The following is a 55,672-nucleotide window of genomic DNA, read 5'->3' as shown; positions in this document are numbered from 1 at the left end:
CGGGCACGATGTACGCGTCGGTGTTCAGGCTGTCGTCGATGGTCGCGGTGACCAACTTCAGCGAAGGAACCACCTTCTCCACCAAGGCAATTCCGTCGGGAGCGCACACCACGCACACGGCGGTGATGTCGTCAGCCCCGCGGTCGAGAAGCAGGCGCAGAGTGTGCGCCAGCGACCCACCGGTGGCCAGCATCGGGTCCAGCACCATGACCGGCCGCCCGCTCAGATCCGCCGGCAGCGACTCCAGGTACGGCGTCGGTTGATGGGTCGTCTCGTCGCGGGCCATGCCGACGAAGCCGACCTGAGCCTCCGGAATCAACGCGTGCGCCTGGTCGACCATGCCCAGACCGGCGCGCAGCACCGGCACCAACAGAGGCGGGTTCGACAGCCGCGACCCCGTGGTGGCCGCCACCGGGGTCTGGACCGGCAACTCTTCACACGCCAGGGAGCGGGTGGCCTCGTAGACCAGCATCAGCGTCAGGTCACGCAGCGCAGCGCGAAACCCCGCATTGTCGGTGCGCTCGTCGCGCAAGGTGGTCAGCCGCGCGGCGGCCAGGGGGTGGTCGACGACCCGGACGTCCATGGGCGCCAAGATTAATGGAACCGAACGGGCATGACGGCCGTCTTATCCACATGACCCGAAACCTGACCGTGGACCCGTCAGCTCTGCACGCTCTGGCCGCTGATTACCGCGCTCAGAGCACCGAACTGGCCACGCATGCGGCGAGCCTGACCGCCCTCACGCGAGAGTTCGACGTGTTCGGCCCGGTCGGTGCGACCTTCGCCGCCGCACTGGCACAAGCAACGCACCACCAGGCTCAGTTGGCGCACCGGCTCAGCGCGCACCTGGACACCGGCAGCGCAGCGGCCCTCCGCACCGCGGCCGACTTCATCGACGCCGACCACAGCGCCGGCGGCCGGATCGGAGCCTGGTGATGACGGGTTCGTTGACAACCGCCCTCACGGCGCCGATCCGGGAGGTGCAGGCGCTGGTCGGTCCCGGCGGAGCTGATCCGTCCGATGCCCTGCGCGCGGTGCAGTCCGGGCTGGACAACGTCGCCGCCGCTGCCGACGGCGCGTGGCAGCAGGCGGGCGGGCAGTGGACCGGCGCCGCAGCGGGCGGTGCGAGCCAGTTCGCGAACGCGGCCGTCACAGCCATCGTGGCGATGGCGATGACCGCCGGGCAGCTCAGCACCCACACCGAACGCGCCGCTGCCGCAGTGGCACGGGCCCGCGAACGTCTGGACACCATACTGCGGAATTTCGAGACCAGAGCCGCCGAGCTCGAAGCCACCCTCGAATCGCCCGCCGATGCCGCGGCACTCATCGACGAGGCCAGTCGCGCTCTCGACGAGGCCATCGCCGTGGTGGACGAGCTGCACACCGAACTCGCCGGCCAAGCCGAGCAGGTCACCGCGGTAGCGAGCGCGCCTCCGCCGGCAAGTCACGGATCGTCTTGGCCGACTAGCAGTCTGGGCACGGGGACCTCCGCCGGGCCAGGCCCCGGTATGGGCCTGCCGAGCCTGGGTTCAGCCGGCGGCCTTGGCACCAATTGGGCGAGTGGGCTCGCGGGTCCCGCTGCCCAGGCTGCGCAGGCCGCGCTCGGCCACCGCCGACCGCCCGACCCGGCAAAGTTCGGCGCCGGCGAAGCCATCACGCTGCCCGACGGCACCACCGCCACCGCACCCAACAAGGTCGCGGCCGACGCGGTGCGGCACGCTCTGACGCAACTGGGTGTGCCGTACGTGTGGGGCGGGACGACGCCCGGCGTCGGGCTGGACTGCAGCGGCCTGACGCAGTGGGCGTATCGCGAGGCCGGCCTCGACCTACCGCGGCTGGCGCAGGAGCAGGACATCGGCGCCGCCGTCGACCGCGGCTCGCTACGCCCCGGAGACCTCGCGGTGTGGGACGGCCACGTCGCGATGATCGTCGGCAACGGCCTCATGGTGGAAGCCGGCGACCCTGTACAGCTGTCCCCGATCCGAACCACCAACCTGAACCAGGGTTTCCACGGCTTTTTCCGCCCGACCGCATGACCGCTGCCGAATACGACGACGCGATGGCCCGCGCCCGCGCGGCGCTGGCGGTGCTGAGGCGTGCGGCTACCGAACTGTCGAGAGCGGACGCCGCCGCCGATATCACTACGGCGCTGAACCACCTGCGCGACGATCTGCGCCGACACGGCTCGCCCACCACCCGGTGACCCGATGCCCCCAGCGTCGACCAACCTGAACGCCGATAGGCTGTGCCGCATGGCTGCTGACATCGTGCCGGTTCGGCTCGGGTTGACCAAAGGCGATCTGTACACCCTGTGGGCGCCGCTGTGGCGCGACTCGGACGACGAGTGGGAAGCGTTCCTCGGCCACGAGGACGATCTCTACGCCTTCGAATCCGTCGCTGACCTGGCCGCTTTTGTGCGGACCAACACCGACAACGACCTCGCCGACCACCCGAAGTGGAAGGCACTCGGCGAGGCCAACGCCCACCGCCTGAACCCGGACGAGAGCCACCTGCACGACCTGGTCGGCGTTCCGGAACTGGTCGCCGAGAAGCCCACCGAGGAGTCGGTCACCGCACTGCGGCGGACGCTGCAGGTCGTCGGCGCGCTCGGCTCGGTGTGCGACCTGATCGCCGTGGCGAAGTTCTTCAACGGCAACCCCGTGCTGTCGACGCTCGGCGGCGGGGCCGAGGCCTACTCGGGCCGAGCCGGCCGCAAGCGCTGGGCCGACATCGAGGCCGCCGTCGGCCGCAGCTGGGACCATGTGCTCGATGCCATCGACGCGCTGGTGACCACCCCCGAGGTCGACGCCAAGGTCGCGGAGAAGGCCCAGGCAGAGCTCGACGAGCCCGCGCCCGAGCCCGAGGAAGACGAACTCGACGAGGCCGAGGCTGCGGCCGAAGACTCCGACGATGTGGTCATCGAGGACGAGGTGGACACCGACTCCGAGGAGGCGGCCCTGACCGCACAGGCCGAGCGCCAGCTGCTCGGCGGCGACGAAGACTTCTGGGAGCGCGTCGGCATCGACCCGGTCCGCATCATGACCAAGGGCGGCACCTTCTACACGCTGCGCTGCTACTACAACGACCAGCCGCGGTTCCTCGGCCGCAACGGCCGCATCAGTGTGTTCGGTTCGGAGCGCGCCCTGGCCCGCTACCTGGCCGATGAGCACGAGAGCGACCTGTCCAGCTTCGAGGCCTACAGCGACATCCGCACCGCGGCCACCGACGGCTCGTTGCAGATCCGCGTCACCGAGGACAACGTCTACGTGCTCAGCGGCCTGTCGGACGACATCTCCGACGGCCCCGACGCCGTCGACCGCGAGCAGCTGGACCTGGCGGTCGAGTTCGTCCGCGACGTGTGTGACTACGCCGACGACGGCACCGCCGACAAGTACCTGACCACCAGCCAGCCGCTGGGCAAGTTCGTCGGTCATGTGCTGGAGCCCGAGACCGTCGGCGCCCCGCCGAAGCCATACGCCGAGACCGTCGCCCAGTGGGAGACCCTGGAGCGCTTCGTCGAGTCACGCCTGCGCCAGGAGTAACGCCCAGGAAAAGACGAGCGTGCGATGAGTTCCCTGTGCCCCACCGGTCTGCACTGACATGACCCAGACCAGCGCCCAGCCCGTCGTTCGAAGCCTCGCCGTCCCCGGCGCCACCCTGCACTACGAGGTGCGCGGCAGCGGGCCGGCGCTCGCCGTCATCGGTTCGCCGATGACGGCGTCCGAGTTCGCCTCGGTGGCCGACGCCCTGGCCGTCGACCACACGGTCGTGACGTACGACCCCCGCGGTCTGGGAGCCAGTCCCATCGACAACCCCGCGCAGGACTCCACGCCGGAACTGCGGGCCGACGACGTCGCCGCAATCCTCGAAGACCTGGGCGCCGGCCCGGCCGACGTCTTCGGCTCCAGTGGCGGCGCGGTGACCGGCCTGGCGCTGGCGGCCAAGTATCCGGGCTGGGTGCGAACATTGGTCGCGCATGAGCCGCCGCTGTTGGAGTTGTTGCCCGCGTCCGACGCCGCCAGACAGCGCGCGGCGACGCGGGACATCATCGCCACGTTCCACAGCGACGGACCCGGCGCGGCGATGGCGAAGTTCATGGCCACGGCGGGCTTCGACCAGTCCGAGGACGGCACGCCGGTTCAGCAGGGACCGCCGCCCGCACCGAGCGAGATGGCCAAGCAGCTCGCCGACCTGTCCCGCTTCTTCAACCATGAATTGCTCTGCACCACAACGTATGTGCCGGACGTCCAGGCCCTGAAAACAGCCCGGATCGTAGTCGGCATCGGCGCCGAATCCGAGCACCTCATCACCCACGGCACCTCGTTGGCACTGTGCCGCCGGCTGGGCATCGAGCCCGTCGTCTTCCCTGGCGATCACGGTGGGTTCATGGCCGCACCCGCCGAGTTCGCCAATGCACTGCGGGCGGTCCTGACCGACTGAAAGCCCGTTTACCTGCCGCAACAGGACCCCGGTTCCAGCCCTCAGGAATTCGCATTGCAAAATTAGTTAGCAACGCGTAAGAATTTCCCAAGAATCCGCTGAGTAAGCGGAGTCGCCTGCCGTGAGCGGGCGAGGGCAGCAGCTTGATCGTCGGGGTCGGTCAACGCGTTGAGCGGAAGGTGGTCGGGTGCGGTCGGTGTCGACGGGTCGACGATTGAAGCAGAGGTCGATAGGGCTGCTGAAGAAGGTCTGGATACCTCTTCTTCTGGTGGCCGTGTTGGCGGTGTCGGGTCTCGTGGTGTCCCGCCTGCACGCGAAGTTCGGGTCGGAGAACCTCAACGCCCATGCCGGTGCGGGCATCGAGATCGTCCAGTTCAACCCCAAGGTGCTGGTGTATGAGGTCTACGGACCGCCTGGAAGCTCAGCCGAGATCAGCTACTTCGATCCGGACGCCAACGTGCACTCGGTCAGCGCCCCGCTGCCCTGGTCCGTCACCCTGTCCACCACCCTGCCGACCGTCAGCGCGAACCTGATGGCGCGCAGCGACGGTGAGCGCAGCAGCGACCACATCGGTTGCCGCGTCACCGTCAACGGCACCGTCCGCGAGGAGCAATCCGCCAATGGCGTCAACGCCCAGACCTACTGCCTGGTGAAGTCCGCATGACCGAAACACTTGAGACACAACACGACACAGCAGGCAAGCGGCCCAAGTTCGCACACGCGCTGCGCATCCTGTCGGTGCCGATCATCCTGTTCTGGATCGCGATCGCCGTACTGGTGAACGTGATCGCACCGCCGCTCGAAGTCGTCGGCGAGCTGCACGCCGCGCCCATGGCGCCCGAAGACGCCCCATCGATGCACGCGATGAAGTTGATGGGCGCCAACTTCAAGGAGTTCAACTCCAACAGCACCATCATGGTCGTCGTCGAGGGCAAGGAACCGCTGGGCCCGGACGCGCACGCGTACTACGACGAGATCATCCGCAAACTGCAGCGCGATCCCGAGCACATTCAGCACATCCAGGACTTCTGGGGCGACACGCTGACGGCGGCCGGAGCCCAGAGCGCCGACGGCAAGGCGTCGTACGTGATGCTCAACCTCGCCGGCGAACAGGGCATGACGCTTGCCAACGAAGGCGTGGACGCGGTCCGCAAGGTCATCGAGGAGACCAAAGCCCCGCCGGGCGTGCAGGCGTACGTCGCCGGGCCCGCCGCGCTGACCGACGATCTGCACGTCATCGGCAACGCGAGCCTGGTGATGATCACCCTGATCACCCTCGCCGCGATCGCGGGCATGCTGCTGGTGGTCTACCGCTCGGTCAGGACCACGCTGGTCCAGCTGTTCCTGACGTTCCTGGCGCTGCTGACCGCACGCGGTGTGGTCTCGGTGCTCGCCACTCACGATGTTTTCGGGCTGACGACCTTCGCGGGCAACATCCTGACGATGCTGGCGATCGCCGCGGCCACCGACTACGGCATCTTCATCTTCGGCCGGTACCGCGAAGACCGCGGCATGGGCCTGGACCGCGACGACTCGTACTACGCCACCTTCAAGTCCGTCGCGCCCGTGATCGTGGGTTCCGGGCTGACCATCGCCGGCGCCACGTACTGCCTGAGCTTCTGCCGTTTGCCCTACTTCACCACCATGGGCGCGCCCGTCGCGATCGGCATGCTCGTGGTGGTGGCGATCTCGGTCACGCTCGGGCCGGCCGTCCTGTTCCTCGGCAGCCGGGTCGGGATGTACGAATCCAAGCGGCCGCCGCAGAGCAGGTTCTGGCGCCGCATCGGCACGTCCGTGGTGCGTTGGCCCGCACCGATTCTGGTGGCCAGCCTCTTCGTCGTGCTGATCGGGATCGTGGCCATCCCCGGCTACAAACCCGCCTACAACGACCGCTACTACCTGCCCGCGGACGCCAAGGTCAACATCGGCTTCGCGGCCGCCGACAGGCACTTCACGCAGGCCCGGATGAACCCCGACATCCTGATGGTCGAGTCCGGCCACGACATGCGCAATCCCGCCGACATGCTGGTGCTGAACAAGATTGCGAGCAACGTGATGCACACCGAGGGCATCGCGATGGTGCAGAGCATCACCCGGCCGCTCGGAATCCCCATCCAGCACAGCTCGATTCCGTTCCAGACGAGTATCTCGGGCCAGACCAGCAACATGAACCTGCCGTTCCAGCGCAAGCAACTGGAAGACCAGCTCAGGATGATCGACGCGACCAACGTCTCGATCGACATCCTGGAGAAGCAGTACGCACTGTCTCTCGAGCAGACCAGGCTGACCCAGGACTCGGACCGCAAGTCCCAGGAGCTGCTCAAGGTGACCGAGCAGATGCGCGACAACATCGCGAACTTCGACGACCAGTTCCGGCCGATGCGCAACTACTTCTACTGGGAACCGCACTGCTTCGACATCCCGATGTGCGCGGCCATCCGGTCGGTGTTCGACTCCCTGGACGGCATCGATGAACTGACCGACCGGACCAGCGACGTCCAGGTCAACACCGACAAACTGGCGGACCTCGCACCGAAGCTGACGGCGCTGCTCCCCCAGACCATCGCATCGATGAAGACCAGCCGGGACCTGTCGCTGGCGTCGTACAACTCGCAGAAGGCCCTCATCGACCAGATGCAGGCGATGAACGACACCGCGCTGGCGATGGGTGCCGCCTTCGACGGCGCCAAGAACGACGACCTGTTCTACCTGCCGCCCGAGGCCTTCCAGAACCCGGACTTCCAGCGTGGGCTGAAGATGTTCATGTCACCGGACGGCAAGTCGGCGCGTATGTTCATCACCCACCAGAGCGACCCGGCGACCGTCGACGGCATCGCCCGAGTGGAATCCGAACGCAAGGCCGCGCAGGAGGCCTTGAAGATGTCGTCGCTGTCGGACGCCAAGATCTACCTCGGCGGCGTCGCGGCGACCTACAAGGACATGGCCGACGGCGCGCGCTACGACCTGATGATCGCCGTGGTGTCCTCGCTGACGCTGATCTTCATGATCATGCTCATCCTGACCCGCAGCGCGGTCGCGGCGCTGACGATCGTCGGCACGGCGGGCAGCTCCATCGCCGCGTCGTTCGGCATCTCGGTGCTGCTGTGGCAGGACCTGTTCGGCATCCAGGTGCAGTGGCTGGTCATGCTGATGTCGGTCATCATCCTGTTGGCGGTCGGCTCGGACTACAACCTGCTCCTGGTCTCCCGGTTCCAGGACGAGATTCACGCCGGCCTGAAGACCGGCATCATCCGGTCCATGGCGGGCACCGGCGGCGTCGTGACGTCGGCCGGACTGGTGTTCGCGGCCACCATGGCCGGCATGATGGCAAGCAAGCTGATCGTGCTGGCGCAGATGGGCTCGACCATCGCCATCGGTCTGCTGATCGACACCTTCATCGTGCGGTCACTGCTGATGCCGTCCATCGCGGTGCTGCTCGGCCGCTGGTTCTGGTGGCCGCAGGTGGTGCACCCGCGGGGCAGGTACAACACCGAGAAGTTCGTGCCCAAGGCGTTCCAGCAGCCGCGGCAGCAGGAGCCTGCGACCGCGGGCTCCGGAGGCGGTCGGGCGGGCTTCGTTGACGACGCCCCGACGGACAGCTATCCGACCAGCACGGCGTAGCGCGGTTTGATGACGTCGTCGATGATCGCGAGCCGCTCATCGAACGGGATGAAGGCCGACTTCATGGCGTTGATCGTGAACCGTTGCAGATCGCTCCAGCCGTAGCCGAACTCGTTCACCAGATGCGCCATCTCCTGCGTCATGGTGGTATCGCTCATCAGGCGGTTGTCGGTGTTCACGGTGACGCGGAAGCGGAGCCGCGCCAACTGGTCGAACGGGTGCTCGGCGATGCTGGCCGCGGCGCCGGTCTGCACATTGCTGCTCGGGCACATCTCCAGCGGAATCCGCTTGTCCCGCACAATGTTCGCCACGCGCCCGAGCCGGTAGGCACCGTCGCGTCCGGCCTCGATGTCGTCGACGATGCGCACGCCGTGCCCCAGCCGATCGGCGCCGCAATAGGCGATGGCCTCGTGGATCGACGGCAGCCCGAAGGCCTCACCGGCGTGAATCGTGAAACGCGCGTTGTTCCCCCGCATGTACTCGAAGGCATCGAGGTGGCGGGTCGGAGGGTAGCCGGCCTCGGCACCGGCGATGTCGAACCCGACCACACCCAGGTCGCGGAACCGGATGGCCAGCTCGGCGATCTCGCGAGACCGCGCGGCGTGCCGCATCGCGGTCACCAGGCACCGGACCGTCGTCGCATGCCCCGCCGCTGCCGCGGCCTTCTCCCCGTCGGCGAATCCGGCCAGCACCGCGTCGACAACCTCGTCGAGCACCAGACCGCCGGCGATGTGCAGCTCGGGCGCGAACCGGACCTCGGCGTAGACGACGTTGTCGGCGGCCAGGTCCTCGACGCATTCGTATGCGACGCGGTACAGCGCGTCGGTGGTCTGCATGACGCCGACAGTGTGCGCGAACGGCTCCAGATAGCGGACCAGTGATCCGCTGTGCGCCTGGGTACGGAACCACATCGCCAGCTCACCGACGTCCATGGTGGGCAGGTCGCGGTAGCCGCTCTGCTCGGCCAGCTCCACCACCGTGGCGGGGCGTAGGCCGCCGTCCAGGTGATCGTGCAACAGGGCTTTCGGTGCCTGCTTGATCTGATCCAGCGTCAGGGTGGTCATGTGTCCATCTTGCGCTGGATGGTGGCTTTTAGCCCGCGGGTTCCGCCGCCGGCAGCAGCCGTGTCCGGAACAGGTCCAGCACCTGATCCAGCGCGGCTCGGGTCGGCTGGCCCGGCTCGTCGATCAGATGCTCGGTGACCACCGAGTGCGGTGGCAGGCGGGCGTCGGGGTTGGCGTCGGCGTCCTCGAGTTCGACAGCGATGAAGGCGTCACCGAGCTGCTCGCGCAGGAAGTCGAAACGCTCTGCCGGCACCAGCTTGTCGCCCTTGAATCGCATCCCGAGGACGTTGAGCCCGCGGGCGCAGCGGCCTTTGACGACCTCCAGGTCCGCCGGCGAGATGTCGATGTTGTGGCGCTGTTTGGCGGTCAGCCCCACGGGCATCGACGGCTGCGACAGCACCGGGGCCAGGATGACGTCGTCCGTGGCCATCGCCAAGGCGTAGCCACCGGTGAAGCACATGCCGATCGCGCCGACGCCGGGGCCGCCACAGCGTTCGTGCTCGGCGCGCGCCAGCGCCCGCAGCCAGTCGACCACCGGCGACGTCTTGCCCGTGGCGAGGATGGTGAACTCCTTGCTGATGCACGACGGCACCACTGACGCCATGCCTTTGAGCGCGGCCATGTTGCTGGCGTTGGGGTCAAGGCCCGGGATGCCGAAAAGGTGCGGCAGTACAGCGGTACAACCCAGATCGGCAACCTTGCGGGCGAAGTCGAGGACCTTGGGCGTGATGCCCGGTATTTCGGCGATCACAATGACGGCCGGTCCGCTACCGCGACGAAATACGGTGCGGGTCGTGCCGTTGTAGGTGAACTCGGAGCGTTCGAAGTCGAGCAGAGCGTCGTCAGCCATGCGCATGACCCTAGCCGCGCACATGTGCCAGAACCATGGATGTCTTTTCGCCCACCGCGAATCGGCCGCGGCACAGGCCGATCCGAGAAATTTACGGATATGCCCATTCCTGTATGTTTCCTGTGCGTAAATTTAGCCGAGCTGATCAACGCAGCGGACAATCGCGATTTTTCAAACTGAGGGGGCAGTTGTGGCAGGTGCACATCGGAAGCAGCGCGAACCGCGGACGTTGCCGGTATCGGGCTGGTTGAGCGCCGGTGCCGCGGCAGTCGGCATCGGGGCAGCACTGCTGGCTCCCGCAGCCGTGGCATCGGCACAGACCGGTGACGGCACCGGCCACTCCGCGTCGTCCACGCCGTCCGGTCAGGCATCAGGCTCAGCCGGCACGCCGACCAAGTCCAACGGCGGCTCCGAATCCTCCGGCTCGTCAAAGCCCAAGCCCGACAAGCGCACCCAGGCGAACAAGAACTCGCCCGCCAAAGCCAACTCCCCCGCAGCGTCCGCGCGGCAGTCGCGCAGCTCGGCGGCGGCCAAGCCGAGCGAACCGACGACATCCACCCCGAAGACCAAACCCGCGCGCAAGGCCGAAAACTCCACTCCGGCAAAGGCCTCGGCAGTCTCTCCGACAGCGGCTGCCGTTCCGGCCGCGGCGACAGCTCCGGCCGCGGCGGCATCGCGACCGGCGGCAGCGGCTCCGATCGCCGCGGTGTTCTCGGGTCAACCTGCGGGCACCACAGCGAACTTCGCGACGCGCACCGCGACGTCCCTGGCCGCCACCCCGAACACCGCACCGAATCCGTTGGCGCCGATGATCGCGATGACCACCGGCTTGCTGACCTCTATCGGGCGCGATCTTCGCAATTCCGCCCACACCATCGGCACCGAGGGTGGCCGCGTGGTGGCGTTCTTCATCGGCAACGGCACCGCCGACCATCCCAACGCGGGCATCCTGCTGGGCAACGGGTTCAGCTACACCGCCGCTACGTGCCTCACCATCTGCAACGGCGGGCGCAGCGGTCTGATCGGCAACGGCGGCAATGGTTTTGGCGGCGGCAGAGGGGCGAGCGCACAGCTCATCGGACACGGCGGTAACGGCAGCAACGGCGTGGCCGCGGGCGCCGACGGCGGCCGTGGCGGCAATGGTGGTGTGTTCTGGGGCAATGGCGGACACGGCGGTAACGGCGCTTCCGCGACGGCGCCTGGCGGAAATGGTGGCGCGGGCGGCGACGGGGGCAACACCGGCCAATGGGCCTGGTTGAGCACCGGCGGCAACGGCGGTCACGGCGGCAACGGGGCCGCCGGCACGGCCGGTGCGGCCGGCGTCGGTGGGGGCACCGCTGCGGCCAGCAATGGCGGGAACGCCACCAAGGGCGGCGATGGCGGTGCGGCCGGCCACGGCGGCAGCGCCGGACGCAACAGCTACGCCTCCAGCGGTGGTAATGGCGGCAACGGCGGCAACGGTGGAGCCGGGGCGGCGGGCGGAGCCGGTGCGACCGCTGCCGGCCAAGTCGACACGAACGGCAACCCCATCAACAACGGCAATGGCGGCAAGGGCGGCGACGGCAGCAACGGCGGTGCGGGCGGCGCAGCCGGTTGGGGTGGCGACTCGTCTATCTACTTGGGCCGCAACGGCAGTGGCGGCAACGGCGGCAAGGGTGGCAACGCCGGCCTGGCGGGGAACGGCGCAGACGGCGCGAACGGAACCGGCGCCAACCGCAACGGCGGCAACGGCGGCGACGGCGGCACGGCAGGTATGAACGGAGCCGGTGGCGCCCTTGGCTACGAGGGATTCGGCGGCGGCCTCGCCGGCAACCGGGGCACCAACGGGGCGGTCGGTACCGCGACCGTCGCGAAGGGCAACGGCAGCGGCGGGAACGGCGGAAGCGGCTACAGCTTCAATGGCACCGGTACCGGCTCTGACGGCGGTAAGGGCGGTGCCGGCGGGAACGGCGGCAAGTACGGCAACGGCGGTAAGGGCGGTAACGGCGGCAATGCCGACTCCGGGCCCGGCAACTCTGGCACCGGCCAATTCGCGGGTGACGGCGGCACCGGCGGCGATGCGGGCAACGGCGGCGCCGGCGGGTCCATCGTCGGTGATGGCGGCAATGGGGGTAACGGTGGCAGCGGCGGTAGCGGTGGCAACGGGTCTGCCGGCGCCACCGCCGGCGACGCCGGCACGGGCGGAGCCCTCGGCACCGGAGGCGCTGCGCCCAAGGGCACGAAGGGCTCCGACGGCACCAAGGGCGCCGACGGCCAGCCGGGCGACCAGAGCTAGCTAGACAATTCGGTCGATCACGAGCGGCCTCGAGGGTGGCTGGACGTCGCTGACGGACCAGCCGCCTTCGAGCTCGGTCAGAGCTGACGGCAGCCGCTCGGGCGTCTCGGTATACAGCGTGAACAGCTTCTCCCCGGCAGCGACCGGCTCTCCGCTACGGCGATGGATATAGAGCCCCGCCCCGGCCTGCACCGGGTCACCGGGCTGGGCCCGCCCCGCGCCGAGCCGCCACACGGCCATCGCCACGGCCATGGCATCGATGTCGCCCATCACCCCGCCGCGGGCGGCCACCACCGTCTCTGTGTGCGCACCCATCGGCAAAGGCGCGTCGGGATCGCCGCCCTGGGCGGCGATCAACTGCCGGAAACAGTCCATCGCGGTGCCGTCTGTCAGGGTCTGTGCCGGGTCGACGCCGTCGATGCCGGCCACGTCGAGCATCTCGCGGGCCAGCGCCACCGTCAGCGCGGCGACATCGTCCGGGCCGCCGCCGGCCAGCACCTCCAGCGACTCGGCGACCTCGACGGCGTTGCCGACGGCGCGACCCAACGGCCGGTCCATGTCGGTGAGCAGTGCCCTGGTCGGTACGCCGTAGGCGATGCCGAGGTCGACCATGGTGCGCGCCAGCTCGCGCGACTCGGCCTCGGTCTTGAGAAACGCGCCGCGACCGACCTTGACATCCAGCACCAGCGAGCGGGCCCCCTCGGCCAGTTTCTTGCTCATGATCGAACTGGCGATGAGCGGCAGGGACTCCGTCGTGCCCGTGACGTCACGCAGGGCATAGATCTTGCGGTCGGCCGGTGCCAGGTCGCCGGCCGCGAAGATGGCCCCTCCGATTTCGGAAAGCTGTTGGCGGATACGCTCTTTGGACAGTTCGGCGGTGAATCCGGGGATCGCTTCCAGCTTGTCGAGGGTGCCGCCGGTATGCCCGAGGCCGCGGCCCGCCGCCTGCGGCACGGCGCCGCCGCACGCCAGCACGACGGGCACCAACGGGATGGTGAGCTTGTCGCCGACACCGCCCGTGGAGTGCTTGTCCACCAGGGCGAGCGGCCGGCCGCCGCGCCGCAGGTCGGTGAAGTCGAAACGCTCCCCCGAGTCGACCATGGCCGCGGTCCAGCGAGCGATCTCGGCCGGCGTCATACCGCGCAGGAAGATCGCCATCAGCAAGGCCGACATCTGCGCGTCAGCGACCCGCCCGTGGGTGTAGCCGTCGATCACCCAGTCGATTGCGGCGTCGGACAGGACGCCGCCGTCCCGCTTGGTGCGGATGACGGTCGGAGCATCGAGATGCGGCCCATGATGTGGTGCGTCCGACGGCACGATCGAATCCTCCTGTCGGGGCCGTGGGTCGGCCCATCGAGCTGGTTACCGGTCGGTAATCAGAAGTGTTGCCCCGCTTGGTGTTACCGGCGGTTCAGGTCATCCGGCCCAAAGGCGTCGGGCAGTAGTTCGCCCAGGGGGCGTGGACCCGAGGCGTGGTCGATCAGCATGGCCGGTCCACCGTGCTCGAGCAGCACTTGCCGGCAGCGGCCGCACGGCGTCAGCACCGCGCCGGAGCCATCCACACACGCCAGCGCCAGCAGCCGTCCACCCCCGCTGGAATGTAGGGCGCAGACCACAGCACACTCCGCGCAGAGGCCAAGGCCATATGAGACATTTTCCACATTGCAGCCCACCACGATTCGGCCGTCGTCAACCAGCGCCGCGGCGCCCACCGGGAACTTCGAATAGGGTGCATAAGCGCCGCTGGAGACAGATATCGCCTTGTCCCGCAATAACTTCCAGTCAATTTCCGACATCACCGACACCCCGTTCCCAGCACCCCGACACCACGTCGAGACCCGACCCGACCACCCAGTAAGTTAACGTAGGCAAACCTAATTTCTGCCGCTGGTTCGCCATTCCCCCCACACGCTAGTTCTGACTGTGCGCAAATTGGGATTAGAGTCGCCCCGAGGTTTGGGCTCGGCACGCGAAAAAGTTGCTGCCGGGTCATGCGTCCACCGATGGCGTTGGAGGTCGAAATGAGTACAGCGGCAGCCGCGGATTCCGCCATACCCGCGCCGCGTTCATCCCCGCAGAAGCGGCGGACCCTGTATCGCGGAGACCCGGGCATGTGGTCCTGGGTACTACACCGCATCACCGGTGCCACCATCTTCTTCTTCTTGCTGGTCCATGTTCTGGACACGGCGCTGGTCCGGGTCAGCCCCGAGGCCTACAACGAGGTGATCAACACCTACAAGACGCCGATCATCGGGTTCATGGAGATGGGCCTGGTCGCGGCGGTGCTCTACCACGCCCTCAACGGCGTGCGAGTCATCTTGATCGACTTCTGGCAGCAGGGACCCAAGTACCAGCGGGTCATGCTGTGGACCATCCTGGCCATCTGGATCGCGGTCGTCATCGCCGCAGTTGGGGTAGAGGGCATGCACATGGTTGAGCACTACGGGTGGCTCAAGTGACCACGCATACCGATTCCGGCGCCGCTGAGGCGCGCCGCGGCGGCCGTCCGGCCCCCATCATGGAGCGCGAGCACGACCGCCCCGCAGCCCTCGACCATCCCCGTGCTCCTCGCCGCCCCCGTGGCATCCCGTACTTCGAGAAGTACGCCTGGCTGTTCATGCGCTTCTCGGGCGCAGCCCTGGTGCTGCTCGCCCTCGGCCACCTGTTCATCGGGCTGATCTGGCAGAACGGCGTCTACCGAATCGACTTCAACTACGTCGCGCAACGCTGGGCCTCGCCGTTCTGGCAGATCTGGGACATGGCCCTGCTGTGGCTGGCGCTGGTGCACGGCGCCAACGGCATGCGCACCATCATCGGTGACTACGCCCGCAAGAACACCACCAAGTTCTGGCTGAACTCGATTCTGCTGCTGGCCACCGGATTCACCCTGGTGCTGGGCAGCTACGTGCTCGTCACCTTCGACGCCAACATCAAATAAGCGGCCGGGCGAGCGAAGCGACGGGAAAAAGGGACAAGACATGATTCAGGAACATCGCTACGACGTCGTCATCGTCGGTGCCGGTGGCGCAGGTATGCGCGCGGCTGTGGAAGCCGGCCCGCGCGTGCGCACCGCAGTGCTGACCAAGCTGTACCCGACGCGTTCGCACACCGGTGCCGCCCAGGGTGGCATGTGTGCCGCGCTCGCCAATGTCGAGGACGACAACTGGGAGTGGCACACCTTCGACACCGTCAAGGGTGGCGACTACCTCGCTGACCAGGACGCCGTCGAGGTCATGTGCAAGGAAGCCATCGACGCGGTGCTGGACCTCGAGAAGATGGGCATGCCGTTCAACCGGACGCCCGAGGGCCGCATCGACCAGCGTCGCTTCGGCGGTCACACCCGTGACCACGGCAAGGCTCCGGTCCGCCGCGCCTGCTACGCCGCCGACCGCACCGGCCACATGATCCTGCAGACGCTGTACCAAAACTGCGTCAAGCACGACGTCCAGTTCTTCAACGAGTTCTACGCGCTCGACGTGGTCCTCACCGAGACCTCCGGCGGCCCGGTCGCGACCGGCATCATCGCCTACGAGCTGGCCACCGGCGACATCCACATCTTCCACGCCAAGGCCATCGTCTTCGCCACCGGCGGTAGCGGCCGGATGTACAAGACCACCTCCAACGCGCACACCCTCACCGGTGACGGCCTGGGCATCATCTTCCGCAAGGGACTTCCCTTGGAGGACATGGAGTTCCACCAGTTCCACCCGACAGGCCTGGCCGGCCTGGGCATCCTGATCTCGGAAGCCGTGCGTGGTGAGGGTGGACGTCTGCTCAACGGCGAAGGCGAGCGCTTCATGGAGCGCTACGCCCCCACCATCGTCGACCTGGCGCCCCGCGACATCGTCGCCCGCTCCATGGTGCTCGAGGTCCTCGAGGGCCGCGGCGCCGGACCGCACAAGGACTACGTCTACATCGACGTGCGCCACCTCGGTGCGGAGGTGCTGGAGGCCAAGCTTCCGGACATCACCGAGTTCGCCCGCACCTACCTCGGCGTCGACCCCGTCACCGAACTGGTGCCGGTGTACCCGACCTGCCACTACGTCATGGGCGGTATCCCGACCACGATCAACGGCCAGGTGCTGCGCGACAACGTCAACGTGGTTCCGGGCCTGTACGCCGCCGGTGAATGTGCCTGCGTCTCGGTGCACGGCGCCAACCGCCTGGGCACCAACTCGCTGCTGGACATCAACGTGTTCGGCCGTCGCGCCGGTATCGCCGCCGCCGAATACGCGCAGAACCACAACTACGTCGAGCTGCCGGACAACCCGGCCGACATGGTCGTGGGCTGGGTCGGCGACATCCTGTCCGACCACGGCAACGAGCGCGTCGCCGACATCCGCACCGCGCTGCAGCAGTCGATGGACAACAACGCCGCGGTGTTCCGCACCGAGGAGACCCTCAAGCAGGCGCTGACGGACATCCACGCACTGAAGGAGCGGTACAGCCGAATCACGGTGCACGACAAGGGCAAGCGCTACAACAGCGACCTGCTCGAGGCCATCGAGCTGGGCTTCCTGCTCGAGCTGGCCGAGGTCACCGTGGTGGGTGCGCTGAACCGCAAGGAATCGCGTGGCGGCCACGCCCGCGAGGACTACCCGGACCGCGACGACACCAACTACATGCGCCACACCATGGCCTACAAGCAGGGCGCCGACCTCCTGTCCGATATCCGGTTGGACTACAAGCCTGTCGTCCAGACCCGGTACGAGCCGATGGAACGGAAGTACTGACATGACTGCTGTTCTGGACAAAGGGACCGACCAGGCCCTGCCCCCGGTGCCGGACGGCGCCGTCATGGTCACGCTGAAGATCGCCAGGTTCAACCCGGAGAACCCGGATGCCGCCGGCTTCCAGAGCTTCCGCGTGCCCTGTCTCCCCAGCGACCGGTTGCTCAACCTGCTGCTGTACGTGAAGGGCTACCTGGACGGCACGCTGACGTTCCGCCGGTCCTGCGCGCACGGTGTGTGTGGCTCGGACGCCATGCGGATCAACGGCGTCAACCGGCTGGCCTGCAAGGTCCTCATGCGTGACCTGCTGCCGAAGAAGCCGGGCAAAGACCTGACCATCACCATCGAACCCATCCGCGGCCTGCCCGTGGAGAAGGATCTGGTGGTGGACATGGAGCCGTTCTTCGACGCCTACCGCGCCGTGAAGCCGTTCCTCATCACCTCGGGTAACCCCCCGACCCGTGAGCGCATCCAGTCGCAGACCGACCGCGCCCGCTTCGACGACACCACCAAGTGCATCCTGTGCGCCTGCTGCACCACGTCGTGCCCGGTGTACTGGAGCGAGGGTTCGTACTTCGGCCCCGCCGCGATCGTCAACGCGCACCGGTTCATCTTCGACTCGCGTGACGAGGCAGCCGCCGAGCGGCTGGACATCCTCAACGAGGTCGACGGGGTGTGGCGCTGCCGCACCACCTTCAACTGCACCGAGGCCTGCCCCCGCGGCATCCAGGTGACAAAGGCGATCCAGGAAGTCAAGCGCGCCTTGATGTTTGCCCGCTAGAGGTTTTCTAGCTCCAACGTGAAGAAGATCGCGAGAATTCACCAAATTCTCGCGATCTTCTTCACGTTGGGCAGCCTGCGGCGTCCAGCGCCGCCCAGACACGCTCGATAACGGTGCGTGGGCGGTGGTTCAGCAGGTTGGCGCCAACCCGAACCATCCGCCAACCGAGGTCCCGGTACTCGACGTCCTGATCGATGTCTTTGGCGCGCTGCCGCGGGTCCTCCCAATGTTGGATGCCGTCGTACTGCACGCCGACCTTCCATCGCCGCCAACCCATGTCGATCCGCCCGACCAACTCCCCGTACTCGCCGAATACCTCGATCTGAGTGTCAGTCGGCCTCATTCCAGCATCGGTGAGCAGCAGCCGCGTGCGGGTCTCCTGGGGCGACTCCGCACCACAGTCGGCGAGATCCAATACCCGACGCAATTGGACCAGCCCACGTGCACCCCGGTGCCGATCGATAAGCGCTTGTACCTCAACGAGTTTCAGATCACCTGCCTGCAGCAGCGCGTCAATCCGGATAACCGCCGCGGTGAGCCCGCGACGTCGGCCCAGATCGAAAGCGGTCCTGGCAGGTGTCGTCGCCCGAATCTCGCGGACCAGGCTGATCTCGTCCTCGGCGAGCTGGTCGCTGTGCAGCAGCACACCCGCGGCTTTGTACCTGCTGGGGTGATTGATTTCAGCAGTCTCCCTGACATCAATCCACTTCGAGCCATGCAATGCAGCGGCAGACAAACCCGCGGCAACACCGCGCCGCCCTGACCACAGCCAGGCCGCGACGGCTTTGTCGACGGGAGTCATGACCGCGCCCTGGGGGACGTAGACATCACGGTGGATCATGTCGTGCCGGGTATCCAGCCGGTACCGGCTGACCAATCCCACAGCAAGTGCCTCTGAGCCCAGGAAGGGCCAATCCATCGCCACGTGTATTGGACTCTCGCGTGATGCGACTGGTTCCACATTCCGCCCAACGTGAAGTCGATTGCGAGAATCTGCGGAAATCTCACGATCTACTTCACGTTCGGCACAGGTATTTACTGGGACCCACGTTCCCGGTAAATTGGATCCCATGACGATCCCCAATGCCGTGGAGCCCAGCTACCAGAACCTGTTGGACGTGTTGTCCGAGGGCTCGGTACGGCGCCGCTTCGATCCCTATCTCGACATCGCGTGGGATGCCCCCGACATGCAGATCGACCTGAGCGATCCGCGGTGGGTGCTGTCCCCGACCATCGACCCGCTGGGCGCCACCCAGTGGTACCAGAGCCAGCCGCTCGAGCGGCAGATCGAGATCGGCCGGTGGCGGACGCTCAACACCGTCAAAGTGGGTGCGGCGTTCGAGAGCATCCTGATCCGCGGGCTGATGGCCTTCATCATGAAGCTGCCCAACAACTCCCCTGAGTTCCGGTACGCGCTCCACGAGATGACCGAAGAGTGCAACCACATCCAGATGTTCCAGGAGCTCGTCAACCGCTCCGGGACGGACGTGCCCGGCATGCGGAAGCTGTTCTTCAAGCTGTCGCCGTACATCGGCCTGGTGGGGCAGTACTCGCCGACGGCGTTCATGGCCGGCATCCTCGCCGGCGAAGAGCCCATCGACCACTTCCAGAAGGGCATGATCCGCGAGGGCGCCAATCTGCCGCCGGCGGTGTTGCGCACCATGCAGATCCACATCGCCGAGGAAGCCCGGCACATCTCGTGGGCCAACGAGTTCCTCAAGACCCACATGCCCGACCGGTCGTGGCGGTTCAAGGCCTTCGCCACCGTCGCGTTCCCGCTGACGCTGCGCTGGCTGGCGCACGAGATCATGGGATCGTCGAAGTCGTTCGGCAAACAGTTCGATATCCCGGAAGACGTTATGCGGCAAGCTTTCTGGCGCAGCCCGCAGTCGCGGAAGATCATGGCGAGCTTCTTCGACGAGACCCGTGCGCTCGCCGAGGAGATCGGCCTGATGAACCGTGTCGGGCGCTGGATGTGGAAGCGCTGTGGCATCGCCGGTGAGACGGCCCGCTACCGCAGTGCACCCAACCGCGAGGCACAGCTGATTCCCTGATGCCCCACGTCATCACGCAGTCCTGCTGCAGCGACGCCTCCTGCGTCTACGCCTGCCCGGTCAACTGCATTCACCCCACGCCCGACGAGCCGGACTTCCACACCGCCGAGATGCTCTACATCGACCCGGTGGAGTGCGTCGACTGCGGCGCGTGCGTGACGGCCTGTCCGGTCGACGCCATCAAGCACGACGGTTCGCTGGAGTCCACCGAGAGGGTCTTCCTCGAGCTCAACGCTGATTTCTACAAAGAACCACGACCCCGGGCGCTGCTGGCGCCGGTCGTCCCGCCACTGCAGGTCCGCGCTCCCGGGACCGTCAACGTCGCCATCGTCGGCTCCGGCCCCGCCGCCATGTACGCCGCCGACGAAGTGCTGACCATCCCGGCAGCCCGGGTCCGGATGTACGAGCGACTCCCCCAACGCGGCGGCCTCGCCCGCTTCGGCGTCGCGCCCGACCACCGGCGCACCCGAGGCATGTCGCGGCAGTTCAACACCATCTGCGCCGATCCTCGGCTGGAGTTGGTCACCGGCGTCGAGGTGGGCGCCGACATCACCCATCAGCAGCTGCTCGCCGATCACGACGCGGTCATCTACGCCGTGGGCGCGTCCACCGACCGCCCGCTCGACGTCCCCGGCGCCGGGCTACCGGGCGTCAGCTCGGCCACCCGGTTCGTGGCGTGGTACAACGGCCATCCCGATTTCGCCGACGCCGCCTTCGACTTATCGGGCCAGCGCGTGGTCATTGTCGGCAACGGCAATGTCGCGCTCGACGTCGCCCGGATCCTCACCACCGATCCCGACCGGCTGGCCGCCACCGACATCGCGCCATACGCGTTGAAAGCCTTGCAGCAGAGCCAGATCGAGGAAGTTTTCGTCGTCGGCCGGCGAGGGATCGCGCAGTCGGCATTCACCGTGCCGGAGCTTGTCGGCCTGACGTCCATGCCCGACGTCGACGTCGTCGTCTCTCCACAGGACCTGGCGTCCCTGCCGGATACCGATCCGCGCGCCCGCATGCTGCGCGATCTGCCGCGACGGCCCGGCAACCGCCGGATCGTGCTGGAGTACTTGCAGTCGCCCACCGCCATTGCACGCACCGCGGCCGGACTGGAAATCGAATTCGCCCGCAACGAACTCGTGGCCGCGCCCGACGGCACCGCCAAGGTGAAGCCGACCGGGGACGTGCACAGCGTCTCTGCCGGACTCGTGCTGACGTCCATCGGATACCGGGGACGGCCCGTCGCGGGCCTGCCGTTCGACGACGCGCGCGGAACCGTGCCGCACAACGAAGGCCGGGTCGACGGCGTTGTCGCCACCTACGTGACCGGCTGGATCAAGCGCGGCCCGACGGGATTCATCGGCACCAACAAGTCCTGCGCGCAGGAAACCGTGCGCGCTCTGGTGGCCGACTACAACGCGGGGTTGTTGGCCTGACGGTTCGCCAGCGCGGCGACCACGGCAACGAGCGGTTCGTCGCGGCTCACCTCGAAACCGATCGCCCGCGCGGCGCCGTCGATGACGTACCAGGTGAAGTCGGCCAGGTGCGCGATCATCTCTTCGCGGGTGTGCGTCGGCGCCGGGCTGCGCACCCACGCGAACAGCGTCTCCTCGACCATGGTCACGATCGCCAGCGGAACCAGTTTGAACGCGCTGTCCTCGACGCCGATGGCCAACTGGATGGCGGCGATGATGCCGTCCGCGCGTTCGATGATGCGGAGCTTCAATTCGCCCACGGCGTCGAGCGTTTCGTCGCCCTCGAACGACGGGCCGTTGCGCGCGAACTCGTTCAGCCGCGGATGGTCGATCATCCAGTCCGCGACCGCTTCGATGGTCCGGGTCAGGATCTCTCGCAGTGAGCCGTCGGTGATGTCGAGCTTGCCGACCAGAACCGACCCGAAGTCGTCGATCAGGTACGAACGCACCCGGCGTTCGAGCTCCTCCTTGCCCGAGGTCTGCCGGTAGATCACCGACTTGGCGACGCCGGCCCGCTTGGCGATGGCCGCGACGGAGATGTCGGCGCCGGCCGGGCTCTCCTCCAGCAGGTCGATCATCGCGAGCAGGATCTGGGACCGGCGCTCGGCGTTGTGCTGCTCCCACCGCGCCTCGTAACCACTCACCGAGGCAGGGTTCGAGGCCACAGACATGGGCTCTACCGTAGCCGCTGCCGTGACGCACGCCACGCGCCGTCACACGTCGCCGCGCTGTCTCGTCCAACCGATATGACGACAACACCACGCATCGCGCCCCTGCCCCCGCAACGTGCCGGCCTGCTGACCCGGCTCATGTACCGCTACGCCAAGCGTGAGTTCGGCGAGGTGCCCGAACCGTTCGCGGTCGCGGCGCACCACCCCCGGCTGCTGGTCGCCAACGCCGTGCACGAGGGCCTGCTGAAGAGCGGCTCGAAGACGCTGCCCGGCGCGGTCCGCGACCTCGCCGTGTTCTGGACCGCCCGCACGGTCGGCTGTTCCTGGTGCGTCGACTTCGGCACCATGCTGATGCGCCTCGAGAGCCTGGATGTGGAGCGGCTCAAGCACATCGACGCCTATGCGACCTCGCCACTGTTCACCGACGACGAGCGGGCCGCCATCGCGTACGCCGACGCGATGACCACCGATCCCCACACCGTGACCGACGAACAGGTCGACGACCTCAAGCGCCGGTTCGGCGAGGCGGGTGTCATCGAGCTGACGTACCAGATCGGGGTGGAGAACATGCGGTCCCGTATGTACGCCGCGCTCGGGATCACCGAGCAGGGCTTCAGCTCGGGCGACGCGTGCCGGGTGCCTTGGGAGACACCAACGCAGTAGCAAGGCGCGCTGGCTCCGCGGCCCGGCCAGATGGTAGAACACGTTACAGAAATAGCGGCCGCCGTCGCTGAAACCGCCTGTTCAGCGAGGAGCGCCCATGCACTGGTACACCGGCAGCACGTTCTATGACACGGTGCTGACCGCGGCCTTCGCGTTCGCGGCCTTCGTGATCATCGGCGGCTTCTTCGCGCAGAGTTCGTACGGGCGGTTCTCGACAACGAAACTCGGCTTGAACCTCAACCCGAAGCTCGGCTGGTGGCTGATGGAGCTCCCGGCGACCGTGGTGTTCCTGATCTGCTACCTGGCCGGGCCGCACCGATTCGAGCCGACATCGCTGGTGCTCGCCGGGATCTGGATGCTGCACTACGCCAACCGGGGTTGGTTCTTTCCGCTCGCGATCCGCCAGGTGCCGGGTAAGCGTGGCACCTTCAATGTGTCGGTCATCGTGATGGGCATGCTCGTCACGTCGATGCACGGCTATCTCAACGGGACCTTGTTCAGCCACGACTTCTTCGGGCAGTACACCACCGCATGGCTGACCGACCCCCGATTCCTGGTGGGCCTGGTGGTCTACCTGTGCGGATTCACACTGCTGATCAACTCCGAATCGATCGTGCGGAACCTGCGGGAAAAAGGCAGCCCGGGCGCATCGGCCTCTGGACTTCGCGCAAGCGGCTCATCCTCCGAATACCGCATCCCGTACGGCGGCGGCTTCCGGTTCGTCACCAGCCCGGCGTACCTGGGCGAGCTCATCGCGTGGTCCGGCTTCGCGCTCCTGACCTGGGCGCTCCCCGGCGTCGTCATCCTGTTGATCACCGCGGGCAATCTGATTCCCCGGGCGCTGGCCACCCACAGCTGGTATCAGGAGAAGTTCCCCGAGTACCCCACCGACCGAAAAGCGTTGATTCCTTACGTCCTGTGAGACGACTAGTCAGACTCCAGCGGCGAGCCGCTAATCAGACTTCAGCGGCGAGCCGCTAATCAGACTTCAGCGGCGACGCCGTGAACTTGTCCGGGTTCGCGATGTCCCACAGCGCGACGACCTTGCCGTCGCGCACGGTCATCGCGGTGACGCGGGGCAGCATCTCCGGGTGGCCGCCGTCGGCGGGCAGGCCTGGGGTGTAGGCGCCGAGCTCGCCGTTGATCAGCGCCAGCTGGGACGTCGAAAGCCATTGCGGTCCATAGCGTCTGGCCAAGCCGAACAGGAACCGCGCCACCTTGTCCGCGCCGACGATGGTGCGGGGCGCGGTCGGGGCCCGACGGTTGGAGTCGCCGGTGAACGTGGCTTCGGGGTGCAGTAGTTCGACGACCGCTGCCATATCGCCAGCAGCCAGTGCGGCCATCAGCTTGCCGACGGCTTCGTTGTGCCCGGCGTCCGGCGGCGGTGCGGCGGCCGCGGCGACCGCGCGCCGAGCGCGTGACGCGAGTTGACGCGCGCCGGCGTCCGTCACGCCCAGCACCGATGCGATCTCGGAGAACGGCACCGCGAAACCGTCGTGCAGCACGAAGGCCACTCGCTGATCGGGCGTCAGCCGCTCCAGCACCACCATCGCGGCGAAGCGAGCATCCTCCCCCGCCACCACGGCAGCCAACGGATCGGCGGCGTCGAATCTCGTCACCACCGGCTCGGGCAGCCACTCACCGAAATACGCCTCCCGTCGGTGCGCGGCGGACCGCAGCCGGTCCAGGCCCAGACGGCTGACGACGGTGGTCAGCCAGGCGCGCGGTTCGGCGATGGCGTCGACATCTGCGCCATGCCAGCGCAACCAGGCGTCCTGCACGATGTCCTCGGCGTCGGCGTACACGCCGGTCAGCCGGTACGCGACCGACAGCAGGTGCGGGCGCAGCCGCTCGAACTGGTCGGTGTCCTGCGCAGTGGTCACCACACCAACCTACGACTGAAGTGTGCCAGGGCGAAGGCCCGTAGCATCTCATCGGCAATCGACCGGGATGAGCAGGGAGCAGATGACTACGACAACGCCAGACATCGTCGCCCGGGACAAAGGCCTCAAGCGGGGCGCCCTCGGTCTGGTGTCCAGCGTGGTGGTCGGGCTGGCGTCCACGGCGCCCGCATACAGCCTGGCCGCGACACTCGGCCTGGTCATCGCCGCCGGCGGCACGCTGCTCGCCGGGGTGAAAGCGCCTGCCATCATGCTCATCTCGTTCGTGCCGATGTACCTGATCGCCATCGCCTATCAGGAGCTGAACAAGGCCGAGCCGGACTGCGGCACCACATTCACCTGGGCCGCAAGGGCATTCGGGCCCGTGGTCGGCTGGCTCGGCGGCTGGGGCATCATCGCCTCCGACGTCATCGTGATGGCGAATCTGGCGCAGATCGCCGGGTCGTACTCGTTCACGTTCGCCGGGGACCTGGGCTGGCATTCGGCCGCGGCACTGGCCGGCAGCACCCTGTGGTCGACGGTGGCGGGCGTCATCTGGATCGTCCTCATGACCTACATCTGTTACCGAGGCATCGAGGTGTCGGCCCGGCTGCAGTACGTGTTGCTGACCGTCGAGGTCGTCGTGCTGGTCGTGGTGTCGGTCGTCGCGCTGGTGAAGGTGTACACGCACCACGGCCACGCGTACTCGATCATGCCGTCGTGGTCCTGGTTCTGGCCCGGCGGAATGGATTTCGGCACGGTGATCGCCCCGGCGGTGCTGGCCACCATCTTCATCTACTGGGGCTGGGACACCGCGGTGGCGTGCAATGAGGAGTCCGACGACCCGGGCCGCACCCCGGGCCGGGCCGCCGTCATCTCGACGTTCCTGCTGCTCGCCACCTATGCGCTGGTCACGGTCTCGACCATCGCGTTCGCCGGTGTGGGCACCGCGGGCATCGGGTTGGGCAACCAGGAAAACGCCAAGGACGTGTTCACGGCAATCGGGCCATCGTTGTTCGGCGACAGCGTGATCGGCAAGATCGGCATGCTGCTGCTGTCGGCATCGATCTTGACCTCTGCCGCCGCCTCGACGCAGACCACCATCATGCCGACCGCGCGCACCACCCTTTCGATGGGCGTATACCGCGCGCTGCCAAAGAGTTTCGCGAAGATTCATCGGCAGTACCTGACGCCCACCACCTCGACCATCGTGATGGGCGTGGTGTCGGTGCTGTGCTACGTGGTGTTCACCGCGATCAGCGCCGACCTGTTGACGGCCCTCATCGGTTCGGTCGGCCTGATGATCGCGTTCTACTATGCACTGACCGGATTTGCCTGCACGTGGTTCTACCGAAAGACGTTGACCCGCAACGCCCGTGACTTCATGATGCGGGGCCTGCTGCCACTGCTCGGCGGCATCACACTGTCGGTGGTGTTCGGATACGGTCTGATCGAGTACAGCAAGCCCGACTGGCTCAAGGATCAAAACCATCATGACGTCACCATTTTCGGCTTCGGCGCGGTGGGCGTGGTCGGTGTCGCCGGGCTGCTGCTCGGGGTGGTGCTGATGTTCGCCTGGCGCGTCGCGCAGCCGGACTACTTCCGTGGGCTGACGCTGCCGCGGCGGCATGATCTGGTGCTGGAGACGCCGGCCTCTGTGCATTCCGGTCCGGCCCATTTCGGGCTGCCCGACTCCGGCGACATGCCGACGGTCATCGCGCCCGACCTGTCGAACCTACCACCGGGTGAGGTTGCGGTGGACACGGCCACGGGCGAGGAATTCCGCCGCCGCCGACCAGCAAGCACGCGTGAAAACACCGAAAATCAATGACATTTTGAGGTTTTCACGTCTGCTCGCGCGGAGAAAGTTAACGTCTACCCGTGTCGAACAAGCCGTCCATCAATCCGGCGCGCTGGACCCCGCCGCCGGTCGACGCCCTCCCCGATTTTCCGTCCGCCGAGCTCACCATCGTGCCGATGCCGGGCGATGCCCCCGAGGACGTGGTGGTCGGCGCCGACGGCGCGCTGTGGACGGGCCTGGTCGACGGGCGGATCGTGCGGGTCTCGCCCGACGGCAGTACGGATGTCGTGGCCGACACCGGCGGCCGTCCGCTCGGGCTGCACGCGGCACGGGACGGACGGCTCCTGGTCTGCGACAGCTACCGCGGGCTGCTGTCCCTGGACCCCGGCACCGGTGCCCTGGAGGTCCTGGTCCCCGACATCGATGGCCGGCCCCTTCGGTTCTGCTCGAATGTGACGGAAACCGACGACGGCGCAATCTATTTCACCGAGTCCACCAGCTCGTTCCACTATGAGCATTTCCGCGCGGCCATCCTCGAGGCGCGCGGGGACGGCGGCCTGTACAAGCTGGCGACCGACGGCACAGTGAGCACGCTGCGCGACGGCCTGTACTTCGCCAATGGCGTCACCGTCACCGCGGACGGCACGGCGCTGGTGTTCGCCGAGACACAGGGCCGCCGGCTGTCGAAGTACTGGCTGTCCGGACCGCAGGCCGGGACCGTCACCCCACTCGCGGTCAACCTGCCCGGCATGCCCGACAACATCTCGACGGGCGCCGACGGCCGGATCTGGGTCGCGTTCGTCGCCCCGATCAATGCCGCCGCGGAGTGGCTGGCACCGCGGCCGACGATCCTGCGGCAGCTGGTGTGGCGGCTGCCGGAGGCACTGCAACCGCAGATGCCGTTGGAGGTGTGGGCCGTCGCCTTCGATCCCGACAGCGGCGCCGCGGTCGCCGGGGTCCGCATGCGGCACCGGCAGTTCGGTCAGGTCACCGGGGTCGTCGAGCACGGCGGCCGGTTGTGGATGAGCTCTATCGGGGTCCCGGCACTGGCCCACTGCGCGCTGCCCTGAACCGCGGCCGAGCGTGCGGGAAAACGAGGAAAACCGGCCCGAAAATCGCGCCACCCCCCACGCTCGACGCCGGGCCGTGAAATCACTCACGCAACATCAACCCCATTTGTCACAGCGCGGCAACCTGGAAACCGGTTTGCCGTCGCCTAATCTGGCGACACCATGGCGACCACCCGATCCACGGCACAACGCGCTGCAGCCCTGGCAGCAGCGTTTTTCCTGACGGCCGCACCGGCGCTGGCCTACGCCGAACCCGACCCGCCGGCCGCTGATCCCTGCCCGTACCGGGTCACCACACCGCCCGCGGTCGACCAGTCCGAGGTGCCGAAGGCCGGTGACCCACCGGCCCCCATCCCGGTGCCGGCCACGCCGCTCGGCGGCGACCTGATGGGCAGCTGCGGCGTCGTCGCCGCGCCCGACACGCCGCCGCTGCCCGGCGACGTCTCGGCTGACGCCTGGATCCTCGCCGACCTGGACAGCGGCGACATCATTGCCGCGAAGGACCCGCACGGCCGGCACCGCCCGGCCAGCATCATCAAGGTGCTGATCGCGACCCAGGCCCTGCGTGAACTGCCCGTCAACAAGCGCGTCACCGGTACTCCGGAAGATGCGGCGGCCGAGGGCACCCGCGTCGGCGTCGACGACGGCGGCATCTACACCGTCAACGACCTGCTACACGGGCTGCTCATGCACTCCGGCAACGACGCGGCGCACGCGCTGGCGATGCAGGTCGGCGGCATGGACACCGCGCTCACCAAGATCAACGACCTGGCCGCCAAGCTCGGCGGCCGCGACACCCGGGCGGCCACCCCGTCGGGCCTCGACGGTCCCGGCATGAGCACCTCGGCCTACGACCTGGGTCTGTTCTACCGCTACGCCTGGCAGAACCCCACATTCGCCTCGATTGTCGCGACGCAGAAGTACGACTTCCCCGGACATCCGGCCAAGCCGGGCGAACCCGGTGACCACCCGAGTTACGAGCTCGAGAACGACAACAAGCTGCTCTACAACTACCCGGGCGCACTCGGCGGCAAGACCGGGTACACCGACGACGCCGGGCAGACGTTCGTCGGCGCTGCTGATCACGACGGTCGCCGACTGGTCGCGATCCTGCTGCACGGCACCCGGGTGCCGATCGCCCCATGGGAGCAGGCGGCACGCCTGCTGGACTACGGATTCGCCACCCCGCCCGGCACCAAGGTCGGCAAGCTCATCGAGCCGGACCCGTCGCTCAACCAGCACAAACCCGACGCGAAGCATCCCGCGGCCGCCCAGGCCATGGACGCGCTACCGTCGGTGGACGCCTTGCCGATCCGCGTCGGCGTCGGCGTGGTCGGGGCCGCGATCGTGCTCTCGCTGATGATGGCCGCCCGTTCGATCAATCGACGCCCACAGCACTCCAATCGGTAGAGACTGACGAGCGATGACGCTCATCTCGGCCGGGACCGTTGTTATCGGAGGCTCAGCGCTCGACGCTGTGTCCCGGCCCGGCTGGCTGGAGATCAGTGGCGACCGCATCGCAGCGTGCGGCAGCGGTGCCCCGCCCCGCACTGTCGACGTCGAATTTCCGGACGGGGTCGTGGTGCCGGGCTTCGTGGACATGCACGTGCACGGTGGCGGCGGATCCTCCTACAGCACTGACGATCCCGACGAGATCGCGCGGGCCGCCGAATTTCACCGCGGCCATGGCACCACCACCACGCTGGCCAGCCTGGTCACCGCGGCGCCGGAAGTCCTGCTGTCCCAGGTCCGTGCCCTGGCCGACGCCACGCAAGACGGCGTCGTCGCGGGAATCCACCTCGAGGGCCCGTGGCTCAGCTCCGTACGCTGCGGGGCGCACGACGTGACGCAGCTGCGAGATCCCGATCCCGCGGAGATCGACTCCGTGCTCGCCGCGGCCGACGGCGCCATCGCGATGGTGACCATCGCCCCGGAGCTGCCCGGCGCCGATGTCGCGATAGAACGGTTCGTCGACGCGGGAGTCATTGTGGCCGTTGGCCATACCGACGCCAGCTACGAGGAGACCAAGCGGGCTCTGCAACTCGGCGCCACCGTCGGCACGCACGTGTTCAACGGAATGCGTCCGTTGCACCACCGCGATCCGGGCCCGGCGCTGGCGTTGCTGGAAGACGCCCGGGTGACGGTGGAGCTCATCGCCGACGGCGTGCATCTGCACCCGGCGCTCGTCCATCAGGTGGCGGTCACCGCGGGCTCGGACCGCGTCGCACTGATCACCGATGCGATGGCGGCAGCCGGCATGCCGGACGGGACGTACCAACTGGGCGGGCTCGACGTCGAGGTCACCGGCTCGGTGGCGCGGCTGCGCGAGCGAACCACCATTGCCGGCAGTACCGCGACCATGGACGCGCTGTTCCGCACGGCGGCAACAGGTTTGGAGTCCGCCTCGGATGCCGCGTTGCGGCACGCGGTAGCGATGACCGCGACCACGCCGGCGCGCACGCTGGGGTTCGACGAGGCCGGCACGCTGCGGCCGGGCATGTCTGCTGATCTGGTGGTGCTGGACCGCAAGCTTCAGGTCCGTGCGGTGGTGCGGCGTGGCGTGTGGGCGGCGAGCCGCGACTAGATCACCGTGAGCGGCAATGCCTTTCCCGCATCGCGGCCCGCGGCGATGGACAACCGCTGGCGCCCCAGCGCCGGCCATGCCTGGACCGCACAGAACGGCGCGCACTGATCCTGGCTCGACCGGGTGCCGACGTGCACGCAGCACTGCACCAGCCGCTCTTCGATCATGGTCGAGATGTCCATGAACGGTTTGACGGTGATGCGGACCACGCGCTCCCCCAACAGCTTCCGCACCCGGCTCTTGCCACCGGGCAGGGCCGACGAGGCAAGGGCCAGCAGGGTCGGCATGCCCAGATCGCAGTTCTGGCAGATGGTGCGCCAGACATCGCCGATCCCGGGGTGCGACAGCGAGGACTGCTCGGAGAGCAGGCCGAGCAGCGATTCCCGCACCGCCAGCTGTAGTTCCTGCGGCAGCTCGCGGTCAGCGATCCTGTTGGACACCAGGCCGAGTCGGTCCTTGAGCACGTCGTGGCCCATCAGCGACACCAGCGACCGCCACTGCCCGGAATCATCGCGGATCAGATAGCCGACCGAGCAGCAGTGCGGATGCGAGCATGGCAGCGCGGTGAGGTCGCGCCACGTCACCAAGCCATCGGTCTGCGGGCCCAGCCTGCTCAGCACCCCGGTGTGGGTCAGCCGGTCGAGCGTGTCCAGACTGCCCGAGCGCCCCGAGCCGAACTGCGGCTGGATGGTGATGCCACCGACGTACGGAGTGTCGAGTGCCAGCTGCACCATGTCGCCGATCTCATCGTCGTTGACGCCCAGCGCGGCAGCCATCACCAGCGTCGTGAAGATCTGGTGTTCCGAAAGTCGCTGCAAAACCTGCTGTTTCAGCCTGCGCAGGTCGCCGCCGCGGTGATGCCGGTGGGCGGTCTCGGACAATCCGTCGTACTGCAGATACACCTCGACCCGGTGCCGGTGGGTGCTGAGCAGCTCGAGCAAGACGTCGTCGGTCGCGAGCCGGATACCGTTGGTGTTGACCAGAATTCGCGTGATGGGCCGCCTGATGAGTTCATCCAGCAGTTTCGCCAGGTCGGGATGCAGGGTCGGTTCCCCGCCCGAGATCATCAGCACGTCCAGCCGCCCGTTCTCCCGGGCCAGTCGCTGGTCGACGTTGGCGAGCACCTCGGACACGGGCACCACGTTGCGCAGATCGGGTGACGAATCGGTGAAGCAGGTGGGACACCGCAGATTGCAAACCTCGGCGATGTCCTCGAGCAGGATGCACGTGTGCTGGGTCTGCATCTCGGGAAGCCCACGCAGATAGGCGGACGGGATCGGATCGAAATTGCCTGCCACATCGGGGATGTGCGCCTTGGTCGGTGCGGTCCACTCCTCCAGATAGGACAGAATCCCAGGGCTCTCGTCGTAGAGCGTGCGCACCAGCCCGTGCGCCGGGCAGCCCCGCTCCAGCCACACCCGGCCGCCGCGGTCGACGAGCCGGCCGGCCAGGCGCGCCACGTCCGTCAGCGGCCGTTCCGGCGCGTCGTGATGGCAGTGCGGACAGTACGCCGTCACGTAACGCAGTATGCGGTCGCCGCGCAGGCCCATGCCGGACGTCATGTGTACATTGCGGGGTTCAGGCCGGTGCAGTAGCCGACGGTGAGGATCGAGGTGAGCGCCCAGCCGATCATCAAGCCGAGACCGAGCCCCTTGGGCACGGGGTTACCGGACTTCCACAACGTGAAGCCGCCCCCGAAGGCGATGAGTGCCAGCAGCGCGGCACCGAACGCCAGCAGCACCTTTTGCTGGTCGGCGACCATCACCGTGATGAAGCCGACGACGATGTTCAGCACCGGGAAGAGGAAAACTCCGCCGATGACTGCGCCGACCGATACCGCATTGGGGTTGGGCGGCGGATAAACGTACTGCGGGTATTGGGGGTACTGCGGCGGATATTGGGGATATTGCGGGTACTGGGGGTACTGCGGATGCTGCCCCGGCGGCATGCCGTTTTCGGGCTGATCGTCGGGATGCTCACCCGGCGGCTGGGACATGCGCGGCCTCCCTGTCTGCAGACGAAATCCGGTAGTAGCCATGGCGATAGCCGCGCCAGACCCGAAGAGCCAGCAGCCCCATTGATGGCAGCAGCACCCATTGTGGGCGGGTCAGATCCAGCCACACCGTCTCGTTCGCACGCACGAACTCCACGCAGAACCGGAACACCGCGTAGGCCGCGACGTAGATGACGAACAACTCACCGGGATGCGTGATGCGGGGCCGCAACCACATGAGCACGCCGAAAGCCGCCAGCTGGAACACGATTTCGTAGGCGAAGGACGGGTGCATGGCCAGCCCGGCCACGCATCCCGGGCACTCGGGGGTGCTCGCCGCCGCGTGCACGCCCCATGGCAGCGTCGTCGGACGTCCGGGCGCCTCTGTCAGCAGGCACCCGATCCTGCCGACCGCCATTCCCAACGCGACCGCCGGCGCGAACAGGTCGCCGGTCTTAACCCGATACCCCCCGAGTCGCTTCGCGATCAAGACACCGAGGTAGGCGCCGAACAGGCCGCCCAGGATGCTCTTGGAGCCGTATTCCCACGCCTGCGCGAGGGTCGGGTTGGCACTGAAATCCAGATGGCGTGCCAAACCCGACGCACGCATCCCGATCGCCCCGCCCACCAGCGCACCGGTGACAGCGACCAGCGACTGTTCGTTCACCGCGCCGCGGCGGCGCGCTTCGTGGACGAACACGATCACCGCGGCCAGCACGCCCAGGCCCACGAACACACCGTGCACCGGCACCTGGACCGGCCCGATCTGCCACTGCGGGATCACAGTGGCCAACGTACCGGCCGAAACGGTCAGTGCACGGTGATCCCGCGAACGTTCTCATCTCGGTCCACGGGTGCCGGCCGCGGGACCACGGAGCACGTGACCGTCACGCCGTCGGCAGTGTCACGTCCAGCCGGAATCCGCCGGGCACGTGGGCGGCGCAGACCTGCCCGCCGTGCGCCTCGACGATGCCCCGCACGATGGCAAGACCGATGCCGGCGCCCGCTCCGCCGTCCTCCGGCGTGCGGGCTGCCGAACCGCGCCAGCCCATGTCGAACATCCGGCCGAGGTCCTGCGACTGCACGCCGGGGCCCTGGTCCAGCACCGTGAGCACCACCCGGTCGTCGTCGAGCCGGTGCGCCGAGACCTGTATCTCAGAGTTCTCCGGCGCATTTCGAATGCTGTTGACCAGCAGATTCGCTATCACGCGGGAAAGCTCGCCGGCGTCGGCGTGCAGCACCTGGTCGGTCATTTCCGCGTGGGTGATGGTGATGCCACGGGTCGCCGCGAGCGCCCGCATGTCGGACACGACGTCGGACACGAGATCCAGCAGCACCACCGGCTCCTTGCTGAGTTTCAGCATCCCGCTCTGGATCTTGGACAACTCGAACAACCCGTCGACCATGCCGTTGACCGCATCCACCTGATCCCGGATTTGCCGGATGTATTCGGCCGGGTCGTCGACCACGCCTTCCTCGAGCGCCTCGGCCATCGCGCGCATGCCGGCCAGCGGTGTCCGCAGATCATGCGAAACCCAGGCGACCAGCTGGCGGCGGGACTGGTCGAGCTGCTCGACTTCCGCACGCGCGGCAGCCAACTGAGCCGACGACTGTGCGAGCTGGCTCGACAGGTCGGCGAATTCCCTGGAGCTCTCGACGTCCGCGGTGACGATCTCGCCGCTGCCGATCTGTTGCGCGGCACGTTGCAGCCGGGCCAGTGACCGACGCAGCCGGCGCAGCATGAACGATGCCGCCAGCGCGGCCATCAGCGCCGAGATGACGATGACCGACAACAGCACCTGCAGGTCATGAGACGACAGGTACATCTCGACCGAAATGGCCACGGTGGACGCGACGATGGCGACGATGGTCGCGCAGATCAGCACCGACACCTGGGTGCCGATCGAACCCCGCCGGTTCAGCTGCATGACGACGGCCGCCGCACCCGCCGCCACCGACGTGCAGATCAGCGCCGTTACCGCGATGACGGCGAGGTCCGCGGCGCTCAGGATCATGACGACTTCCCCGACGGCGTGAACCGGTACCCGGTGCCCCATTCCGTGCGCAGGTAGACGGGGTCACGAGGGTCGGTTTCGAGTTTCTCGCGCAGCCGCCGGATGTGCACCGTCACCGTCGACGCGTCGCCGGCGCTCCAGCCCCATACCTCGCGCAGCATCTCGTCGCGGGAGATCACCCGGTCCGGGTTCTTGAGCAGGAAAAGCAAGAGCTCGTATTCGCGTCCGGTCAGTTCGACATCGGTTCTGCCGCAGGCGATCCGGCGCATCGTCGGATCGATACGGAATCTGCCGACCACGAACGGCGCCAACGGCGACTGCTGGGACACCCTGTGCCGCAACAGCTTCGAAATACGCAGTTGCAGCTCGCGGAGCGCGAACGGTTTGGCCAGGTAATCGTCGGCGCCGAGTTCGAGGCCGTCGATGCGGTGCCCGCTCGCCCCGAGTGCGGTGAGCATGATCACCGGAACATCCGAGCGGCTGCGGACCTCGCGCAGCAGGTCGTCACCGGACAGCCCGGGCAACATGCGATCGAGGACCAGCACATCAGGAGTCGAACGCTGTACGGCGTCGCGCGCGGTTTCCCCGTCGGCGTACTCATCGATCCGAAAGCCCTTGGCACGCAGGTACGCCGCCACCGCAGTACGCACCCGCCGGTCGTCTTCGACCAACACGACGTGCGCTCCGCCGCCGTCGTCGGAAGTCACGGGCGCATCCACATCGCACCTCTCATACTGCTGAGCCTAGACAGCCGCCGCGGTGCCAGTTCGGTTCTTACGGTTCTGAAATGTTTGTCGAACCTGGCGGGGCCGCCTCCTAACTTCATCTGCGACGGGGTGACCGGCACCCCACCACAGTCGAAGGAGATCCACATGGTCATCAAGCCGATCGCAGCGGCAGCTGCTGCGGCGTTCGCCCTGACGCTCACCGGGTGCGGCGCGAACGAGATGTCGAAGTCGTCCACGGGCTCCACGTCCGCGATGTCCTCCGCCATGACTTCCGCTGCCATGAGCCCAAGCGCCATGACGCGTATGGGCGAGTTCAGCGGTCTCAATGGCAAGCATGTGGCCGGCTCGGCGAAGCTGACCGGCGCAAACCTGGAGTTCACCAACTTCTCCTCGGACGCGGGCCCGGACCTGCACGTCTATCTGGCCAAGGGGTCCACTGAGTCGGACGTCGCGGCCGGCAAGCAGATCTCCGCCATCAAGTCCGACGAGGCGATGCAGTCATTCCCGTTGTCCGGCATCGACACCGCCGGATACACGACCGTCGTCATCAACTGCGACAAGGCGAAGGCAGTCTTCGGCGCTGCCTCACTCATGTGATGTCTGATCTGATGACCACCCGCGCCGTGACCCCGCGCGACCGCGCCGGCCTGGCCGCGTCGATACTCTTCGGCGCGGTCCGGGTCGGGCTCGGACTGCTGTGGCTCCACGAGGGCTACGTCAAGCTGCGGGCCCACTTCGGGAGTGCCGACATCTTGCTCGTTGCCGACGGAGCATCGGCGAACTCGCGTGTGCCGGAATACTTTCGCTTCGTGGCCGAGCACCTGCTGCGGCCGACGGCGCACCTCGCCGGAATCATGACGCCGCTGACCGAGGTGGCCTTGGGGCTGGTCCTGGTCCTCGGGATCGTGAGCATGCCGGCCGCCGTCGTCTCGGCGGGACTGCTTGCGGTGTATTGGAGTTCGGACCAGCTCATCGCGCAATATCCCGTCATGGCGGTATTGAGCGTGGGTGTGGTTGCCGGACATGCCTATTCAGACCGCTGGTCGGTCGTCGAGGTTGTGCGCCGGCGATCGGCGGCAGGAAAGGCGAATTAGGCGAAAGCTAACGCGAGCGCCGGAACAACCGCGAAAGCCCGATTCCACCAAGTACGCCCACGGCCGCGCCGACGGCGACGCTGCTCGCATCGACCCCGTCTCGCTCCCGGTAGCGGGTGACGATCGTGGTCGGCCCCGGTGGCGCTACCGGCGCCAGCGCCATGGTGTCCCGCGCCGTGGCCGCCCACGCCGTCGAGAACAGGACCAGGCGGGACGTGATGTAGGCGAACACCATGAGACCCAGCACGGGACCGAACGTCGCACCGGCCGGTCCGTGCATGACGGTCCGCAGGTAGATCGAAGCCACCTGCTTGAAGAGTTCGAAGCCCACGGCCGCGATCAACGCGGCGCGGGCCGAGCTGTGCAGGCTGACCTTCTCACGCGGGAGCCGGGCGATGATCCAGGTGAACATCAGCCACGCCACGGCGAACGACACCGCGATCGACGCCACCCGCAGCAGCGCATTGAGACCCGGTACATGGCCGACACCGAACCAGTGCAGCACCGTCGTCATCAACCCGGTGTCGCCCAGCGCGGTCAGACCGATCGTGACGACGATGGCCACGAACGCCGAGACCAGCGCGAGCAGGTCGGACAGCTTGGTGCGCGCCCAGCCGTCGGGTTCGCTCGGCTGTTCCCACATCTCGGTCAGGGCTTTGCGCAGGTTGGCCATCCAGCCCAGGCCGGCCCAGGCCGCGGTCGCCAGACCGATGACACCGACCGAGGTGCGCGATTTGACCGCCGAGTCCATCAACCCGACCAGCTGATTGCCGAAGTCGCCCGCGACCGCTGACCGGATGTGCGTCTCGAGTTCGACCAGCATGTCCGGGTGGGAGGCCAGCACGAAACCACCCACCGCAAAACCCACCATGAGCAGCGGGAACAGCGCGAACACCGTGAAGTAGGTGATGCCGGCGGCGTAGAAGTCGCCGTTGCAGTCCTGGTAGCGGTCCTGGGCCCGCATGATCCGATCCAGCCATGGATGCCGCTGACGCAGTCGGTCGAGCTGGCCCGGCTGGTCCGAGTCGGTCATCTTCGGCAAACCCCCTTGTTCGCCGGAAAGCCTAGTGCGCGACGCTGCACGTGTCCTGACGCGGCGTCCGCAACATCACCGCAGACGCGGCAGGAAGCCCAGCCGGTCGTTGGCGCGCTGCAGCGTCTTGAACGCCACCTGCTCGGCGCGCTCGGCACCGGTGGCCAGCACCGATTCCAGTTCGGCCGGGTCGGCCAGCAGCTCGTCGACCCGGTTCTTGATGGGCGTGACGTACTCGACGACAGCCTCGGCGGTTTCCTTCTTCAGGTCGCCGTAGCCGCGCCCCTCGTACCCCGCCACCAGCGCGTCGATGGCGGCGCCGGTGACCGCAGACTGGATGGTCAGCAGGTTGGAGATGCCGGGCTTGGTCTCGGCGTCGAACCGGATCTCGCGCTCGCTGTCGGTGACGGCGGAGCGAATCTTCTTGGCACTCTTGGCCGGGTCGTCGAGGAGGTTGATCAACCCGGCGTCGGTGGCGGCCGACTTGCTCATCTTCGCGGTCGGGTCCTGCAGGTCGTAGATCTTGGCGGTGGCCTTGGGGATCATCGCCTCGGGCACCACGAAGGTGTCCGGGAACCGCGCGTTGAAGCGCTGGGCGAGGTCGCGGGCCAGTTCCAGGTGCTGCCGCTGGTCCTCGCCGACGGGCACCAGGTCGGTGTCGTACAGCAGGATGTCGGCGGCCATCAGCACCGGGTAGGTGAAGAGACCGATCGTGGTGGCGTCAGCGCCCTGCTTCTGCGACTTGTCCTTGAACTGCGTCATGCGCGACGCCTGGCCGAAGCCGGTGAAGCAGCCCAGCAACCAGGCGAGCTGGGTGTGTTCGGCGACGTGGCTCTGGACGAAGACCGTGCTGCGGGCCGGGTCGATGCCGAGCGCCAGGTATTGCGCCGCGGTCACCAGCGTGCGACGGCGCAGCGTGTCGGGGTCCTGGGGAACGGTGATGGCGTGCAGATCGACGACACAGAAGAACGCGTCGTAGCCGTCCTGCAGGTGGGCCCAGTTCTGCACCGCGCCGAGGGCGTTGCCCAGGTGAAGCGAGTCGGAGGTGGGCTGTGCCCCGGAAAAGACGACGCGCTTGTCCGCGCCTGCACCGCTGTTGCTCATGATGGCATCGATTTTCCCACTGCTGTCATCCGGTTTTGTTTCGGGTCAGCTACTAGCGTTGAGGGTGGTGTACCGATTCGCCCCGCAGGCCAAGCGTCGCGGCAAGGATGAAGACGTGAGTCCCGATCGAACGTCCCCCGGCCACCTCATGGCCACCGAAATCGCGGAACAGCCCCAGGTCTGGCGCCGGCTGCTCGCTGACGGCCGTTCCCCCATCCGTGCCGCGGCTGACCAGATTGCCGCGGCCGCACCCCGATTCGTGCTGTTCGTGGCGCGCGGCACCAGCGACCATGCCGCCCTCTACGCGAAATACCTCGTGGAGATCAACCACGGTCTGCCCGCCGGCCTGGTCTCCCCGTCGACCACGACGGTCTACGGTGCTCAACCCGACCTGCGTGACGTCCTGTACGTCGCAGTGAGTCAGTCCGGCGGATCGCCGGACCTGGTGCGCTCGGTCGAGGTGGCCCGCGCGCATGGCGCGCTGACGGTCGCCGTCACCAACAACGCCGCATCGGATCTGGCCGCGGTAGCAGCGATTCACGTCGACGTGCTGGCCGGCGCCGAAAAGTCTGTGGCGGCCACCAAGTCCTATACCGCCGAGTTGCTCGCGCTGCAGTTGCTGCTCGGCCGTGACGGTTCCGGCGTCGACGCGCTGCCCGACCTCGGTGAGCAGGTGCTCGCGTCCGGGGAGCTCATCCGCGAGGTCGCGCAGCGGTATCGGTTCGCGCAGCGACTCATCGCGACCGCCCGCGGCTACTCCTACCCCACTGCCCGCGAGGCCGCCCTCAAGCTGATGGAGACGTCGTACCTTTCCGCGCAGGCGTTTTCGGGCGCCGATCTGCTGCACGGCCCGCTCGCCACCGTCGATCCTCAGGTGCCGGTGCTCGCAGTGGTGCCCGAAGGCGCCGGCGGACAGGCCATGGCGCCGGTGCTGGACCGGCTGGCCGAGCGCAATGCCGACGTCTTCGGGGTCGGAGCTCCCGCGGCACTGGCCGGCCTCGCCGGCGGTATCGCGCTGCCCAGCGGGGTGAGCGACGCGCTCTCCCCGCTGCTGGAAATCCTCCCGCTGCAACAGCTTGCACTGCATCTGGCACTCGCCCGCGGTGGCGACCCGGACCAGCCGCGAGGCCTGCGGAAGGTCACGGAGACGCTATGACGCGCAGCGCTCGTGTTCAGTCGGGCGCCGGCGCCAGGCGTTGCAGCACGCTGAGGAAAACGCGTCGCTCGCCGGCACTCAGCTCACCGAGCCATTGCTCTTCACCGCGCTGAATTTCCACCTGCACTGCGTCTTTGAGCCGGCGCCCGGCCGGCGTGATCGACAGGAGCCGAACCCGGCGATCGTCGGGATCGGGAGTGCGCTCGATGTAGCCGTCGGCCTGCAGGTCGTCGAGCGTGCGGATGATGCGGGTCTTGTCGGCGCCGATGGCCTGCGCCAGCGCAGCTTGCGAACGCATCGGGGTCTCGTCGAGTGCCAGCAGCACGACGTAGCCCCACATCGACACCCCGTGCTCGTCGAGCACGGGCTGCTCAGCAGCCATCAGCTCGCGTAGCAGCGGCGCGAGCAGCGCGGCGAGGTCAGGACGCTTGGCCGGCATGCCGCCATCGTAGGCATTGCCATATCGTATGCATGTGCATACGATATGCTCATGCACACTTTATCTACCGATCTTCTCAACGCCCATCGCGTCGCGATCCTGACGTCGGTCGACACCGCCAAGGCCATCGACGAGAGCGACCTGAACCGCCCGACCCCCTGCGCCGGTTGGGATTTGGCCGACCTCTTGGCACACATGACGGTCCAGCATCGCGGTTTCGCGGCAGCCGCCCGCGGCGGTGGACTGGACGTCGCCGCCTGGGATCCGGCCACCGTGCGCGACACGCGCGATCCGGTCGGCGATTACGCCGCGGCCGCCCACGACGTGCTGGACGCGTTCGCCGGCGCCGATTCCGAAAGCCAGTTCGCGCTACCGGAATTGGGTACGTCAGTGCCGGCCGAGATGGCCATCGGCTTCCATCTGATCGACTACGTGGTGCACGGTTGGGACGTCGCGGCGAGCCTCGGCACGCCATTCACGCTGCCCGGCGACGTCGTCGCCGCAGCACTCCCACTGGCCCTCGCCGTGCCCGACGGCGACTTCCGCAACATGCCCAATGCGCCCTTCGGACCCGCCCGAACCGGTGACAGCACAACGGACTTCGACCGGCTGCTGCGCCATCTGGGCCGTGACCCACGCTGGGGCGGTGCGTCAGACCACGAGTCACTCCATCCCGTCCAGTAACAGATTGGGGACTTCCGGCCCTATTGTCAGTAACTTTCGGCCACTGAGGTCAAACGCTACGTCATCGATACCGTCGGCTGTATGACTTACGTTATCGGACGGGAATGCGTTGATGTCACGGACATGTCCTGCGTACAGGAGTGCCCGGTCGACTGCATCTACCAAGGCGATCGGGCGCTCTACATCAATCCGCGGGAATGCGTGGATTGCGGTGCCTGCAAGCTGATTTGCCGGGTCGATGCGATCTACTACGACGACGATCTGCCCGAAGACCAGCTCGCGTTCCGCGCTGACAATGCCGCATTCTTCGATGAGGTACTCCCGGGACGCGACGCGCCGCTGGGCTCCCCCGGCGGCGCCGGCGCGATCGGTCGCATCGGAGTGGACACCCCGCTGGTGTCGGCCCTGCCCGTTCGGAGCTGAGCGAACCAGATAATCGTCGGCCGAGTTCGATCAGCCGTACTCGACCGTCACCGGCGCGTGGTCCGACCAGCGCAACGCATACGCCGCCGCCCGCTCGACCCGGGCCGCCATGGCCTTGGGCGCCAGCTTGGCGTTGGCCAGGTGATAGTCGATGCGCCACCCGGCGTCGTTGTCGAAAGCCTTGCCGCGCCAGGACCACCAGCTGTACGGCCCCGCGACGTCGGGATGCAGCTCACGCACCACGTCGGTCCAGCCGGCGGCCATCAGGTCGGCCAGCCACTGCCGCTCGCTGGGCAGGAACCCCGACTTCTTGACATTGGCCTTCCATGCCTTGAGGTCCAGCTCCGTGGCGCAGATGTTCCAGTCGCCGCAGATCACCACGTCGCGGCGCGTGCGGCTCAGCTCGGCCATCCGGCCGGCCAGCGCCACCATGAAGCGTTCCTTCTCCACCTGCTTGTCGGTCTCGGCCTCGCCGGTGGGCACGTACACGCTGGCGACCGTGACGCCGTCGGTATCGGCCTCCAGATACCGGCCGTGCGCGACGAATTCGCAGTCCGGGCTCAGCCCCACCCGCACCGCGGAGATCGGCGCCCGCGACAGCACCGCAACGCCATTGCGGCCCTTCGCGTGCGGCTCGGCCGACGCCAGGTACCAACCGGCGTCCAGCGCCGGCGCCAGCGCCTGCGCCAACTGCGCATCGTCGGCCCGGGTCTCCTGCAGGCAGATGACGTCCGACGTGGTGTCCTTCAGCCACGGCAGCAGTCCGAGATTCTCCTCGGACCGCTCTTTGACCGCAGCGCGGATGCCGTTGACGTTGATGGTGGTGACGATCACGAAGCAGAACCCTAACGTCCGGGTACGACAGGCCTGAAACGCCGAACGTGAGCTTGTGTGCGAGAAATTTGAGAAATCTCGCACACAAGCTCACGTTGGAAGGGAGTTACTCCTGGACGGAAGCCAGCGCCGCGTTGAAGGTGGCGCTCGGCCGCATCACGGCCTCGGTCTTCTCCGGGTCCGGCGCGTAGTAGCCGCCGATGTCGGCCGGGCTGCCTTGTGCCGCAGCCAGTTCCGCGACGATCTTCTCCTCGTTGGCGGCCAGCGTCTTGGCCAGCGGAGCGAAGTGATCGGCGAGCGCCTTGTCTTCGGTCTGCTTGGCCAGCTCCTGCGCCCAGTACATGGCCAGGTAGAACTGGCTGCCCCGATTGTCCAGCTCACCGGTGCGCCGCGACGGGCTCTTGTTCTCGTCCAACAGCTTTCCGGTGGCGGAGTCCAGCGTCTTGGCCAGCAGCCGGGCCCGGGCGTCGTCGGTCTTGTTGCCCAGGTCCTCCAGGCTGGCGCCCAGGGCCAGGAACTCGCCGAGCGAGTCCCAGCGCAGGTGGTTCTCCTCGACCAGCTGCTGCACGTGCTTGGGTGCCGAGCCGCCGGCGCCGGTCTCGTAGAGCCCGCCGCCCGCCATCAGCGGCACGATCGACAGCATCTTGGCGCTGGTGCCCAGCTCCAGGATCGGGAACAGGTCGGTGAGGTAGTCACGCAGGATGTTGCCGGTCGCGGCGATGGTGTCCTGGCCGCGGATCAGGCGTTCGATGGTGTGCCGCATGGCACGTTCCTGCGACATGACCTGGATGTCCAGGCCCTCGGTGTCGTGATCCTTGAGATAGGTCGCGACCTTCTTGCGCAGTTCGGCCTCGTGCGGACGCTCCTGGTCCAGCCAGAACACGACGGGCATACCCGAAAGCCGGGCCCGGGTGACGGCCAGCTTGACCCAGTCGCGGATCGGCGCGTCCTTCACGACCGGCATGCGCCAGATGTCGCCCTCCTCCACCGCGGTCGTCAGCAGCACCTCACCGCTGTCGATGTCGACGATGTTGGCAATGCCATCCTCGGGAATCTCGAACGTCTTGTCGTGGCTGCCGTACTCCTCGGCCTGCTGCGCCATGAGACCGACGTTGGGCACGGTGCCCATGGTCCTCGGATCGAACTGGCCGTGCGTCTTACAGAAGTTGATCATCTCCTGGTACATCCGGGAGAACGTCGACTCGGGGTTGACGGCCTTGGTGTCCTTGAGCTTTCCGTCGGCGCCGTACATCTTGCCGCCGAGCCGGATCATGGCCGGCATCGAGGCGTCGACGATGACGTCGGACGGCGAGTGGAAGTTGGAGATGCCGCGGGCCGAGTCGACCATGGCCAGCTCGGGACGGTGCTCGTGGCACTTGTGCAGATCGTCGACGATCTCGTCGTGCAGCGACTTGGGCAGCGTCGAAATCTTGTCGTACAGGTCCGAGAGCCCGTTGTTGACGTTGACACCCAACTCGTCAAAGAGCTTCTGGTGCTTGGCGAATGCGTCCTTGTAGAAGATGCGTACCGCGTGGCCGAACACGATCGGGTGGCTGACCTTCATCATGGTCGCCTTGACGTGCAGGGAGAACATGACGCCGGTCTTGTAGGCGTCGTCCATCTGCTCCTCGTAGAACTTGATGAGCGCCTTCTTGCTCATGTACATCGAGTCGATGATGTCGCCGGCGTCGAGCTTGACCTCGGACTTGAGCTCAATTGTCTTGCCCGTCTTGGTCTTCAGCACCATCTTCACCCGGCGCGCCTTGTCGAGCGTCATGGACTGCTCGCCATGGTAGAAGTCGCCGGTCTTCATGGTGGCGACGTGCGTGCGCGAGGCCTGCGACCATTCGCCCATGCTGTGCGGGTGCTTGCGGGCGTACTCCTTGACGGCCTTCGGCGCCCGACGGTCCGAGTTGCCTTCGCGCAGTACCGGGTTCACCGCGCTACCGAGACACTTGCCGTAGCGATCCTTGATCGCCTTCTCTTCGTCGGTCTTCGGGTCACCCGGGTAGTCGGGCAGGTTGTAGCCCTTCTCCTTCAGCTCCTTGATGGCCGCGACGAGCTGCGGCACCGAGGCGCTGACGTTGGGCAGCTTGATGATGTTGGTGTCCGGGAGCTGGGTCAGCCGGCCCAGCTCGCCGAGGTTGTCGGGGACCTTCTGCTCATCGGTCAGGTAGTCACCGAACTCGGCGAGGATGCGGGCCGCCACCGAGATATCACTGGTCTGGACGTCGATGCCGGCGGCGCCGGCGAAGGTGCGCACGACCGGAAGAAAGGCGTACGTCGCGAGCAGCGGCGCCTCATCGGTCAGCGTGTAGATGATGGATGGTTTCTCGCCACTCATGGTCACTCTCCCGGCGTCACGGACGGTACGAAACGAAAATCTATGTCGAGTCCGGCGTCTGCACTGACTACCCCGTCGCACGACGGTTACGAAGTTACCGTGACCGGCGCGGCAGGCTTCCGGTGGACCACTATCTGCGCACCGAACTGGATCGATACCGACGGGCTACGCGAAAACGGAGCGACCGCCGCACACCGTGTCCCGCACACGCCGAAGGCACCAGCTAGCAGTTGCCGCACCTATTGAGATACCCTCGAAGCCGGTCATGAGTGCCAGCGTCAAGCCCCGGCTTGCTGGCCGGCAACCCTCCATCCGCGGTGGGGTGCCCCGGGAGACGACCAGGTTGAGCAGCCACACATGGGCTGCGAGGCAAGCGCGGGTCCGCCACACGGACCCGGATGACTGGGTGAGTGGAGGCTTCTATGTGTCGCTGTCCGTGATTCGCAGAGTTCGCGAGCCCATTCGTCGTACCTAAAAACTCACAGGAGACACCCCTAACATGACCACTGAGGCCATCGACCCCACTGCGCGCTGGAGCTTCGAGACGAAGCAGATCCACGCAGGTCAGAGCCCCGATAGCGCGACCAACGCCCGTGCGTTGCCGATCTACCAGACGACGTCGTACACGTTCCGCGACACCGACCACGCCGCCGCGCTGTTCGGACTGGCCGAGCCGGGCAACATCTACACCCGCATCATGAACCCGACCACCGACGTGGTCGAGCAGCGCGTCGCCGCTCTCGAGGGTGGTGTGGCCGCGCTGTTCCTGTCGTCCGGACAGGCCGCCGCGACCTTCTCGATCCTGAACATCGCCGGCACCGGAGACCACATCGTGGCGTCACCGCGGCTGTACGGCGGCACCTACAACCTGCTGCACTACACGCTGCCCAAGCTCGGCGTCGACGTCAGCTTCGTCGAGAACCCCGATAATTTGGAGTCCTGGGCTTCCGCCGTCCGCCCGAACACCAAGGCGTTCTTCGGCGAGACCATCTCCAACCCGAAGATCGACATCCTGGACATCCCCGGCGTCTCGTCGGTGGCGCACGACAACGGCGTGCCGCTGATCGTCGACAACACCGTCGCCACCCCGTACCTGATCCAGCCGCTGGCCCACGGCGCCGACATCGTCATCCACTCGGCGACCAAGTACCTGGGCGGGCACGGCTCGGCGATCGCCGGCGTCATCGTCGACGGTGGCACCTTCGACTGGACGGGCGGGAAGTTCCCCGGCTTCACCGAGCCGGACCCGAGCTACCACGGCGTGGTGTTCGCCGACCTGGGTGCACCGGCCTACGCGCTCAAGGCGCGGGTGCAGCTGCTGCGCGACCTCGGCTCCGCCGCCGCGCCGTTCAACTCCTTCCTCATCGCGCAGGGATTGGAAACGCTGTCCCTGCGCGTTGAACGCCATGTGTCCAACGCACAGAAGGTCGCCGAGTACCTGGAAGGCCGCGCGGACGTGCTCTCGGTGAACTACGCCGGGCTGCCGTCCTCCCCCTGGTACGAGCTGGGCCGCAAGCTGGCCCCCAAGGGCACCGGTGCGGTGCTGTCGTTCGAACTGACCGGCGGCGTCGAAGCCGGCAAGGCGTTCGTGAACGCGCTGACCCTGCACAGCCACGTCGCCAACATCGGCGACGTCCGGTCGCTGGTAATCCACCCGGCGTCGACCACGCACCAGCAGCTGACCGCCGAGGAACAGCTGGCCTCCGGGGTCACCCCGGGCCTGGTGCGCCTGGCTGTCGGCATCGAGGGCATCGAGGACATCCTCGCCGACCTGGAGCAGGGTTTCGCTGCCGCCGGATCGGTGGGGGGTGCCGACCGAAAGGCGGCCTTGGTGTGACGATCATCGACGTGCCCGTGTCTGACATCTCCGCAGCGCCGCTGCTGCCTGCAGAAGGCGAGATCGGTGTGGTGAACATCGGCTCGCTGACGCTGGAGAGCGGCATAGTGCTGCCCGACGTCTCCATCGCGGTGCAGCGCTGGGGCGAGCTGTCCCCCACTGCCGACAACGTGGTGATGGTCCTGCACGCGCTGACCGGTGACTCCCACGTCACCGGTCCGGCCGGGCCCGACCATCCGACCGGCGGTTGGTGGGACGGCGTCGCCGGCCCGGGTGCGCCGATCGACACCGACCGCTGGTGCGCGGTCGCCACCAATGTGCTCGGCGGCTGCCGCGGTTCGACCGGCCCCAGCTCGCTCGCTCCCGACGGAAAACCCTGGGGCTCAAGGTTTCCCGCCATCACCATCCGCGACCAGGTGAACGCCGACCTGGCGGCGCTGGCGGCCCTGGGCATCACGCAGGTGGCCGCGGTCGTCGGCGGCTCGATGGGCGGCGCCCGCGCGCTGGAATGGCTTGTGGGACATCCCGATACGGTGCGGTCCGGCCTCGTTCTGGCGGTCGGCGCCCGGGCCACCGCCGACCAGATCGGCACCCAGTGCGCACAGGTCGCGGCCATCAAGGCCGACCCGAATTGGGCCGGCGGCGACTACTACCGGACGGGCCGCACCCCGGACGACGGCATCCAGATCGCCCGCCGGTTCGCGCATCTGACCTACCGTGGCGAGAAGGAACTCGACGACCGGTTCCGCAACACGGCGCAGAACCATGAAAACAGTTCTGCCGACGGCCTTTACGCGGTCGAGAGTTACCTCGAGTATCAGGGCCGCAAGCTGGCCGCGCGGTTCGACGCGGGTACCTACGTGACGCTGACGGATGCGCTGAGCAGTCACGACGTCGGGCGTGGACGGGGCGGGGTCGCGGCGGCCCTGCGGTCTTGTCCGGTGCCGGTGATCGTCGGGGGCATCACCTCCGACCGGTTGTATCCCATTCGGCTGCAAGAGGAACTGGCCTCGTTGCTGCCGGGCTGCCCGGGTCTCGAGGTCATCGAGTCCGACTACGGCCACGACGGTTTCCTGGTCGAGACCGACAAGGTCGGTCTGCTGATCCGCCAGACGCTGGACTTGGCCTCCCGGTGACGGGCGAACGCTCGCTGTCCTTCGGGGAGCAGGCTGCTGCCTACGAACGGGGACGTCCGTCGTACCCGCCGGAGTCCATCAACTGGCTGCTGCCCGCCGGAGCCGTCGACGTGCTCGACCTCGGCGCCGGTACCGGCAAGCTGACCGTCCGGCTGGCCGAACGCGGTCTGGCGGTCACCGCCGTCGACCCCATCCCCGAGATGCTCGAGGTGCTCAGCCGGTCATTGCCGTCGGTGCCCGCCCTGCTCGGCACGGCCGAGGAAATCCCCTTGCCCGACAAAAGTGTTGACGCGGTCCTGGTCGCGCAAGCCTGGCACTGGTTCGACCCGGAGCGGGCGGCCGCGGAAGTGGCGCGGGTGCTGCGGCCGGGCGGCCGGTTGGGTCTGGTGTGGAACATCCGCGACGAGCGGCTGGGCTGGGTCAAAGAGCTGAACCAGATCATCGGCTGCGAGCACGATCCGTCCGCCGATTCGCTGTGCGGCGACTTCACGAACATCGAGAACCACCGGTTCGAGTGGACGAGTTACCTTACGCCGCAAGCGCTGCTGGACCTCGTCGCGTCGCGGAGCTACTGCATCACCTCACCCGCCGACGTACGCCGGCGGGTCCTGGATGAAGTGCGAGAGCTACTGAACACACATCCGGCGCTGGCCAACAGCAACGGCCTGGCCCTGCCGTACGTAACGCACTGCGTGCGTGCAACCCTGGCCTAGTCGCCCGGTTCGCGGTGACGGCCTTCGCCTTGCCGCTCGGACCCGAGCTCGCCGCGCACCCGGGGTGTCGCGCGGCGGGCACTCAGGCGCTGACCCCCTCGCCGGGGCCGAACCAGCGCTGCAGTGCAGCCCGCAGGCGCTCCGCGTCGTCGGCAGCGAAAGTGTCTGCGGCCCAGGCGACATAGCCGTCGGGCCGGACCAGCATGGCAGCGGGACCGTCGGCCATGGCCGCGACCACCGTGTCCACGCGGCGATCCCACGGTGCGGCGACCTCGGCTGCCCCGCCGCCGGCGAGGTCGAGCAGCACGCCCCGGCCGCTGTGCAGCAGACCGGTGAGACGACGTCCGTCGTCCAGCTCCGCCTCCGGCACCATGTATCCGGTCAACCGGTGCGGGACGCCACCCATGTCGTAGCGAACGTCCGCACCGGCCAGCAGTCCGGCCATGTGGGCGGTCGCATCGGGCCGCTGGAAGAGTTCACCGAGAAGCGCGCGAAGGGCGCGCACCTCGGGCCCCGGCGCGGTGAGCGCGATCTGGGCCAAGGAGTGCATCATGACGCGTTCGCCGACCGGAAAGCGTTCGGACTCATAGGTATCGAGCAAGTCCGCAGGCGCCCAGCCATTGACGACGGCAGCCAGCTTCCAGCCCAGATTCAACGTGTCCTGCAGACCCAGGTTGAGCCCCGGTCCGCCCATCGCCGAATGCACATGTGCGGCATCACCGATCAGCAGAATGCGGCCGGACCGGTAGGCGTCGGCCTGCCGGGTGTTCTGGCCGTCGATGCGGCGCATCACAAACGGGCCCGGTCCGGCCGGCGGTTCGAACGGTACGTCGACCCCGAGTACCCGACGCAGGCTCTGCCGGAGCTCGTCATACGTCAACTCCCCCGGTACGCCACCGGGCAGCGAACCGAACTCGAGGGTGCCCAGCATCGGTGGATCGCCATGGGCCTCGAAGAATATCACCATGCCGGTGTCGTATCGGTTGTGCCCGAATGGAATTCGCCCGAATCCGGGCACATCGAATTCGCCGTTCGGAGTCCGGAATTCGTCAGCAATGTGCACATGCGCCAAGCGGGCGACCGTCGGCGACGTATGCCCGGGGAAGCCGATCCCCGATTGCTTGCGAACGGTGCTGCGGCCACCGTCCGCTCCGACCAGCCAATCGGCCTCCAGCACGTACGCGCCGTCAGGCCCGGCCACATCGACGGCGACGCCGTCAGGCCCGGCCGACAAGGCGGTCACGGCATGACCCCATCGCACCTCGACCCCGAGGGACTGGGCCCGCTCATACAGCAGCTGGACCAGACGCGGCTGCTTCATCAGCACCGCACGCATCGGATTATCCTCGACACCAAAAAAATTCAGCGGCAGGCCGGAGAACATCCAGCCGTAGGCCGGCTGTGGTGGGTTGGCGTCGCCCGTGAATGCCTGGTAGAGGCCACGCATATCGAGCTGTCGGATCACCTGTCCGACAAGGCCGTTCGCCTTGGGCTCGTCGCCAGGCCCGGGCAGCGCGTCGAGGATGACCGGTTTGATGCCGGCGAGAGCGAGCTCGCAGGCCATCATCAGTCCGTTGGGTCCGGCGCCGGAGATCACGACGTCAGCGGGCATGGTCACTCCTTCGTTCTGTTCGGTTCCGGCAGTCCGGCAACCACGGCATCGAAACCCGTGCGCATCAGTGCGGTGATGGCCACTGGCGGATCGGCGTTCGCGTAAGCCTCCATCGCAGTGTCCCCGACAGCGCGCACCACGGCCGCCACCAGACGCGGGTACATGTCATCAGGGCCGAGACCGGTTCGGTCGGCGATGGCCGCCACCCAGTCTTCGTAGAGGTCATGCGGCACCGCGTTACGAACCTCGGTTCGCATCAGCAGTTTTCGCACTTCGACGAGTTCGCGGCGATCCGGGACGAGATCGGCACCCGTGATGTCGGCCATTTCCTGTTCGAGGGTTCCCGTCACCGCCTCGACGATCGAGGTCCACAGCGGTTCATCAGCCGGCCGCGCCCGAAACACCGCGACACTGCGCCGCATCCGCTCGGCGATGCGGTAGGCCAGCGCCTCGTACTTGCCGGTGAAATAGTTGTTGAACGTCCGCAAGGACACTCCGGCCAGCGCCGCGATGTCCTCTCGAGTGACGGTGTCCAGTCCACCACGGTCGAAGGCCAGTTGCAGCGCTGCATCGCTCAATGACCGGCGAGTGTCGGCCTTCTTGCGTTCTCGCAGACCTGATTCGGCCGATTCAGGCATGCCGTCACCCTACACACAATTTTGCACACTAGGCAAGTTTGCCCGCCGTGCACCTTTCTCGGGGCATAACTGACTCAAGTCATTGACTCTGGTCAGTAAATTGAGTACTACTTGAGCCACCATGACCCGCACCACAGGCAAACCGTCCCTGCGCGAAGCCAAACGCCTGGAGACCCGGCAGCGCGTGCTCGATGCCGCGATCACCGAGTTCAAGCGCGCCGGCATGGCAGATGCCGACGTCGGAGCCATCATCAGCGCCGCCGGTGTCGCACACGGCACGTTCTACTTCCACTTCCCCACAAAGGAACACGTGCTGTTCGAACTCGAGCGCCAGGCCGAGGAATCGGCCGGCCGCGAGCTCGCCAAGTTCCTGCAGCAGCCCCACACGCTCGAAGAGGCGCTGACCGAAGTCGTCCGAGTCATCGTGGCCGTGGAGCAACGGCTCGGTCGGATGCTGTTCAAAGATGTTCTGGCGCTGCATTTTTCATCGAACCGTCCGCTGGACGACGAATGGACCGATCACCGCGTGATCGTGCTGGTCGTCCAGGAGATCGAACGAGCGCGCCAGGCCGGCGAAGCGGATGCGGACGTCGACCCCTTCCACAGCGCGGTGTACTTCCTGCTCAGTCTCTACGCCCTGCTCACCACGAGCCGCGGCGCGGACCAGATCCGCACCGCCCTGCTGGACAACTTTGTCAACACCGCGCTGCGAGGCATCGCAGCCCGATAACCGGAGGAGACACCATGTGGCAAGAGATCGCCCGTCTCGCCATCGCATGGGGCGCCATGGCCGCCCTCATCGCGTTCTGGTACTGGATGTTCTCGAACATCGGCACCTTCTGAGCCGGCCGGTCCGCACAGTGTCCCAGTCGATTACAGCCGCCGAACTCGAGCGAGCGTGCGCGGTGACCGCGGTGGCGCTGTCCGAGCGACGGCGGGCCGGGGTACGGCTGATCTCCGGCGAACAGCGCCGCTTCGGGCTGAGTTCAAGCCGGACGGTCGTCCACGTACCGTACCCGGCGCCCGTATCCGACTGGTCGTTGCGGACCTACACCTGTGGTGTCGCCCTGCAGTGCGCGCCGTCGAAAGATCGGATCGCGCCGTACCCGCTGCACCGGTTGTCGGAGCGTGAACTCGGTGCGCTCCGCCAGGTCGAGGGCGGTGTTGCGCTCGGCTGGGTGGCGGCGTGCTGGCCCGGCCTGCTCCCAGAGGCCCGTCGGGTGCTGCCCGGTCTGGAACCGGCCGACCCGGATCTCGATGCCGGCGAAATGCTCTGTCGAACAAACACATTGGTGCGATCCGATGCTCGATTGGCGGATTACCCGGTGCTGGGATCCCTGCCGCTGAGCACGGCCGTCACCCGAACCCTCGCGAGCTCGATCCGGCGGACCCTCGGGCGCATGCCGTGGTCCTCGTCCCGCTCGGACACCCAACGCCTGATGTCGATCCCGGTCGGCGGCGAAGGCGGGGTACGCAACGCCAACCTGCCGCCGGCCAGCCGCCCGGAAGACGACGACGTGGATATCCGGGCGGATCAGCGCGCGGGAATCCCCTACCCCGAATGGAATTCGTGGCGCGGGCAGTTCCTGCCCGACCACGTTGCGGTCCTGGAACGCCGGCAGACCCGGCATAACCGCCGTACTGGCGCAGCACCAGACATCCGCCGGTGGTTCGACGAACCCACCCACCGCACGATGACCAACCGGCTCGAGGACGGCAGCGACCTGGACATCGATGCCTACGTCGCCTCCTATGCGGACGGCCGGGCGGGGTCACAGCACGAGCCCAAGGTGTTCCGTGACCTGGTGCCCAGCGCGCGCGACACTGTCACCGCCGTACTGCTGGATGGCAGCTCGTCGTTGGGTGTGCACCAGGGTCGGGTATTCGACCTCGAATTGGCTTGCGCGGACGCACTTTCCCGGGCCATGACGGCCGCCCGCGAGCGGCACGGCATCTTTGTCTTCACCGGTAACACCCGACACCGAGTCGAGGTCCGCTGCCTGAAAGACTTCGGCGACAACCACTTTGCCCTACCCAGCAAGTCCGGCCTCGCCACGGGCGGCTACACCCGGCTCGGCGCACCGGTGCGGCACCTGACCACTCGCCTGCTGAATCAGCCCGCGGGGCGTCGCCTCCTCATCGTGATCGGCGACGGCCTGATCTCCGATGAAGGCTACGAGGGGCGGTATGCCTGGGCCGACGTGGCACACGCAGTCGGTGAGGCCGACGAGGCGGGCGTCGGCGTCTACTACCTGGGCCTGGGTCCGGTCCGGGTGGATCCGCTGCCCGAGGTTTTCGGCGCCCGGCGGTCCCAACGGATCGGCCGCATCGAAGAGCTACCCCGCGTGCTGGCGCACGTGCACCGAGAGTTGGTATCCGCATGAGTGACTGGGCCGCAACCGATTGGCCGTACCTGCCGGCCCGCAATGAGGTGACCACGTTCACCCACGCGTACCACCGCCGGCTACCGGTCATGCTGACCGGGCCGACAGGATGCGGCAAGACGCGCTTCGTCGAGCACATGGGCAACCTGCTGGGGCGCCCCGTGGTGACCATCAGCTGTCATGACGATCTGACGAGCTCCGATCTGGTCGGCCGGTTCGTCGTCGCCGGTGGCGACGTCCTGTGGACCGACGGTCCGTTGACCCGGGCCGTCAAGGACGGCGCCATCTGCTACCTCGACGAAGTGGTGGAGGCGCGTCACGATTCCCTCGCGATCCTGCACTCACTCACCGATCACCGTCGCACCTTGTTTTTGGACCGCGCCGGCGTGGTGGTGCCGGCACTTGATTCGTTCCTACTGGTCTGCTCGTACAACCCGGCCTACCGGCATTCACTCAAGGACCTCAAACCCTCGTTCCGACAGCGATTCGTCACCATCGCAATGGACTACCTGACACCCGACCGCGAGGCCCTGGTCCTGGTCGGCGAGACCGGCATCGACATCGCCACGGCGCAGCGACTCGTGCAGTGCGCCAACAGTATTCGCCGGGCAGACGATGTCTTGCACTTCGAGCCGCCGTCGACCCGGGTGCTGGTCACCGCCGCGCACCTGGTGGCAGCGGGGGCCGACGAGATGTCCGCTGCCGAAGCCGCGATGCTGGCTCCGCTGAGCAGTGACGGCGCCGTCGGCGACGGTCTGCGCGAGATCGCGGCGGCATGCCTGCAGCCGTCGGCCATCCGATGAGCACGAATACCCCTGCGAGAAAAGGAGTTCCACGGTTATGAACGAGCAAGATCGCAAACGCAAACGGGCACTGATCGTGTTCCAGCTGTTCGCCTACGGCTGGCTGCTGGCGATGTTCCTGATCCAGCTGCACATGTCGATCGTCCGGGGCTGGTGGTCGCTGTGAGTGCGACCACGGTGCCGACGGTCAGCTTTGACCAGCACCACGACGAATCCCGGTTGGCGCAACGACAGGCGGACCGCTGGCTGATCACCGGCACCCTGTTGATGGGGTCGATGTTCATCGGCTTCGTCGGGCTGCCGTTCTTCCTGCGGGGCGTTTGGCTGCAGCGGCGGGCGCAAAAGGCCGGCTTGTCGGTACGGCCGATCATCGTGACGCTCATCGGCTATCTGGTGATTCTCGATGCCGCGCTCAACAGCATCGGCTGGTCGCTGGATCTACTGGCCAACCACACCCTGCTGAACCGCACCATCATCACGGCGTGGGGCAACATGTTCGACGCCGGGTACTTCTGGCACTACAACGAATTGTGGATCGGCGGCGCGGGCGCACCGGGCGAAAAGGCCTGGGAGGTGGCGCTGATCCTGACGGTGTTCACCATGCGCATCGCCGCCGGCATCGCGTTCCTGCAGATGAAGCGGTGGGGCCACCAGTGGCTCATCATCACCTGCTGGTTCGGCATCGTCATCTGGATCGGCTATACGTTCAACATGACGATGTTTGCCGACATCCGTTATGCCGGAGTGGTTTTCCCGGTCGTCGGCTGGTGGCTGTACGACATCTTCTATATCACGCCATTCCTGGCCATCCCGTATCTGCACACCGTCAATCGCGAAATCTTCAGCGACTAAAGGACATCGAATGAGCATCACCGACACCGAGTCACCCGAGGCGGACGACAACCTGCCGGTGGGCACCACACCGGTTTACGCCAACATGCACAAGTGGCTCAAGCGGGGCCTTTTCGTGTGCCTGTTCGGCCTCGTCATCGAAGGGTCTTTCACCATGCCGGCACTGGCCGTCTGGTACGGCTGGCCGACACTGTCGTTCAGAGAGATCTGCAGCGAGCTGATGAAAGTGCGCTACTCCGACGACACGCTGGAATGCAAATTTCCCTACGACTTTTCGGGTGCACCGTTCGGCGGACCGCCGGAAGCCGCCGGCCAGCACACCGCCAAGGACACCTGGGGCGTGCAGCCGGTGCCGCACTACCACCGCCTGGGCTTCCGGGAACTGGTGGCGATCCACGACGAGCGGTTGGCCCGTGCCGGCGGCCACTGACGATACGGGCGAGCGACGCATCGCTCATCGGGCCTATTGCAGAATGACAATCACATTGCGCCGCACTGCCGCGCTGATCTTTGCCGGAGCCGTTGCCTTCGCATTAGCCGGAGCACCAGCGGCCGTGGCCGGCGTCTCGGCAGACGGCACCCAAGCTACCCATGTGCTGGCGGCCGGCCAGATCAGTTCGGACGGCGACCACACAGACGCACCAGGTCCGCCGACATACTCACCCTTCGCGCGGCACGGCGACGTTGGCTGAAACCCGCTGTCGGGCCGGGTGATCTCCGCGTGACTTTGCACCGCGGCGCGTGATGAAGCACGCCGAAATCGCCAGGGCGACTAGGCCGTACCCAGCGGATTGATGGTCCACGCCACATACAACATGACGGCACTGACGGACGCCGTCGTCGCCACATCGATGATCCGGCTGCGCACCACGAGCAGGCCGGCCCGGTCATCGGTCAACAACAGCCGCATGGCGGCGGCGATGCCGACGCCGATCGCCATCACCAGCGCGCCGCGGCGCCAGTAGCCGCCGATCACCAGCGCGAAAGCGACCACGAAGAACACGCCCACCGACAGGATCGGCCATTGACCGCGGAGCACTTTGCGGGCGAATTCCTTTGCGGTCAAGACAGTTTCGCCTCTTCCGCCTCGACCACGTTGGCCAGCAGGAAAGCGCGGGTCAGCGGTCCGACGCCGCCGGGGTTGGGCGACACATGGCCGGCCACTTCCCACACATCGGGGTGTACGTCGCCGGCGAGCTTGCCGTCGACACGGCTGACGCCCACGTCGACGACGGCCGCACCCGGCTTGACCATGTCGGCAGTCAGCATGTGCGGCACCCCGACCGCGGCGATGATGATGTCAGCCTGCCGGGTCAACGCCGGCAGATCACGAGTTCCGGTGTGGCACAACGTCACCGTCGCGTTCTCCGAACGCCGCGTGAGCAGCAGGCCCATCGGCCGGCCGACAGTGACACCGCGGCCGATCACCACGACGTGCGCACCGGCGATCGGGACCTCGAAACGACGCAGCAGATGGACGATGCCGCGCGGCGTGCACGGCAGCGGCGCGGGCTCGTTCAGCACCAGCCGGCCCAGGTTGGTCGGGTGCAGCCCGTCGGCATCCTTGTCGGGGTCGATGCGCTCCAGCGCGGCGTTCTCATCGAGGTGTTTGGGCAGCGGCAGCTGCACGATGTAGCCGGTGCACTCCGGGTTCGCGTTCAGCTCGTCGATGACGGCGTTCAGCTCGGCCTGGCTGATGTCGGCGGGCAGATCCCGGCGGATCGAGTTGATGCCGACCTTCGCGCAGTCGGCGTGCTTGCCCCGCACGTAGGCGTGCGAGCCCGGGTCGTCACCGACCAGCACTGTGCCCAGACCCGGTGTCCGGCCGGCGGCGGCCAGCGCCGCCACCCGCTTCGTCAGGTCCGTGAAGATCTCGTCGCGTGTGGCCTTGCCGTCC

At 67.2% G+C, this 55,672-nt stretch carries 57 protein-coding genes and 1 riboswitch (2 of these 58 running past the window's edge); of the genes, 35 read left to right on the top strand and 22 right to left on the bottom strand.

Translation table 11 applies throughout. The features are described 5' to 3' along the window. A protein-coding gene (gene upp / locus AC3WTE_RS17440; protein WP_492439390.1) for a uracil phosphoribosyltransferase crosses the window boundary here: on the bottom strand, positions 1-583 show its 5' portion. It extends 41 nt beyond the left edge of the window; the window shows 583 of its 624 coding nt (coding positions 1-583); it begins with the start codon at positions 581-583; its stop codon lies beyond the left edge, outside the window. Positions 584-633: 50 nt separating this feature from the next. Between upp and AC3WTE_RS17435 the strand changes: the two genes are divergently transcribed. The 7 genes from AC3WTE_RS17435 to AC3WTE_RS17405 all read left to right on the top strand — a co-directional run bounded on the left by AC3WTE_RS17435 (position 634) and on the right by AC3WTE_RS17405 (position 8,061). Continuing rightward, a complete protein-coding gene (locus tag AC3WTE_RS17435) occupies positions 634-936 on the top strand; it encodes a type VII secretion target (RefSeq protein WP_492439388.1) in 303 nt (100 codons plus the stop codon). Next, the gene (locus AC3WTE_RS17430) at positions 936-2,036 is read left to right on the top strand and encodes a C40 family peptidase (RefSeq protein WP_492439387.1); all 1,101 of its coding nucleotides are present in this window, start codon (positions 936-938) and stop codon (positions 2,034-2,036) included. The genes AC3WTE_RS17435 and AC3WTE_RS17430 overlap by 1 nt, the downstream gene beginning before the upstream one ends. Further along, entirely contained in the window at positions 2,033-2,203 is a 171-nt protein-coding gene (locus tag AC3WTE_RS17425; protein ID WP_492439385.1) for a hypothetical protein, read from the top strand. Before AC3WTE_RS17430 ends, AC3WTE_RS17425 begins: the two co-directional genes overlap by 4 nt. Before the next feature lie 49 nt (positions 2,204-2,252). Next, positions 2,253-3,542: a protein export chaperone SatS gene (gene satS, locus AC3WTE_RS17420; protein ID WP_492439383.1), complete on the top strand. Its 1,290-nt coding sequence runs from the start codon at positions 2,253-2,255 to the stop codon at positions 3,540-3,542. 58 nt (positions 3,543-3,600) lie between these two features. After that, the gene (locus AC3WTE_RS17415; RefSeq protein WP_492439381.1) at positions 3,601-4,440 is read left to right on the top strand and encodes an alpha/beta fold hydrolase; all 840 of its coding nucleotides are present in this window, start codon (positions 3,601-3,603) and stop codon (positions 4,438-4,440) included. A gap of 235 nt (positions 4,441-4,675) precedes the next feature. Beyond that, entirely contained in the window at positions 4,676-5,104 is a 429-nt protein-coding gene (locus tag AC3WTE_RS17410) for an MmpS family transport accessory protein (protein ID WP_492439578.1), read from the top strand. Continuing rightward, positions 5,101-8,061, top strand: a complete 2,961-nt coding sequence (locus AC3WTE_RS17405) for an MMPL/RND family transporter (protein WP_492439379.1) — start codon at positions 5,101-5,103, stop codon at positions 8,059-8,061. The genes AC3WTE_RS17410 and AC3WTE_RS17405 overlap by 4 nt, the downstream gene beginning before the upstream one ends. Here AC3WTE_RS17405 and AC3WTE_RS17400 read toward each other — a convergent pair. Together AC3WTE_RS17400 and AC3WTE_RS17395 are read right to left on the bottom strand one after the other, a co-directional pair. Continuing rightward, complete coding sequence (locus tag AC3WTE_RS17400; RefSeq protein WP_492439377.1) at positions 8,040-9,125, bottom strand: adenosine deaminase; 1,086 nt, start codon at positions 9,123-9,125, stop codon at positions 8,040-8,042. The two genes, AC3WTE_RS17405 and AC3WTE_RS17400, sit on opposite strands and share 22 nt — an antisense overlap. Positions 9,126-9,153: 28 nt before the next feature. Further along, entirely contained in the window at positions 9,154-9,975 is an 822-nt protein-coding gene (locus AC3WTE_RS17395) for a dienelactone hydrolase family protein (RefSeq protein ID WP_492439375.1), read from the bottom strand. Positions 9,976-10,165: 190 nt separating this feature from the next. Here AC3WTE_RS17395 and AC3WTE_RS17390 point away from each other — a divergent pair, with 190 nt between their 5' ends. Next, positions 10,166-12,250 carry a hypothetical protein gene (locus AC3WTE_RS17390; protein ID WP_492439373.1) on the top strand — a complete coding sequence of 695 codons (2,085 nt, stop codon included), beginning with the start codon at positions 10,166-10,168 and terminating at the stop codon, positions 12,248-12,250. Here the strand turns inward: AC3WTE_RS17390 and AC3WTE_RS17385 are convergent, their stop codons facing one another. Then, the gene (locus tag AC3WTE_RS17385; protein WP_492439371.1) at positions 12,251-13,567 is read right to left on the bottom strand and encodes a thymidine phosphorylase; all 1,317 of its coding nucleotides are present in this window, start codon (positions 13,565-13,567) and stop codon (positions 12,251-12,253) included. Between the two features lie 83 nt (positions 13,568-13,650). Beyond that, complete coding sequence (locus AC3WTE_RS17380; protein ID WP_492439369.1) at positions 13,651-14,046, bottom strand: cytidine deaminase; 396 nt, start codon at positions 14,044-14,046, stop codon at positions 13,651-13,653. 225 nt (positions 14,047-14,271) lie between these two features. Here AC3WTE_RS17380 and sdhC point away from each other — a divergent pair, with 225 nt between their 5' ends. Genes sdhC through AC3WTE_RS17360 form a run of 4 tightly spaced genes read left to right on the top strand, consistent with a single transcriptional unit; the run spans position 14,272 to position 17,761 of the window. Continuing rightward, a complete protein-coding gene (sdhC, locus tag AC3WTE_RS17375) occupies positions 14,272-14,709 on the top strand; it encodes a succinate dehydrogenase, cytochrome b556 subunit (RefSeq protein WP_138231865.1) in 438 nt (145 codons plus the stop codon). A gap of 59 nt (positions 14,710-14,768) precedes the next feature. After that, positions 14,769-15,188: a succinate dehydrogenase hydrophobic membrane anchor subunit gene (locus AC3WTE_RS17370; RefSeq protein ID WP_459370453.1), complete on the top strand. Its 420-nt coding sequence runs from the start codon at positions 14,769-14,771 to the stop codon at positions 15,186-15,188. A 40-nt stretch (positions 15,189-15,228) separates the two neighbouring features. Next, a complete protein-coding gene (gene sdhA, locus AC3WTE_RS17365; RefSeq protein WP_492439367.1) occupies positions 15,229-16,983 on the top strand; it encodes a succinate dehydrogenase flavoprotein subunit in 1,755 nt (584 codons plus the stop codon). A 1-nt stretch (position 16,984) separates the two neighbouring features. Beyond that, entirely contained in the window at positions 16,985-17,761 is a 777-nt protein-coding gene (locus AC3WTE_RS17360) for a succinate dehydrogenase iron-sulfur subunit (RefSeq protein WP_492439366.1), read from the top strand. A 61-nt stretch (positions 17,762-17,822) separates the two neighbouring features. Here AC3WTE_RS17360 and AC3WTE_RS17355 read toward each other — a convergent pair whose 3' ends face one another. Next, positions 17,823-18,644, bottom strand: a complete 822-nt coding sequence (locus AC3WTE_RS17355; protein WP_492439365.1) for a hypothetical protein — start codon at positions 18,642-18,644, stop codon at positions 17,823-17,825. Positions 18,645-18,822: 178 nt separating this feature from the next. Here AC3WTE_RS17355 and AC3WTE_RS17350 point away from each other — a divergent pair, with 178 nt between their 5' ends. Then, complete coding sequence (locus tag AC3WTE_RS17350; RefSeq protein ID WP_492439363.1) at positions 18,823-19,815, top strand: AurF N-oxygenase family protein; 993 nt, start codon at positions 18,823-18,825, stop codon at positions 19,813-19,815. Further along, positions 19,815-21,245: an FAD-dependent oxidoreductase gene (locus AC3WTE_RS17345; RefSeq protein WP_492439362.1), complete on the top strand. Its 1,431-nt coding sequence runs from the start codon at positions 19,815-19,817 to the stop codon at positions 21,243-21,245. Before AC3WTE_RS17350 ends, AC3WTE_RS17345 begins: the two co-directional genes overlap by 1 nt. Here AC3WTE_RS17345 and AC3WTE_RS17340 read toward each other — a convergent pair. Beyond that, positions 21,221-21,955, bottom strand: a complete 735-nt coding sequence (locus AC3WTE_RS17340; RefSeq protein WP_492439360.1) for a TetR/AcrR family transcriptional regulator — start codon at positions 21,953-21,955, stop codon at positions 21,221-21,223. The two genes, AC3WTE_RS17345 and AC3WTE_RS17340, sit on opposite strands and share 25 nt — an antisense overlap. 75 nt (positions 21,956-22,030) lie before the next feature. Here AC3WTE_RS17340 and AC3WTE_RS17335 point away from each other — a divergent pair, with 75 nt between their 5' ends. Together AC3WTE_RS17335 and AC3WTE_RS17330 are read left to right on the top strand one after the other, a co-directional pair. Next, the gene (locus tag AC3WTE_RS17335) at positions 22,031-22,618 is read left to right on the top strand and encodes a carboxymuconolactone decarboxylase family protein (RefSeq protein WP_492439359.1); all 588 of its coding nucleotides are present in this window, start codon (positions 22,031-22,033) and stop codon (positions 22,616-22,618) included. A 97-nt stretch (positions 22,619-22,715) separates the two neighbouring features. Then, a complete protein-coding gene (locus tag AC3WTE_RS17330) occupies positions 22,716-23,540 on the top strand; it encodes a phosphatidylethanolamine N-methyltransferase family domain-containing protein (RefSeq protein ID WP_492439357.1) in 825 nt (274 codons plus the stop codon). A gap of 55 nt (positions 23,541-23,595) precedes the next feature. On the opposite strand, the gene AC3WTE_RS17325 is transcribed toward AC3WTE_RS17330, so the two are convergent. Next, positions 23,596-24,501 carry a sigma-70 family RNA polymerase sigma factor gene (locus tag AC3WTE_RS17325; protein ID WP_492439356.1) on the bottom strand — a complete coding sequence of 302 codons (906 nt, stop codon included), beginning with the start codon at positions 24,499-24,501 and terminating at the stop codon, positions 23,596-23,598. Between the two features lie 82 nt (positions 24,502-24,583). Between AC3WTE_RS17325 and AC3WTE_RS17320 the strand changes: the two genes are divergently transcribed. The 4 genes from AC3WTE_RS17320 (at position 24,584) to nagA (ending at position 29,953) form a co-directional block, all read left to right on the top strand. Further along, on the top strand, positions 24,584-26,329 hold the full coding sequence (locus AC3WTE_RS17320; protein ID WP_492439354.1) for an APC family permease: 1,746 nt from the start codon (positions 24,584-24,586) through the stop codon (positions 26,327-26,329). A 50-nt stretch (positions 26,330-26,379) separates the two neighbouring features. Beyond that, on the top strand, positions 26,380-27,369 hold the full coding sequence (locus AC3WTE_RS17315) for an SMP-30/gluconolactonase/LRE family protein (RefSeq protein WP_492439353.1): 990 nt from the start codon (positions 26,380-26,382) through the stop codon (positions 27,367-27,369). A 162-nt stretch (positions 27,370-27,531) separates the two neighbouring features. Further along, positions 27,532-28,779, top strand: a complete 1,248-nt coding sequence (locus tag AC3WTE_RS17310; RefSeq protein ID WP_492439351.1) for a D-alanyl-D-alanine carboxypeptidase family protein — start codon at positions 27,532-27,534, stop codon at positions 28,777-28,779. Positions 28,780-28,792: 13 nt separating this feature from the next. After that, on the top strand, positions 28,793-29,953 hold the full coding sequence (gene nagA / locus AC3WTE_RS17305) for an N-acetylglucosamine-6-phosphate deacetylase (protein WP_492439349.1): 1,161 nt from the start codon (positions 28,793-28,795) through the stop codon (positions 29,951-29,953). On the opposite strand, the gene AC3WTE_RS17300 is transcribed toward nagA, so the two are convergent. The 5 genes from AC3WTE_RS17300 to AC3WTE_RS17280 form a co-directional block, all read right to left on the bottom strand. After that, positions 29,950-31,515, bottom strand: coding sequence for a radical SAM protein (locus AC3WTE_RS17300; protein WP_492439347.1), 1,566 nt, complete (start codon positions 31,513-31,515; stop codon positions 29,950-29,952). The two genes, nagA and AC3WTE_RS17300, sit on opposite strands and share 4 nt — an antisense overlap. After that, a complete protein-coding gene (locus tag AC3WTE_RS17295) occupies positions 31,512-31,949 on the bottom strand; it encodes a hypothetical protein (protein ID WP_492439345.1) in 438 nt (145 codons plus the stop codon). The genes AC3WTE_RS17300 and AC3WTE_RS17295 overlap by 4 nt, the downstream gene beginning before the upstream one ends. Continuing rightward, positions 31,930-32,730, bottom strand: a complete 801-nt coding sequence (locus AC3WTE_RS17290; RefSeq protein ID WP_492439344.1) for a prolipoprotein diacylglyceryl transferase — start codon at positions 32,728-32,730, stop codon at positions 31,930-31,932. Before AC3WTE_RS17290 ends, AC3WTE_RS17295 begins: the two co-directional genes overlap by 20 nt. A gap of 103 nt (positions 32,731-32,833) precedes the next feature. After that, a complete protein-coding gene (locus AC3WTE_RS17285; RefSeq protein ID WP_492439342.1) occupies positions 32,834-33,961 on the bottom strand; it encodes a sensor histidine kinase in 1,128 nt (375 codons plus the stop codon). Next, complete coding sequence (locus AC3WTE_RS17280; RefSeq protein WP_492439341.1) at positions 33,958-34,668, bottom strand: response regulator transcription factor; 711 nt, start codon at positions 34,666-34,668, stop codon at positions 33,958-33,960. Before AC3WTE_RS17280 ends, AC3WTE_RS17285 begins: the two co-directional genes overlap by 4 nt. Before the next feature lie 165 nt (positions 34,669-34,833). On the opposite strand from AC3WTE_RS17280, the gene AC3WTE_RS17275 reads away from it, so the two are divergent. Both AC3WTE_RS17275 and AC3WTE_RS17270 read left to right on the top strand, forming a co-directional pair. Next, positions 34,834-35,286, top strand: a complete 453-nt coding sequence (locus tag AC3WTE_RS17275; protein WP_492439339.1) for a DM13 domain-containing protein — start codon at positions 34,834-34,836, stop codon at positions 35,284-35,286. Beyond that, entirely contained in the window at positions 35,286-35,783 is a 498-nt protein-coding gene (locus AC3WTE_RS17270; RefSeq protein WP_492439337.1) for a hypothetical protein, read from the top strand. The genes AC3WTE_RS17275 and AC3WTE_RS17270 overlap by 1 nt, the downstream gene beginning before the upstream one ends. A 7-nt stretch (positions 35,784-35,790) precedes the next feature. Here AC3WTE_RS17270 and yhjD read toward each other — a convergent pair whose 3' ends face one another. Both yhjD and trpS read right to left on the bottom strand, forming a co-directional pair. Next, a complete protein-coding gene (gene yhjD, locus AC3WTE_RS17265) occupies positions 35,791-36,816 on the bottom strand; it encodes an inner membrane protein YhjD (protein ID WP_492439336.1) in 1,026 nt (341 codons plus the stop codon). A gap of 75 nt (positions 36,817-36,891) precedes the next feature. Beyond that, on the bottom strand, positions 36,892-37,920 hold the full coding sequence (gene trpS / locus AC3WTE_RS17260; RefSeq protein WP_492439335.1) for a tryptophan--tRNA ligase: 1,029 nt from the start codon (positions 37,918-37,920) through the stop codon (positions 36,892-36,894). Between the two features lie 148 nt (positions 37,921-38,068). Here trpS and AC3WTE_RS17255 point away from each other — a divergent pair, with 148 nt between their 5' ends. Then, on the top strand, positions 38,069-39,076 hold the full coding sequence (locus AC3WTE_RS17255) for an SIS domain-containing protein (protein ID WP_492439576.1): 1,008 nt from the start codon (positions 38,069-38,071) through the stop codon (positions 39,074-39,076). 16 nt (positions 39,077-39,092) lie between these two features. Here the strand turns inward: AC3WTE_RS17255 and AC3WTE_RS17250 are convergent, their stop codons facing one another. Next, positions 39,093-39,515: a MarR family winged helix-turn-helix transcriptional regulator gene (locus tag AC3WTE_RS17250; RefSeq protein ID WP_492439334.1), complete on the bottom strand. Its 423-nt coding sequence runs from the start codon at positions 39,513-39,515 to the stop codon at positions 39,093-39,095. Positions 39,516-39,566: 51 nt separating this feature from the next. On the opposite strand from AC3WTE_RS17250, the gene AC3WTE_RS17245 reads away from it, so the two are divergent. Together AC3WTE_RS17245 and fdxA are read left to right on the top strand one after the other, a co-directional pair. Further along, a complete protein-coding gene (locus tag AC3WTE_RS17245; protein ID WP_492439332.1) occupies positions 39,567-40,199 on the top strand; it encodes a TIGR03086 family metal-binding protein in 633 nt (210 codons plus the stop codon). A gap of 81 nt (positions 40,200-40,280) precedes the next feature. After that, a complete protein-coding gene (gene fdxA, locus AC3WTE_RS17240; protein WP_492439330.1) occupies positions 40,281-40,622 on the top strand; it encodes a ferredoxin in 342 nt (113 codons plus the stop codon). 30 nt (positions 40,623-40,652) lie between these two features. Here the strand turns inward: fdxA and AC3WTE_RS17235 are convergent, their stop codons facing one another. Both AC3WTE_RS17235 and AC3WTE_RS17230 read right to left on the bottom strand, forming a co-directional pair. After that, a complete protein-coding gene (locus AC3WTE_RS17235; protein ID WP_492439328.1) occupies positions 40,653-41,456 on the bottom strand; it encodes an exodeoxyribonuclease III in 804 nt (267 codons plus the stop codon). A 106-nt stretch (positions 41,457-41,562) separates the two neighbouring features. Then, positions 41,563-43,800 (bottom strand): NADP-dependent isocitrate dehydrogenase, encoded by a 2,238-nt coding sequence (locus AC3WTE_RS17230; protein WP_492439327.1) that lies wholly within the window; start codon positions 43,798-43,800, stop codon positions 41,563-41,565. A 261-nt stretch (positions 43,801-44,061) separates the two neighbouring features. Next, positions 44,062-44,182, top strand: a riboswitch (SAM riboswitch). A 117-nt stretch (positions 44,183-44,299) separates the two neighbouring features. Between AC3WTE_RS17230 and AC3WTE_RS17225 the strand changes: the two genes are divergently transcribed. The 3 genes from AC3WTE_RS17225 to AC3WTE_RS17215 are packed head-to-tail and all read left to right on the top strand — an operon-like array spanning position 44,300 to position 47,486. After that, positions 44,300-45,637: a bifunctional o-acetylhomoserine/o-acetylserine sulfhydrylase gene (locus tag AC3WTE_RS17225; RefSeq protein WP_492439326.1), complete on the top strand. Its 1,338-nt coding sequence runs from the start codon at positions 44,300-44,302 to the stop codon at positions 45,635-45,637. Continuing rightward, positions 45,634-46,773 carry a homoserine O-acetyltransferase MetX gene (metX, locus tag AC3WTE_RS17220; RefSeq protein WP_492439325.1) on the top strand — a complete coding sequence of 380 codons (1,140 nt, stop codon included), beginning with the start codon at positions 45,634-45,636 and terminating at the stop codon, positions 46,771-46,773. Before AC3WTE_RS17225 ends, metX begins: the two co-directional genes overlap by 4 nt. Continuing rightward, complete coding sequence (locus AC3WTE_RS17215; RefSeq protein ID WP_492439323.1) at positions 46,770-47,486, top strand: class I SAM-dependent methyltransferase; 717 nt, start codon at positions 46,770-46,772, stop codon at positions 47,484-47,486. Before metX ends, AC3WTE_RS17215 begins: the two co-directional genes overlap by 4 nt. Positions 47,487-47,568: 82 nt before the next feature. On the opposite strand, the gene AC3WTE_RS17210 is transcribed toward AC3WTE_RS17215, so the two are convergent. Together AC3WTE_RS17210 and AC3WTE_RS17205 are read right to left on the bottom strand one after the other, a co-directional pair. Beyond that, complete coding sequence (locus AC3WTE_RS17210) at positions 47,569-49,098, bottom strand: FAD-dependent monooxygenase (protein ID WP_492439322.1); 1,530 nt, start codon at positions 49,096-49,098, stop codon at positions 47,569-47,571. 2 nt (positions 49,099-49,100) lie between these two features. Then, entirely contained in the window at positions 49,101-49,736 is a 636-nt protein-coding gene (locus AC3WTE_RS17205) for a TetR/AcrR family transcriptional regulator (protein WP_492439320.1), read from the bottom strand. A 121-nt stretch (positions 49,737-49,857) separates the two neighbouring features. Between AC3WTE_RS17205 and AC3WTE_RS17200 the strand changes: the two genes are divergently transcribed. The 7 genes from AC3WTE_RS17200 to AC3WTE_RS17170 all read left to right on the top strand — a co-directional run bounded on the left by AC3WTE_RS17200 (position 49,858) and on the right by AC3WTE_RS17170 (position 54,467). Then, a complete protein-coding gene (locus AC3WTE_RS17200; RefSeq protein ID WP_492439319.1) occupies positions 49,858-50,466 on the top strand; it encodes a TetR/AcrR family transcriptional regulator in 609 nt (202 codons plus the stop codon). 130 nt (positions 50,467-50,596) lie between these two features. After that, positions 50,597-52,120 (top strand): nitric oxide reductase activation protein NorD, encoded by a 1,524-nt coding sequence (locus AC3WTE_RS17195; RefSeq protein WP_492439318.1) that lies wholly within the window; start codon positions 50,597-50,599, stop codon positions 52,118-52,120. Further along, positions 52,117-52,923 carry a CbbQ/NirQ/NorQ/GpvN family protein gene (locus AC3WTE_RS17190; RefSeq protein WP_492439317.1) on the top strand — a complete coding sequence of 269 codons (807 nt, stop codon included), beginning with the start codon at positions 52,117-52,119 and terminating at the stop codon, positions 52,921-52,923. The genes AC3WTE_RS17195 and AC3WTE_RS17190 overlap by 4 nt, the downstream gene beginning before the upstream one ends. Positions 52,924-52,960: 37 nt before the next feature. Beyond that, positions 52,961-53,089 carry a hypothetical protein gene (locus AC3WTE_RS17185; protein ID WP_256370088.1) on the top strand — a complete coding sequence of 43 codons (129 nt, stop codon included), beginning with the start codon at positions 52,961-52,963 and terminating at the stop codon, positions 53,087-53,089. Further along, positions 53,086-53,775: a hypothetical protein gene (locus tag AC3WTE_RS17180; RefSeq protein ID WP_492439315.1), complete on the top strand. Its 690-nt coding sequence runs from the start codon at positions 53,086-53,088 to the stop codon at positions 53,773-53,775. The genes AC3WTE_RS17185 and AC3WTE_RS17180 overlap by 4 nt, the downstream gene beginning before the upstream one ends. Before the next feature lie 10 nt (positions 53,776-53,785). Then, complete coding sequence (locus AC3WTE_RS17175; RefSeq protein WP_138231894.1) at positions 53,786-54,205, top strand: hypothetical protein; 420 nt, start codon at positions 53,786-53,788, stop codon at positions 54,203-54,205. Positions 54,206-54,248: 43 nt separating this feature from the next. Beyond that, positions 54,249-54,467 carry a hypothetical protein gene (locus AC3WTE_RS17170; RefSeq protein WP_492439313.1) on the top strand — a complete coding sequence of 73 codons (219 nt, stop codon included), beginning with the start codon at positions 54,249-54,251 and terminating at the stop codon, positions 54,465-54,467. Between the two features lie 80 nt (positions 54,468-54,547). Here the strand turns inward: AC3WTE_RS17170 and AC3WTE_RS17165 are convergent, their stop codons facing one another. Together AC3WTE_RS17165 and AC3WTE_RS17160 are read right to left on the bottom strand one after the other, a co-directional pair. Next, the gene (locus AC3WTE_RS17165) at positions 54,548-54,841 is read right to left on the bottom strand and encodes a DUF3017 domain-containing protein (protein WP_492439311.1); all 294 of its coding nucleotides are present in this window, start codon (positions 54,839-54,841) and stop codon (positions 54,548-54,550) included. Then, positions 54,838-55,672, bottom strand: partial view of a bifunctional methylenetetrahydrofolate dehydrogenase/methenyltetrahydrofolate cyclohydrolase gene (locus tag AC3WTE_RS17160; RefSeq protein WP_492439309.1) — the 3' portion only. 17 nt of this gene lie beyond the right edge of the window; the window shows 835 of its 852 coding nt (coding positions 18-852); its start codon lies beyond the right edge, outside the window; its stop codon occupies positions 54,838-54,840. The genes AC3WTE_RS17165 and AC3WTE_RS17160 overlap by 4 nt, the downstream gene beginning before the upstream one ends.

Source organism: Mycobacterium sp. FW102-FHT13B02, assembly GCF_058790275.1.
This window is presented reverse-complemented; position numbering and strand designations above follow the sequence as displayed.

Coding starts and splice junctions, on each gene's coding strand:
- AC3WTE_RS17190 (WP_492439317.1), top strand. CDS start 52,117: ATGAGTGACTGGGCCGCAACCGATTGGCCGTACCTGCCGGCCCGCAAT.
- AC3WTE_RS17275 (WP_492439339.1), top strand. CDS start 34,834: ATGGTCATCAAGCCGATCGCAGCGGCAGCTGCTGCGGCGTTCGCCCTG.
- AC3WTE_RS17175 (WP_138231894.1), top strand. CDS start 53,786: ATGAGCATCACCGACACCGAGTCACCCGAGGCGGACGACAACCTGCCG.
- yhjD (WP_492439336.1), bottom strand. CDS start 36,816: ATGACCGACTCGGACCAGCCGGGCCAGCTCGACCGACTGCGTCAGCGG.
- AC3WTE_RS17425 (WP_492439385.1), top strand. CDS start 2,033: ATGACCGCTGCCGAATACGACGACGCGATGGCCCGCGCCCGCGCGGCG.
- AC3WTE_RS17320 (WP_492439354.1), top strand. CDS start 24,584: ATGACTACGACAACGCCAGACATCGTCGCCCGGGACAAAGGCCTCAAG.
- fdxA (WP_492439330.1), top strand. CDS start 40,281: ATGACTTACGTTATCGGACGGGAATGCGTTGATGTCACGGACATGTCC.
- sdhA (WP_492439367.1), top strand. CDS start 15,229: ATGATTCAGGAACATCGCTACGACGTCGTCATCGTCGGTGCCGGTGGC.
- AC3WTE_RS17395 (WP_492439375.1), bottom strand. CDS start 9,975: ATGGCTGACGACGCTCTGCTCGACTTCGAACGCTCCGAGTTCACCTAC.
- AC3WTE_RS17400 (WP_492439377.1), bottom strand. CDS start 9,125: ATGACCACCCTGACGCTGGATCAGATCAAGCAGGCACCGAAAGCCCTG.
- AC3WTE_RS17170 (WP_492439313.1), top strand. CDS start 54,249: ATGACAATCACATTGCGCCGCACTGCCGCGCTGATCTTTGCCGGAGCC.
- AC3WTE_RS17285 (WP_492439342.1), bottom strand. CDS start 33,961: ATGATCCTGAGCGCCGCGGACCTCGCCGTCATCGCGGTAACGGCGCTG.
- AC3WTE_RS17250 (WP_492439334.1), bottom strand. CDS start 39,515: ATGCCGGCCAAGCGTCCTGACCTCGCCGCGCTGCTCGCGCCGCTGCTA.
- AC3WTE_RS17200 (WP_492439319.1), top strand. CDS start 49,858: ATGACCCGCACCACAGGCAAACCGTCCCTGCGCGAAGCCAAACGCCTG.
- AC3WTE_RS17380 (WP_492439369.1), bottom strand. CDS start 14,046: ATGTCGGAAATTGACTGGAAGTTATTGCGGGACAAGGCGATATCTGTC.
- AC3WTE_RS17330 (WP_492439357.1), top strand. CDS start 22,716: ATGCACTGGTACACCGGCAGCACGTTCTATGACACGGTGCTGACCGCG.
- AC3WTE_RS17360 (WP_492439366.1), top strand. CDS start 16,985: ATGACTGCTGTTCTGGACAAAGGGACCGACCAGGCCCTGCCCCCGGTG.
- AC3WTE_RS17185 (WP_256370088.1), top strand. CDS start 52,961: ATGAACGAGCAAGATCGCAAACGCAAACGGGCACTGATCGTGTTCCAG.
- nagA (WP_492439349.1), top strand. CDS start 28,793: ATGACGCTCATCTCGGCCGGGACCGTTGTTATCGGAGGCTCAGCGCTC.
- AC3WTE_RS17430 (WP_492439387.1), top strand. CDS start 936: ATGACGGGTTCGTTGACAACCGCCCTCACGGCGCCGATCCGGGAGGTG.
- AC3WTE_RS17345 (WP_492439362.1), top strand. CDS start 19,815: ATGCCCCACGTCATCACGCAGTCCTGCTGCAGCGACGCCTCCTGCGTC.
- sdhC (WP_138231865.1), top strand. CDS start 14,272: ATGAGTACAGCGGCAGCCGCGGATTCCGCCATACCCGCGCCGCGTTCA.
- AC3WTE_RS17205 (WP_492439320.1), bottom strand. CDS start 49,736: ATGCCTGAATCGGCCGAATCAGGTCTGCGAGAACGCAAGAAGGCCGAC.
- AC3WTE_RS17405 (WP_492439379.1), top strand. CDS start 5,101: ATGACCGAAACACTTGAGACACAACACGACACAGCAGGCAAGCGGCCC.
- trpS (WP_492439335.1), bottom strand. CDS start 37,920: ATGAGCAACAGCGGTGCAGGCGCGGACAAGCGCGTCGTCTTTTCCGGG.
- AC3WTE_RS17210 (WP_492439322.1), bottom strand. CDS start 49,098: ATGCCCGCTGACGTCGTGATCTCCGGCGCCGGACCCAACGGACTGATG.
- AC3WTE_RS17245 (WP_492439332.1), top strand. CDS start 39,567: ATGCACACTTTATCTACCGATCTTCTCAACGCCCATCGCGTCGCGATC.
- AC3WTE_RS17225 (WP_492439326.1), top strand. CDS start 44,300: ATGACCACTGAGGCCATCGACCCCACTGCGCGCTGGAGCTTCGAGACG.
- AC3WTE_RS17300 (WP_492439347.1), bottom strand. CDS start 31,515: ATGACGTCCGGCATGGGCCTGCGCGGCGACCGCATACTGCGTTACGTG.
- AC3WTE_RS17270 (WP_492439337.1), top strand. CDS start 35,286: ATGTCTGATCTGATGACCACCCGCGCCGTGACCCCGCGCGACCGCGCC.
- AC3WTE_RS17255 (WP_492439576.1), top strand. CDS start 38,069: ATGGCCACCGAAATCGCGGAACAGCCCCAGGTCTGGCGCCGGCTGCTC.
- satS (WP_492439383.1), top strand. CDS start 2,253: ATGGCTGCTGACATCGTGCCGGTTCGGCTCGGGTTGACCAAAGGCGAT.
- AC3WTE_RS17295 (WP_492439345.1), bottom strand. CDS start 31,949: ATGTCCCAGCCGCCGGGTGAGCATCCCGACGATCAGCCCGAAAACGGC.
- AC3WTE_RS17310 (WP_492439351.1), top strand. CDS start 27,532: ATGGCGACCACCCGATCCACGGCACAACGCGCTGCAGCCCTGGCAGCA.
- AC3WTE_RS17340 (WP_492439360.1), bottom strand. CDS start 21,955: ATGTCTGTGGCCTCGAACCCTGCCTCGGTGAGTGGTTACGAGGCGCGG.
- AC3WTE_RS17370 (WP_459370453.1), top strand. CDS start 14,769: ATGGAGCGCGAGCACGACCGCCCCGCAGCCCTCGACCATCCCCGTGCT.
- AC3WTE_RS17435 (WP_492439388.1), top strand. CDS start 634: ATGACCCGAAACCTGACCGTGGACCCGTCAGCTCTGCACGCTCTGGCC.
- AC3WTE_RS17415 (WP_492439381.1), top strand. CDS start 3,601: ATGACCCAGACCAGCGCCCAGCCCGTCGTTCGAAGCCTCGCCGTCCCC.
- AC3WTE_RS17230 (WP_492439327.1), bottom strand. CDS start 43,800: ATGAGTGGCGAGAAACCATCCATCATCTACACGCTGACCGATGAGGCG.
- AC3WTE_RS17335 (WP_492439359.1), top strand. CDS start 22,031: ATGACGACAACACCACGCATCGCGCCCCTGCCCCCGCAACGTGCCGGC.